The organism is Virgibacillus sp. L01 (assembly GCF_052246775.1).
GTDB lineage: Bacteria > Bacillota > Bacilli > Bacillales > Amphibacillaceae > Lentibacillus.
The window spans coordinates 807,402-865,072 of the sequence record NZ_JBQQCP010000001.1 but is presented as its reverse complement, the minus strand read 5'-3'; the positions used below and the strand labels follow the sequence as shown (position 1 = coordinate 865,072).

The 57,671-nt window shown below is 39.9% G+C and carries 53 protein-coding genes (1 of these 53 only partly in view); 44 read left to right on the top strand and 9 right to left on the bottom strand.

Going from position 1 to position 57,671, the window contains the following annotated elements:
* Positions 1–682 carry the 3' portion of an acyltransferase family protein gene (locus ACTWQM_RS03960; RefSeq protein WP_443256856.1) on the top strand. It extends 335 nt beyond the left edge of the window, so the window shows 682 of its 1,017 coding nt (coding positions 336–1,017); the start codon falls outside the window, past its left edge; its stop codon occupies positions 680–682.
* A gap of 23 nt (positions 683–705) precedes the next feature.
* Positions 706–1,533, top strand: coding sequence for a sugar nucleotide-binding protein (locus tag ACTWQM_RS03955; RefSeq protein ID WP_443256855.1), 828 nt, complete (start codon positions 706–708; stop codon positions 1,531–1,533).
* A gap of 248 nt (positions 1,534–1,781) precedes the next feature.
* Here the strand turns inward: ACTWQM_RS03955 and ACTWQM_RS03950 are convergent, their stop codons facing one another.
* Complete coding sequence (locus tag ACTWQM_RS03950; protein ID WP_443256854.1) at positions 1,782–3,131, bottom strand: YjiH family protein; 1,350 nt, start codon at positions 3,129–3,131, stop codon at positions 1,782–1,784.
* Positions 3,132–3,259: 128 nt separating this feature from the next.
* Positions 3,260–5,389: a choice-of-anchor J domain-containing protein gene (locus tag ACTWQM_RS03945; protein WP_443256853.1), complete on the bottom strand. Its 2,130-nt coding sequence runs from the start codon at positions 5,387–5,389 to the stop codon at positions 3,260–3,262.
* Between the two features lie 752 nt (positions 5,390–6,141).
* On the opposite strand from ACTWQM_RS03945, the gene ACTWQM_RS03940 reads away from it, so the two are divergent.
* The 7 genes from ACTWQM_RS03940 (at position 6,142) to ACTWQM_RS03910 (ending at position 11,224) form a co-directional block, all read left to right on the top strand.
* Positions 6,142–6,441 carry a phasin family protein gene (locus ACTWQM_RS03940; RefSeq protein WP_092491410.1) on the top strand — a complete coding sequence of 100 codons (300 nt, stop codon included), beginning with the start codon at positions 6,142–6,144 and terminating at the stop codon, positions 6,439–6,441.
* Positions 6,442–6,871: 430 nt separating this feature from the next.
* Complete coding sequence (gene coxB / locus ACTWQM_RS03935) at positions 6,872–7,555, top strand: cytochrome c oxidase subunit II (RefSeq protein ID WP_443256852.1); 684 nt, start codon at positions 6,872–6,874, stop codon at positions 7,553–7,555.
* Between the two features lie 39 nt (positions 7,556–7,594).
* A complete protein-coding gene (locus ACTWQM_RS03930) occupies positions 7,595–9,514 on the top strand; it encodes a cytochrome c oxidase subunit I (RefSeq protein WP_443256851.1) in 1,920 nt (639 codons plus the stop codon).
* A complete protein-coding gene (locus tag ACTWQM_RS03925) occupies positions 9,507–10,079 on the top strand; it encodes a cytochrome c oxidase subunit 3 (protein ID WP_443256850.1) in 573 nt (190 codons plus the stop codon). The genes ACTWQM_RS03930 and ACTWQM_RS03925 overlap by 8 nt, the downstream gene beginning before the upstream one ends.
* 174 nt (positions 10,080–10,253) lie before the next feature.
* Positions 10,254–10,382: a hypothetical protein gene (locus ACTWQM_RS03920; RefSeq protein WP_443256849.1), complete on the top strand. Its 129-nt coding sequence runs from the start codon at positions 10,254–10,256 to the stop codon at positions 10,380–10,382.
* Between the two features lie 161 nt (positions 10,383–10,543).
* Positions 10,544–10,828 (top strand): DUF5327 family protein, encoded by a 285-nt coding sequence (locus ACTWQM_RS03915; RefSeq protein WP_443256848.1) that lies wholly within the window; start codon positions 10,544–10,546, stop codon positions 10,826–10,828.
* Between the two features lie 27 nt (positions 10,829–10,855).
* On the top strand, positions 10,856–11,224 hold the full coding sequence (locus tag ACTWQM_RS03910; RefSeq protein ID WP_443256847.1) for a DUF423 domain-containing protein: 369 nt from the start codon (positions 10,856–10,858) through the stop codon (positions 11,222–11,224).
* Here ACTWQM_RS03910 and ACTWQM_RS03905 read toward each other — a convergent pair.
* From ACTWQM_RS03905 to hemQ, 4 genes are all read right to left on the bottom strand, one after another.
* The gene (locus ACTWQM_RS03905; RefSeq protein WP_443256846.1) at positions 11,219–11,470 is read right to left on the bottom strand and encodes a hypothetical protein; all 252 of its coding nucleotides are present in this window, start codon (positions 11,468–11,470) and stop codon (positions 11,219–11,221) included. The two genes, ACTWQM_RS03910 and ACTWQM_RS03905, sit on opposite strands and share 6 nt — an antisense overlap.
* Positions 11,471–11,542: 72 nt before the next feature.
* Positions 11,543–12,028, bottom strand: coding sequence for a spore coat protein GerQ (gerQ, locus tag ACTWQM_RS03900; RefSeq protein ID WP_443256844.1), 486 nt, complete (start codon positions 12,026–12,028; stop codon positions 11,543–11,545).
* A gap of 139 nt (positions 12,029–12,167) precedes the next feature.
* A complete protein-coding gene (locus tag ACTWQM_RS03895) occupies positions 12,168–12,422 on the bottom strand; it encodes a hypothetical protein (RefSeq protein WP_443256843.1) in 255 nt (84 codons plus the stop codon).
* A 221-nt stretch (positions 12,423–12,643) separates the two neighbouring features.
* The gene (gene hemQ, locus ACTWQM_RS03890; protein ID WP_443256842.1) at positions 12,644–13,384 is read right to left on the bottom strand and encodes a hydrogen peroxide-dependent heme synthase; all 741 of its coding nucleotides are present in this window, start codon (positions 13,382–13,384) and stop codon (positions 12,644–12,646) included.
* Positions 13,385–13,585: 201 nt separating this feature from the next.
* Between hemQ and pta the strand changes: the two genes are divergently transcribed.
* Entirely contained in the window at positions 13,586–14,554 is a 969-nt protein-coding gene (gene pta / locus ACTWQM_RS03885; RefSeq protein WP_443256841.1) for a phosphate acetyltransferase, read from the top strand.
* A gap of 90 nt (positions 14,555–14,644) precedes the next feature.
* Here the strand turns inward: pta and ACTWQM_RS03880 are convergent, their stop codons facing one another.
* Positions 14,645–14,863 carry a hypothetical protein gene (locus ACTWQM_RS03880; protein WP_443256840.1) on the bottom strand — a complete coding sequence of 73 codons (219 nt, stop codon included), beginning with the start codon at positions 14,861–14,863 and terminating at the stop codon, positions 14,645–14,647.
* Complete coding sequence (locus tag ACTWQM_RS03875) at positions 14,838–15,689, bottom strand: lipoate--protein ligase family protein (RefSeq protein WP_443256839.1); 852 nt, start codon at positions 15,687–15,689, stop codon at positions 14,838–14,840. Before ACTWQM_RS03875 ends, ACTWQM_RS03880 begins: the two co-directional genes overlap by 26 nt.
* A gap of 97 nt (positions 15,690–15,786) precedes the next feature.
* Here ACTWQM_RS03875 and ACTWQM_RS03870 point away from each other — a divergent pair, with 97 nt between their 5' ends.
* From ACTWQM_RS03870 to ACTWQM_RS03860, 3 genes are all read left to right on the top strand, one after another.
* Positions 15,787–17,097, top strand: a complete 1,311-nt coding sequence (locus ACTWQM_RS03870; RefSeq protein WP_443256838.1) for an HD domain-containing protein — start codon at positions 15,787–15,789, stop codon at positions 17,095–17,097.
* Positions 17,097–17,597: a YwgA family protein gene (locus ACTWQM_RS03865; protein ID WP_443256837.1), complete on the top strand. Its 501-nt coding sequence runs from the start codon at positions 17,097–17,099 to the stop codon at positions 17,595–17,597. Before ACTWQM_RS03870 ends, ACTWQM_RS03865 begins: the two co-directional genes overlap by 1 nt.
* A gap of 581 nt (positions 17,598–18,178) precedes the next feature.
* Positions 18,179–18,700, top strand: coding sequence for a YwhD family protein (locus ACTWQM_RS03860; RefSeq protein ID WP_443256836.1), 522 nt, complete (start codon positions 18,179–18,181; stop codon positions 18,698–18,700).
* A 200-nt stretch (positions 18,701–18,900) separates the two neighbouring features.
* Here the strand turns inward: ACTWQM_RS03860 and ACTWQM_RS03855 are convergent, their stop codons facing one another.
* Positions 18,901–20,940: a transglycosylase domain-containing protein gene (locus ACTWQM_RS03855; protein ID WP_443256835.1), complete on the bottom strand. Its 2,040-nt coding sequence runs from the start codon at positions 20,938–20,940 to the stop codon at positions 18,901–18,903.
* Positions 20,941–21,112: 172 nt separating this feature from the next.
* Here ACTWQM_RS03855 and ACTWQM_RS03850 point away from each other — a divergent pair, with 172 nt between their 5' ends.
* The 31 genes from ACTWQM_RS03850 to glyA all read left to right on the top strand — a co-directional run bounded on the left by ACTWQM_RS03850 (position 21,113) and on the right by glyA (position 57,584).
* Positions 21,113–21,553: a DUF1934 domain-containing protein gene (locus ACTWQM_RS03850; RefSeq protein ID WP_443256834.1), complete on the top strand. Its 441-nt coding sequence runs from the start codon at positions 21,113–21,115 to the stop codon at positions 21,551–21,553.
* The gene (gene argS, locus ACTWQM_RS03845; RefSeq protein ID WP_443256833.1) at positions 21,550–23,220 is read left to right on the top strand and encodes an arginine--tRNA ligase; all 1,671 of its coding nucleotides are present in this window, start codon (positions 21,550–21,552) and stop codon (positions 23,218–23,220) included. Before ACTWQM_RS03850 ends, argS begins: the two co-directional genes overlap by 4 nt.
* A 655-nt stretch (positions 23,221–23,875) precedes the next feature.
* Positions 23,876–25,984: a heterodisulfide reductase-related iron-sulfur binding cluster gene (locus tag ACTWQM_RS03840; RefSeq protein ID WP_443256832.1), complete on the top strand. Its 2,109-nt coding sequence runs from the start codon at positions 23,876–23,878 to the stop codon at positions 25,982–25,984.
* A gap of 156 nt (positions 25,985–26,140) precedes the next feature.
* Positions 26,141–27,328 carry an acetyl-CoA C-acetyltransferase gene (locus ACTWQM_RS03835; protein WP_443256831.1) on the top strand — a complete coding sequence of 396 codons (1,188 nt, stop codon included), beginning with the start codon at positions 26,141–26,143 and terminating at the stop codon, positions 27,326–27,328.
* A gap of 144 nt (positions 27,329–27,472) precedes the next feature.
* Entirely contained in the window at positions 27,473–28,321 is an 849-nt protein-coding gene (locus ACTWQM_RS03830; RefSeq protein WP_443256830.1) for a 3-hydroxybutyryl-CoA dehydrogenase, read from the top strand.
* 36 nt (positions 28,322–28,357) lie between these two features.
* The gene (locus tag ACTWQM_RS03825) at positions 28,358–29,500 is read left to right on the top strand and encodes an acyl-CoA dehydrogenase (protein WP_443256829.1); all 1,143 of its coding nucleotides are present in this window, start codon (positions 28,358–28,360) and stop codon (positions 29,498–29,500) included.
* A 15-nt stretch (positions 29,501–29,515) separates the two neighbouring features.
* Positions 29,516–30,655: an acyl-CoA dehydrogenase gene (locus tag ACTWQM_RS03820; protein ID WP_443256828.1), complete on the top strand. Its 1,140-nt coding sequence runs from the start codon at positions 29,516–29,518 to the stop codon at positions 30,653–30,655.
* 246 nt (positions 30,656–30,901) lie between these two features.
* Positions 30,902–31,825, top strand: coding sequence for a methylmalonyl Co-A mutase-associated GTPase MeaB (gene meaB / locus ACTWQM_RS03815; RefSeq protein ID WP_443256827.1), 924 nt, complete (start codon positions 30,902–30,904; stop codon positions 31,823–31,825).
* Positions 31,826–32,473 (top strand): TetR/AcrR family transcriptional regulator, encoded by a 648-nt coding sequence (locus ACTWQM_RS03810; protein WP_443256826.1) that lies wholly within the window; start codon positions 31,826–31,828, stop codon positions 32,471–32,473.
* A gap of 5 nt (positions 32,474–32,478) precedes the next feature.
* A complete protein-coding gene (gene icmF / locus ACTWQM_RS03805) occupies positions 32,479–35,718 on the top strand; it encodes a fused isobutyryl-CoA mutase/GTPase IcmF (protein ID WP_443257086.1) in 3,240 nt (1,079 codons plus the stop codon).
* A gap of 428 nt (positions 35,719–36,146) precedes the next feature.
* A complete protein-coding gene (rpoE, locus tag ACTWQM_RS03800) occupies positions 36,147–36,713 on the top strand; it encodes a DNA-directed RNA polymerase subunit delta (protein WP_443256825.1) in 567 nt (188 codons plus the stop codon).
* A gap of 444 nt (positions 36,714–37,157) precedes the next feature.
* A complete protein-coding gene (locus ACTWQM_RS03795) occupies positions 37,158–38,756 on the top strand; it encodes a CTP synthase (RefSeq protein WP_443256824.1) in 1,599 nt (532 codons plus the stop codon).
* Between the two features lie 201 nt (positions 38,757–38,957).
* Positions 38,958–39,317, top strand: coding sequence for a response regulator (locus ACTWQM_RS03790; protein ID WP_443256823.1), 360 nt, complete (start codon positions 38,958–38,960; stop codon positions 39,315–39,317).
* Between the two features lie 183 nt (positions 39,318–39,500).
* Positions 39,501–40,367 carry a class II fructose-1,6-bisphosphate aldolase gene (fba, locus tag ACTWQM_RS03785; RefSeq protein WP_443256822.1) on the top strand — a complete coding sequence of 289 codons (867 nt, stop codon included), beginning with the start codon at positions 39,501–39,503 and terminating at the stop codon, positions 40,365–40,367.
* A gap of 63 nt (positions 40,368–40,430) precedes the next feature.
* The gene (gene fsa / locus ACTWQM_RS03780) at positions 40,431–41,072 is read left to right on the top strand and encodes a fructose-6-phosphate aldolase (RefSeq protein ID WP_443256821.1); all 642 of its coding nucleotides are present in this window, start codon (positions 40,431–40,433) and stop codon (positions 41,070–41,072) included.
* Between the two features lie 448 nt (positions 41,073–41,520).
* On the top strand, positions 41,521–42,807 hold the full coding sequence (locus tag ACTWQM_RS03775) for a UDP-N-acetylglucosamine 1-carboxyvinyltransferase (protein WP_443256820.1): 1,287 nt from the start codon (positions 41,521–41,523) through the stop codon (positions 42,805–42,807).
* 95 nt (positions 42,808–42,902) lie between these two features.
* Positions 42,903–43,871: a class II fructose-bisphosphatase gene (gene glpX / locus ACTWQM_RS03770; RefSeq protein ID WP_443256819.1), complete on the top strand. Its 969-nt coding sequence runs from the start codon at positions 42,903–42,905 to the stop codon at positions 43,869–43,871.
* A 311-nt stretch (positions 43,872–44,182) separates the two neighbouring features.
* On the top strand, positions 44,183–45,463 hold the full coding sequence (gene rho / locus ACTWQM_RS03765; RefSeq protein ID WP_443256818.1) for a transcription termination factor Rho: 1,281 nt from the start codon (positions 44,183–44,185) through the stop codon (positions 45,461–45,463).
* Positions 45,464–45,654: 191 nt separating this feature from the next.
* The gene (locus ACTWQM_RS03760; protein ID WP_375053777.1) at positions 45,655–45,900 is read left to right on the top strand and encodes a type B 50S ribosomal protein L31; all 246 of its coding nucleotides are present in this window, start codon (positions 45,655–45,657) and stop codon (positions 45,898–45,900) included.
* A 335-nt stretch (positions 45,901–46,235) separates the two neighbouring features.
* Positions 46,236–46,856, top strand: a complete 621-nt coding sequence (locus ACTWQM_RS03755) for a thymidine kinase (protein WP_443256817.1) — start codon at positions 46,236–46,238, stop codon at positions 46,854–46,856.
* Between the two features lie 715 nt (positions 46,857–47,571).
* Positions 47,572–48,537: a nuclease-related domain-containing protein gene (locus tag ACTWQM_RS03750; protein ID WP_443256816.1), complete on the top strand. Its 966-nt coding sequence runs from the start codon at positions 47,572–47,574 to the stop codon at positions 48,535–48,537.
* A 280-nt stretch (positions 48,538–48,817) separates the two neighbouring features.
* The gene (gene prfA, locus ACTWQM_RS03745) at positions 48,818–49,888 is read left to right on the top strand and encodes a peptide chain release factor 1 (protein ID WP_443256815.1); all 1,071 of its coding nucleotides are present in this window, start codon (positions 48,818–48,820) and stop codon (positions 49,886–49,888) included.
* A gap of 1 nt (position 49,889) precedes the next feature.
* Positions 49,890–50,741, top strand: coding sequence for a peptide chain release factor N(5)-glutamine methyltransferase (gene prmC, locus ACTWQM_RS03740; RefSeq protein WP_443256814.1), 852 nt, complete (start codon positions 49,890–49,892; stop codon positions 50,739–50,741).
* A 71-nt stretch (positions 50,742–50,812) separates the two neighbouring features.
* Positions 50,813–51,424, top strand: a complete 612-nt coding sequence (gene spoIIR, locus ACTWQM_RS03735) for a stage II sporulation protein R (RefSeq protein ID WP_443256813.1) — start codon at positions 50,813–50,815, stop codon at positions 51,422–51,424.
* Between the two features lie 88 nt (positions 51,425–51,512).
* Positions 51,513–51,914: a GNAT family N-acetyltransferase gene (locus ACTWQM_RS03730; RefSeq protein WP_443256812.1), complete on the top strand. Its 402-nt coding sequence runs from the start codon at positions 51,513–51,515 to the stop codon at positions 51,912–51,914.
* A gap of 878 nt (positions 51,915–52,792) precedes the next feature.
* Positions 52,793–53,809, top strand: coding sequence for an L-threonylcarbamoyladenylate synthase (locus ACTWQM_RS03725; protein ID WP_443256811.1), 1,017 nt, complete (start codon positions 52,793–52,795; stop codon positions 53,807–53,809).
* Positions 53,810–53,870: 61 nt separating this feature from the next.
* Positions 53,871–54,425 (top strand): manganese efflux pump MntP, encoded by a 555-nt coding sequence (locus ACTWQM_RS03720; protein WP_443256810.1) that lies wholly within the window; start codon positions 53,871–53,873, stop codon positions 54,423–54,425.
* A gap of 177 nt (positions 54,426–54,602) precedes the next feature.
* A complete protein-coding gene (locus ACTWQM_RS03715; protein ID WP_443256809.1) occupies positions 54,603–55,217 on the top strand; it encodes a low molecular weight protein arginine phosphatase in 615 nt (204 codons plus the stop codon).
* Between the two features lie 65 nt (positions 55,218–55,282).
* Positions 55,283–55,723 carry a ribose 5-phosphate isomerase B gene (gene rpiB / locus ACTWQM_RS03710; protein ID WP_375053768.1) on the top strand — a complete coding sequence of 147 codons (441 nt, stop codon included), beginning with the start codon at positions 55,283–55,285 and terminating at the stop codon, positions 55,721–55,723.
* A gap of 25 nt (positions 55,724–55,748) precedes the next feature.
* Positions 55,749–56,327, top strand: a complete 579-nt coding sequence (locus ACTWQM_RS03705; protein WP_443256808.1) for a TIGR01440 family protein — start codon at positions 55,749–55,751, stop codon at positions 56,325–56,327.
* A 21-nt stretch (positions 56,328–56,348) separates the two neighbouring features.
* Entirely contained in the window at positions 56,349–57,584 is a 1,236-nt protein-coding gene (gene glyA / locus ACTWQM_RS03700) for a serine hydroxymethyltransferase (RefSeq protein WP_443256807.1), read from the top strand.
* The last annotated feature ends 87 nt before the right edge of the window (positions 57,585–57,671 follow it).

Below are 57,671 nucleotides of genomic sequence, written 5' to 3'. Positions count from 1 at the left end.
TTTGTTCAGCTGGCACATACTGCTTTATTGGTTCAAAAAAATCCCAGCAGTATTCAGTGTAATAACTGCCATAACCATTGGTTTAGCTGTTGGCTATTTTGGAGAAATTGGTCACACATTTAGTTTATCCAGGACATTTGTGTTTTTCCCATTCTTCTTAATGGGTTACTGGCTGACACAAAATCACGTTATGTGGATAAAGCATAAGAGTGCGAAAATAGCATCTGTTGCAATTATGGTGACGGTAGCGGTAGCTATATATATGGCACCTGAATTCAATTCAGGCTGGCTGCTGGCTTCGAAGTCATATAGTGATTTAGGGCAGCCCGAGTTTGGCTTGTTTGCACGATCACTCGTGTATCTTACGTCAGCTATTATGGCATTCAGTGTATTAGCATGGATTCCAAAAACTCAAAATAAATTCACGAAGTTTGGCACAAGAACATTATATGTCTATCTTTTACACGGATTTTTCATTCAATTTTTCCGGCAGGCCGGTTTATTTGAAGTAAATAATGTACTGGAATTTGTTGGTTTAGCTGTGATTTCAGCAGCAATTGTGCTTGTTTTATCAAGTAAACCAATTCAAGTAATAAGCCAGCCATTTATAGAAGCAAATATTTCTAAATTGAAAAGAATGATTAATCAACGACAAAATAAAAATCACCACCATCATGCTTGATTGGGAAAGGGAAGGTGAAAAGAATGAAAATATGTATATTTGGAGCAAGTGGTTACACAGGTGCTTCCATATATAAACTGTTAAAAGAAACTACGGATGTCGATGTGATTGGCACATACCTAACAGAACCAACCATGTTTGATGATTTATATAAACTTGATATTAATCAGCCAGAATCATTTTCCGATTTCTTTAAGAAGGAACAACCGGATGTAGTGGTATGGTCAGTGATGAGCGGTCCTAATGAACATGAACTGGTTGACCAGGGACTTATGCATTTAATCACGCATCTTACACCGCAAACAAAACTAGTTTATATTTCATCTGATTTTGTATTTACCGAGGGTAAAGGACCATATGATGAGGAAGATCCAATGTCAAAACTGCCTGAGGACCATTTACTTGCTAACTATGCGAATGCAAAAGTGAAGGCAGAGCGCTTTATCACGAATGAACTGTCCAATTATGCTATTTTACGCGCTGGGCCAATTTATGGAGAGAATAAAATAGGAAAACTTGACGACCGAACCGATAAGTTATCATATCATCTTCGGTCCGATAAACGAATAGCATTTAGGGATGATTTAATTCGTACGTTTGTTCATGTTGACGATTTGGCAGCTGTAGTAGCCGAATTAGTCCAAAATGATGTTACGGGCGTATATCATGTTGGGCCAGATGAGAACCAAAGTTTTTATGAGTTCATACGGCAAAAGGCTGAGGAATTTGGCTACGATATGAATCTTGTTGAAAAGAAATCGGAGCAAGAGGCAGTGGATCAGGAAGTACCGAAAAATACTTCACTCGATACCAAAAAAATTACGAATATAACGAAACAAAAATTTCGTTAAAACGTATACTATAATACCCCCTTTTATTAATTTATAAATAAAGCACCCCACCATTATGAAATGGTGGGGTGTTTGTTTTTTACCAAAAAATTGTTGCAATTGATATAACTACGACACCGCTCCGGAAATACACTTCACTTTCCGAGGGCAACGCCTTCAGCTTCTAATCAATCAGAAAATCTTTGCCGGTTAAAAAAATTTTAATTGTACAGCTTATCTTTTCAAAAACAACAAACTACACTACTTCTTTAAAATAACATATGCGCTATTAACGTGATAATCGGCAATGTTATCAGTGTTCTCAATAAGAAGATGATAAATAAATCCTTAAATGAGACAGGTACTTTTGAGCCTAGTAGAAGTCCACCAACCTCTGACATGTAAATTAACTGTGTTACCGATAGAGCTGCAATAATAAATCGGGTTATTTCAGCTTCAATGGAGGACCCGATGATGGCAGGCAGGAACATATCAGCAAATCCAATTAGAATGGTCTCGGATGCTGCCTCGGCATATGGAACCTGCATAAGCTCCAATAATGGAATAAACGGAAGTCCAAGCCATGTAAATACCGGCGTGAATTCTGCGATAATCAATGCAATTAACCCAAAAGCCATTACGATTGGCGCAACACCCATCCACATATCGAGGATGTTTTGACCACCTTCTTTAAAAAATTTAGTGACACTTGTTTCTTTCCGACTGCGATCCAATGCTTTTTTATAGCCAAATGTGAATGTATTATAACCCTCTGGAATCTCCTCTTCAATACCACCCTCAGCTTCAGTAATATACGTATTAGCCTTTGTGGACAGCGGTGGTATTCGTGGCATAATTAGTGCCGCAACAAACCCTGCTGCAATTACTGTTAAATAAAACGGAATAAACATATGCATTAGGCCTACTTCACTAATAACCACCAAGGTGAAAGTTATCGAAACAACCGAAAACGTTGTACCAATAACGGATGCTTCACGCTTGGTATAATAGCCTTCCTCATACTGTTTGCTCGTCAGCAGGACACCAATTGTGCCATCTCCGATCCATGACGCAAGGGAATCAATTGATCCGCGTCCTGGAAGTTTAAATAGTGGGCGCATTATTTTGGTCATCAATGTACCAAACAGGTCAAGCAAACCGTAATTCATTAACAGTGGCAGGAATAGGCCTGCAAATAAAAATACGGCAAAAAGCACATGCAGTAGATCGCCTAATAACAACTGTCCTGTAGCTGGGCCATGGATAGCTTCCGGTCCTAAGCGAAAATAAACCATGATTGCAAAAATAGCCGCGAGTACACGTGTTATTGTCCAAAATATATTTACATGGAATAATTGTTGAAAAAAAGGAGTCTTACTAAATGCTTCCATACCAAGAAACCTGGCAACAATGGTCATAACTGCTGTTATTATAATGATGACCATCATAATTGCTGACAGCTGGTTGGCAAGCAGTTCCTGCACCCAACCGGCTAAAACAGCAATCGGTATTGTCATGCCGTCATCAGTTCCAACTGGAGTCATAAATAGGAAGACCCCGAGTAGCGATGGGATGATAAATTTTAAATGATTGTTCATATCATATGAATTATTATTCATAAGTTCCCCCTTGTGAAATGAATAAGGTTTCTTTCCATTATAATTGAATCTTATGATTATGACTAGAAAAAACAGGCTGATCATCGAATAGATGATCAGCCTGTTCTGAATTTGATAAATATTACCTATTATCTATTACCTTTGTCTTTCCCATTTCCATTATTCGATTTCAGCTCAATCTCATATTCAAATGGAACTGGATCTACTTGGTCAGATGGTGCCGAATACCATGTTGTCATATAGTTGGTTCCTTTTTTGAACAGTTGTCTTAATTGTAATGCATCCTCATCCGTAACATTAAATGGGTCAATGTGCATTACTTTGTATTTTCCATGCTTATCTTTATTGATAAATGAAACGGAATAATTGACATAGTCTTCTGCTAGCTCTGCTTTCGACAGGAAATCATCCGTATTAGAGCCATCATAACCTAAACCAATTTCTGGAATAGCGATATTGTCAACAAACCATCCGGTGTCATTATACCCCCAATCTGTTAAATAGCGGAAGGAGATGTGAACCTGCTCACCAGCATATTCGGAAAGATCAAAGCTTTCCTGCTCCCAGTCTTCAGAATGTCCAGTGAATCCAGGCAGGTTTTCCTTAATTTTTGGATAGCCCTCAGGAACTACGTCTGAGCGGGTATTTTCATTAGCGAGACTAGTCCATGTCTGGCCATTGTCAGTTGAAACCTGGACAGCACCAAAGTCCCACTGTTCTTCAATATCCATGTAGTGATCAAAATTAAGTGTTGCCTCAGATACATTGGACAAATCAGCCTCAAAAATTAAATTATGATCAGCTTCATGTCCTTCATTACCCCAGAACACATCGTTTGCTGAACCAAGAGGATCTGCAACAGTCTCCCACTTCATTGGTAAGAAGTCAATGCCATTAAAAGTGATATCCTTAATTTTGCTGTCAAAATCTAATACCTTATAGTCAGCGCCCCATGCCGGAACACCATCTTTTTCATATAGCTTGGCTTTTTCAAAATTCACCGTTGTACCACGTTCAGTTCCTTCGTCATCGACAGGAAGCTCACGTAAGTCAATTAGGTCGAAGCCGTAAATACCTTTTTCACCTTTAACATTATCAGGTTCGTCCATCAAAACAGCCGAAGCGAATTTTTCGTAAACACTCTGGAATGTTTCGTCAATTCCGTTTTCCTGATATGCCTGGTTGTAGCTTTCAATTGAAGTCAATGGACTTTTGGCAACATCTAAAATGAAATCCTGTCCAAATTGTTCATAGTTGTAAAGGGTGAACAGGTAAACCAATCCATAGTCAGCAATCGTTTCCGGACCTGTTTCAGCATTTACATGGTCATCCCAATTTGTTAATGAATTCTCTGGGTGGTCTAGCAGGAAGTTGATTGATCCCGCATCATGGCCATAACCGCCTAGGTATTCGGAAAATGTGGAGAACCCTTCGTTTAGCCAAGATGTTTCAGTTGGATCATTGTCTGCGTGGATCAAGTGTTGCATTTCATGAATAGTGGTGGAGTAGAATGTACCTTCTAATCGTTCTTCCCAATTATTCGCATCAATTGTAATTATGTTACGGTCCATATACTGTTCCAAGGTTTGCCAGAAGAAACCTGCGACAAAGAATGGATAGGTAGGATCCGAGTAGTTGTCATCTTTAATATTATCCACCAGCATGATTACTTTATCGTTGCCATCCTCAGATTGGTAATATCCCTCTGGCAGGCCAACCATCCCAGGTAATGGTGAATTACTTCCATCAAGCGAATCTGGTGTACCAAAGAAATCCGTTACGGTCGGATAGATATTAGATTCAAATTCGTCACGTAACTTGTCTACTTGTTCCTGTGTGACAACTTGTGTATCGCGAGGGTCATCTTCAGGAAAACTAAGGTCATTAGCAACCCAAATTTCTACATTACTACCAACACTGCGTAAGGTAAAATTCTTAAACGCAAGATCACGATCTAAGAATAGTTTGGTCCCGCCATCATATGTGAAATTTTCATCACTTTTAGAAGAACCATCATCTGAGTCACTGTCATTTAGTTCCTCGGCTGACTCCTTAATAGTCTTCCTTGCTTGTTTTTGGAACTCCTCATCCTCGGATAATTTGTTCAGTTGAGACGTAATGTCAACTGTATCCCCATAACGTTCTGCATCCCAATTGGATACATCGTCCCGCAGTTCTTGCGCGTCGTTAGCTGCTACAGGAACTGCTAACGATAAGACTAATGCACTAGCTGAAAAAAATGCTATTAACTTCTTCATAAAAAACCTCCCTGGATTCATAGAATTATATAGCAAGGATTCGCTACATAGTCCTATTATAAACAAGGGGGAAGAAATATTCAAAATATTGGTAATAGTTAATTGTAACTATCTTTGCGACTATTTTCTCACTTTCGTAGATATAAAGAACTATTTTTTGCGCAGAAAAATTAATTTATCGACAGAACTGTACAATGTTTTGGGGAGGGTCAATAATTACAGAACAAAAACTATCCATCCGTGGATGAAATTATTATAATCTAGCTTATTTCAGTATTTACTTCATTTGAAAAAAACTTACTAGAATGCTCTGTGTAATGATAAGTAATATTCGAAAATAGCATAGAAGATTAGTTACGGATGATTATGATACAATAATGGAAACAATGAATTATTTTTACCGAATCTTTCATTTTATCAAGCTATGTTAGACTGGCTGGAAAATGGGGAAAGACATTAACAACGTAAGAAGGATCAGCATATAAAGCTGATATACCATTTCTATTTATTGCTAGAGGGAATTATTTTTGCGATGATTGTGGTAGGTGCTTATATAATTCATAATTTGCGGCACCTATCAAGGATTATTTTTAGTAACGCTTTTAGTTGTTTTTAGAAAACCTTGCTTTTCGCCAAGTCTTAATGGCGAAAGCCTTAGTTGAACTTATGCAGTAAGAAAGGATTTATACTTTTCTTATCTGCTAAAAAAACACTATTAATTTATAATCAGAAGCCAGTAGGGGGTGTAGAGAATGAGTGATATTTTAAGAAAAGGATTTTTATTAGGCCTCGGTGCAGCAGTAAGTGGGAAGGAAAAGCTTGATAGAAAACTGCAGGAGCTCGTTGATAAAAATGAGTTGTCACAGGAGCAGGCAAGGACTGTCATGCGTAACTTCGTTGAAAAAGGCGAAATGAAAACAGACGAGTGGAGTACCAAGCAATTTGAACAAACGCAAGACATGGCAAAGGAACTTGGTTTAGCAACAAAAGAAGAGATCAACGAATTACGCGCACGTATCTCAGTTTTAGAAGAAAAATTGGATGAAGAATAGTGTGAAAGCAGATTTCTGAAGGATAAGTGGTTCAGTTTCGGAGTACGAGTTAAAATTCGTACCCTTAATTGAACCGCTTTTTTTTATCTGGTACGAAATAGACTAGGAAGGGCATTTTCCAATTAGGAATTTCTCTTTTTTGATAGATAAGAATAATGTTAACCGAAAATGAGGTTTGCGGACACCAAAGACTTATTTGGTACAAATGGACTTTATTAACCATGATATTGGTGAAATAAGGGTTCTGTATCCTGATAACTTTGAAAAGGTCCCTTTACATAGAAATAGCGTCTGCTTTGTCCGCTAAAAAGCTTAACGAACAACCAGGTTTTCTATGTTTGTGGTGGATAAAAGTAGTAAATGTTTAATTCCGCAAAAGAAAGGATAATAGTCAATTAAATTACCATATGTAAGAAGGCTGATGATCCCGATGAAAAAAATACTGTTAGTTCCTATATTCCTATTATTAACAGGCTGTGAGATTACTGTACTAAATCCAAATAGTGAGACAGGAAATGACCAGGCATTTTTAATCGTGTTCAGTTTTGCGCTAATGATGGTTGTCATGACTGTCGTCGTTTTATTGTTTGTTAGGTTTGTCTGGAAGTATCGTGAAACAGATGAAAATAGAGGTGCTATTCCAGCTGAAGTAAAAGGAAATAAAAAGCTGGAAATCACATGGACCGTACTGCCAGTTTTGTTAATTGTGGTACTTGCTGTTCCTGCAGTGGCTATTACATATGAACAATCGCCTGACAAAACAGCGGCAACACAAGAGGAAGCTACACATGTTGACGTTACCGCACAGCAATTTGCTTGGACTTTCACGTATGAAAACGGAAAGGAAACGATTAATAAATTGGTTATTCCAGAAGGAGAGACGATTGTTTTCCATTTAAGGTCAAAGGATGTTATCCATTCTTTCTGGATTCCAGAGTTGGCAGGTAAGACCGATGTTCTGCCGAATAAAGAGCTCATTTATGAAATCAAAGGTGCAGAAATCGGAACATATGCAGGTAAGTGTGCAGAATTTTGTGGAACACAACATGCTAACATGCGTTTTACCACAAATGTGGTTTCTGAAGAATCTTATAATCAATGGCTGAAAAAATAAACGAAATACAGCATGGAATTCAGAATAGAGGTGTACCAAATGTCCATACCATTTTTGGATCAACTATTTTCTATGCCATCAGACGTCATATCGGCATGGATTATGACGATTATTATGGGAGTACTTTTAACAATCTATATTTTAAAGAAAAAGAAGCTGCCAATCATTTGGAGTTATATGCGCACAACAAATCATCGGAAAATAGGGACACTCTATATACTGTTTGGTATTTTATTTTTTCTTCGGGCTGGAATAGATTCCTTGTTAATTCGTACTCAGCTAGCAGTTCCAAATAATGATTTCTGGGTATTTCAAGGCGATAAATATAATGAACTCTTTACAACCCACGGCACGATGATGATTTTCTTTGTGGCAATGCCATTATTAATTGGGCTTATGAATGTCGCTGTACCATTACAAATAGGTGCCAGAGACTTGGCATTTCCATTTTTGAACGCGGTTAGCTTCTGGCTGTTTTTAGCTGGTGCTATCTTATTTAATATGTCATTTTTCTTTAATACAGCCCCGAATGCTGGGTGGACTGGCTATGCACCTCTATCGACAGAAGTTTTCACGCCAGATGTTGGAAATGATTACTATGTATTTGGTCTTCAGATATCGGGCCTTGGAACGATATTTTTTGCAATTAATATGATCGTTACCATTATCCGAAACCGTGCTCCTGGTATGAAGCTGACTCGTATGCCCCTTTTTCCATGGTCAAGTTTAATCACGTCATTTTTAATGCTAATTGCCTTTGGTGTATTGTCGATTGCTTTATACTTATTAATGTTTGATCGGATGTTTGGTACAGCATTCTTCTCTGGTAATGAAGGTTCACCTGTCTATTGGCAGCATCTGTTTTGGATTTTTGGCCATCCGGAGGTCTATATCCTTGTCCTGCCTGCCTTTGGTATTTTCTCAGACGTCATTTCAACGTTTTCGAAAAAAAGGATATTTGGTTATCCGGCGATGGTCGTGTCGATTGCTTTAATAGGATTTCTTGGTTTTATGGTTTGGGCACATCACATGTTTACCGTAGGGTTAGGACCAATGGCAAACACATTTTTTGCCATCACGACAATGCTTATTGCTGTTCCGACTGGAATTAAAATATTTAATTGGCTGTTTACGATTCGAGGTGGCGTTGTCAGAGTAACTACACCAATGCTTTTTGCGCTTGGCTTTATTCCTACTTTCGTTATGGGTGGCGTGACAGGGGTTATGCTCTCAGTTGCGGCAGCGAACTTTCAGTACCATGACAGCCATTTTGTTGTGGCACACTTTCACTATACGATAATTGGAGGTACTATTTTAGGTATTTTTGCTGGTCTATACTATTGGTATCCAAAAATTACTGGCAAAGTACTCGATGACAAGCTGGGCAAATTTCATTTCTGGCTATTTGTGGTTGGCTTTCATTTAACCTTTTTGCCGATGCATATTACTGGTCTGGAAGGGATGCCGCGTCGCGTTTTCACATACCAATGGAGTGACGGAATATTCCTTTTAAATCTGACAAGTACAATCGGCGCATTTTTAATGGGGAGCAGTATGTTATTTTTCGGATGGAATATTTATAAAACCCATAAATATGGTGAACATGCTGGTAATGACCCATGGAACGGACGTACGCTGGAATGGACTGTCAAATCACCTTCACCGGAACATCCATTTGATCCTATGCCGGTAGTGAAAGAAATTGATCCATACTGGTATGCAAAGGTTAACAACAAAAGCATGCGAACAACTACAGATACGCGCCCTGCCCCAATTTCGGTGAATACTATATTGCCAATACTGTTTGCGTTTTCGTTATTTGTTATTAGTATCGGCATGATCTATACCTGGTATTGGATGTCGGCTATTGGAGGCACTCTCACTTTCCTTTTATTTATTGTTCGCACGTTAACGGATGAACGGAAAGCGTTATACAGGGAGGAGCATTCACATGAATAAGCAGCAATCAACCATTTTTAAGGATAAACAATTTGGATTTTACATTTATATATTTGTCGAGAGTATTATGTTTGCGACATTGTTTGCCACATATCTGATTTTCACACCGTCATCTGCGGGTCCTAGTCCGAATGAGGTATTTGAAGCCAAAAGCGTCATTTTGTCATCGATTTGTCTGTTGTCCAGCAGTGGAACTTTGATAATTGCCGAGAAGGGATTGGAAAAACGGCAAACTGTTAAGGTTGTATTTGGCATTAGCGTAACATTATTACTCGGGCTACTATTCTTAAGTCTGGAAGTTCATGAGTTTTATAAATATGCTCAGGAAGGTTACAGCATTGGTGTAAATAATTTTCTTTCATCATTTTATGTACTGGTTGGTCTTCATGCGGCACATGTTATGTTCGGTCTGTTCTGGATGATGGTGCTGCTTATTCAATATATTATGAAAATATCATATGGACTATATAGAGAAAAACAGTTGATATTTGCGTACTATTGGCATTTCGTTGATATTATATGGGTATTTATTGTCATTCTGGTTTATCTCCCTTATTTAGTTTAAAATTAGCAATTTAGGAAATTATTACCATGTAAAAGTCGATATCCACAAAAGATAGGGATATTTTATCAGTAATTTTAACAATTTAGCAAATTTTCTGTTGATAACCTTTATAAATAGCGATACAATTAAAAAAGGGGAAATATCGGCGTATCATAATAGGGGGGATATAGCGTTATGAAAAGCTTTTTGCATCTATTGGAGGACACGGAAAAAAAGCTTGGAAGGCAGCTGTACGAGAACGAAGTAGAGTTTTTGCAATGGGTTTATGAACGCTATACGAGGGAGCAGCAGGTAAACGTCTAAATCATTTTTAATCTTGTTTCTGCTTTCACTTACATAATGAACAAGAAATAGTATAATAGAGTAATCTAAAAAGTCTTGGTGATAACCTCCAAGGCTTTTTGTAATTCAGCTTATAGTGTTATACTTAATTGAGTTTAGGATTGAAACAAGGAGTGGTTATCATGGCAGTGGAAACAGATACAATCATACAAAAAATGATGAAAGAGCTAACACAAGCACAGCAGAAAAGCGATGATAATAACGCAGTACAAAAACATATTGAGAATGTACAGCTTCTTTGTGAACTACTATTGGAAGAAAAGCCAAAAGCTGATAGCAGTGAGATTTCAACAGAAGAAATGAAAGCAATGATCGGAGAAAGCAATAATAGTCGAAAGCAAACCATAACACGTCGTAATCATGAAGAAGATGACGATGCAAATGGCAGTTCCTTATTTGACTTTTAACAGCATGAAGAAGAGAGGTGCATTATCATGAAGTTATTTTTAATTCTTGGAGCAATAAACGGATTTCTGGCAGTTGCCCTTGGTGCATTCGGAGCACATGGACTCGAGGGGAAGTTGTCCGAAAAAGCCTTGAAAACGTGGGATAAGGCAGTTAACTATCAAATGTTCCATACAATGGCATTACTTGTAACCGGTCTATTACTAGCAAAATTACAAAGTGGCGGCATGGTCTGGGCAGGCTGGATGTTCCTGGTTGGGATTCTATTATTCTCCGGAACACTATATATCTATTCAACTACCGGCATCAAAACATTTGCGATGATTACGCCAATTGGCGGCGTTGCATTTCTAATTGGCTGGGTGCTTCTTGGGTATGCCGTTATGAAGTATCTATAGCTGAAAAAGAAGTATAGTAGTGACAAGCATAAGCATAGCAGCCTTAACAAACTGTTTAGCGCCATCTGCTGTATTATGCGTGTTGATTGCGATAAGCGCTTCACAGAAAATACTGATAGATAATAAATATAAACTAAACAACATAATGATGAGAATACCTTGAAAGACTGAAATAAGCCCAATGATCACAACTAAAACAAGGGTTATTAATTCAAGGCGAATGAATTTTTCATAAGGATGTCTCATTTGAGTTCCCCCTGTTGTTGATATTAGAAAAACTTGGTTTTGTACCAAGTTTTTCTAACGTTCAATAGTTGTTTATCGCGGTGGATTTTGGGTCATTTGTCCTTCGTTGCCATATGGATATGAATAATTGATTTCCCCTTCAAACGTTACATAGTCGAGGTAGATCATTAGCAGTAAATACCTTTTTCCTGATTGAGGATCGCTTAAAATAATATGATCTCTCCCAGCTGCTTCAATAATTCCTCTGAAAATTTTAGCATTCCACTGGCTGTTACTTTCAAAAGTCATATACACTGTTGCGGCTTTCCCCTCGTTAAGTCGAAGTATATTTTCAATGTACGATTGCTCCATTGGAAGCTGCTCATTACCAGCCTGCAGTTGCCCCATAACATCAGCCTGTTGCTGCTGTTGTGTCGGCTGGTTCTGCGGACTCTGAGGTATTTGTCTAGGGTCATAAGCTGGATAATACGCTGGAGAAAATTGTGGGTAGTAATAGTAAGGATATTGCTGGTAAGAATTTGTAAAGCCCTGATTTACGTTTTTCTCATTTTCACTCATAAAAAAACCTCCTATTTGTATGCTTTTGGACATTCAGATGCTGGGGGACAAAGAAACAATGTGTCTTGTACCTGCCAAGGTCCATTGACCATTGGGCTGAACATGCGCCTTCAGACCTGGTTTGATGCTGGACAGCACCTTACCTTACGTGCAAAAATTTATATCCTTCTGACGAGCTCCTGATAAATTGTTTTGCTCCAAACCCACCAGGACTTTGGAAAATCATCTCTTTTAAATTAGTTATTTTTGTGAATTCGAAGTGGTCAATATGGAGTCGGTTCACACCAGTATTTCCAACCATAAGCATTCCAAGTTTGCCGTCACCTTCAACTTCTGCCCGCATTAACCTTGCCAATAATTGTACTCCAATTTGGTTGTATCTAATTACAGCCACATCAAATACACCTCACTTCTGTAGCTCATGCTGGTTGGGTCTACTAAATATGTGTATGTAAGCATGGGCGGAATAATGACTGTCCTGAAAAGGAATTTTTATTGATTGTAGTGGCTGAAGTTGTTCTTATGAGGTTGAAGAACCTGAATCCGATTGAAACTCCTCCTCCAATTTAAATAAAAAAATTGCCTCGAATATCTCGAGACAATTTTCCGTCAGGCTTAAACATGTAAGTAAGCGTCAATCTCATCTTTTGCCAGGTGGTTTCCAACGAAAAACTCGCCGAACTCACCAAAACGTGCACTTACTTCATCAAAGCGCATTTCGTAAACAATTTTTTTCAGCTGTAATGGATCATGAGCAAAAAGGGTTACGCCCCATTCCCAGTCATCAAAACCGAATGAACCGGTGATGATTTGTTTAATATTACCTGCGTATTTACGGCCTGTCTTACTATGTTCATAAAGTAATTTTGCCCGCTCTTTGAAGTCAACTGAATACCAGTTGTCTTCACCATCGCGACTTTTATTCATCGGATAGAAACTGATATGCTCCCATTTAGGCAGAATCGGTTTCAGGCGTTCCTGTGTTCTGGGATCATCCTCCGCATGTTGAGGGCCATATTTTGAAAGCTCAACAACTGATACATACGAATGGGCAGGAAGTAGAAACTCGGCAAATTTTGATTTATTAAATTCCGTTTCAATATCAGTCAGCTCATTCATAGTTGGACGTAAAAACATAAACATTAAGTCAGCTTTTTGGCCAACAACTTTATATAGAACATGACTTCCATTTTCTTCATTTTCAACTGCTTCCCATTTGCTAAGTAGGTTTTTAAATTCATGAATTGCTGATTCGCGTTCTTCACTGGATGCATATTTCCAGGATGTCCAGTCAATTGTACGTAAATCATGCAAACAATACCAGCCATCCAAGGTTTCAACTGCTTGAACTGCCATTCTATCTCTCTCCTTCATCAATTTGGGATTAATCATCATATGATTTTACTATATCATAATTAGGGAAAGATAATCATGGAATAAGGTTTTGTCACCACTCCGTCAAAATTACTGTAAAAATCAAGGGTGATTTCTTTTAATAGGCTTGATAATCAATTATCATTTTAACTAGAATATAACGCTAATAGGAGGTGCTCAATCATGAGTAATCTTTTTGATCAATTAAGTGATAAAATAAAAACAACTGATAAGTCGATCGTTTTTCCAGAGGGGATGGATGAGCGAATTCTGACCGCAGCAAGCCAGCTTGGTGCTGCTGGTGTTCTAACCCCTGTTTTATTAGGCGACCGGAGTAAGATGAAACAGAAAGCAGAAGAAATTGGTGTCGATATTGCCACATCCAAATTAATGGATCCAAAAGACTTTGCTGAGTTTGAATTAATGGTGGAAACATTTGTTGAACGCCGTAAAGGAAAAGTTACCGCTGAACAAGCACGCGAAATCTTGCTTGATGAAAACTATTTTGGAACGATGCTTGTATACATGAACCAGGCAGACGGGCTTGTTAGTGGCGCGACACATTCAACGGCAGATACCGTTAGACCAGCATTGCAGATTATTAAAACAAAAGATGGGATTAAAAAGACCTCCGGCGTATTTATCATGGTTCGTAACGATGAAAAATATCTGTTTGCCGATTGTGCAATCAACATTAACCCACACAGTCAGGACCTGGCGGAGATTGCAGTAGAGAGCGCGGTTACTGCCGAATTGTTTGATGTAGATCCACGTATTGCGATGCTCAGTTTTTCAACAAAAGGATCGGCTCAATCTGAAGAAACAAATAAAGTTGTTAACGCATTAGACCTTGCAAAAGAAAAAAATCCTTCACTCGTAATCGACGGTGAGTTTCAGTTTGACGCAGCATTTGTTCCAAGTGTTGCCGAGAAAAAAGCTCCGGATTCCGTTCTGAATGGCGATGCAAATGTATTTATTTTCCCAAGTCTTGAAGCGGGAAACATCGGATATAAAATAGCCCAGCGGTTAGGTGAGTTTGAAGCGGTCGGTCCAGTTCTGCAGGGGCTAAACAAACCAGTGAATGACTTATCACGAGGGTGCAGTGCTGACGATGTTTATAAACTGGCAATCATTACAGCGGCACAAGCATAATTGGAAGAGAAAGGCTTACAGCAGGTTAAATTTCTGCTGTAAGCCTTTTTTAAGTTGATATCGTATGCTGATTGGTTGATAAATGAGCTTTTAGGTTGATATATGGATATACAGGTTGATAAAAAGAATATCGGGTTGATATCCAGTTATTGCAGTCGATAAATCAAATCCCCGGTCGATAAACCGCATATCAGGTTGATAAACGAGATTACAGGTTGATAAATGAATTTCCGGGTTGATAAACGATGTACCGGGTTGATATACCGTTATTGCAGTCGATAAATCACTGCATCCCAGCAATCCTCTCATTCCGCTTAACCATTTGCTCATATCTAGTTTTAAAAGCCTCCAGTTCATCAGCGGAAAAGTCATCCGTTACAATCGTGTCACTAAAGTGCTCAAGTGATTCTAGAACACGGTCCTTCATCCCATCAACAGTTATTTTTTTCCCTAAAAGTTCAGTTAGTGAAGCCATTGTTGATGGATCAACATCTGGATAGGAAAATTTGGTTTCAGTGTCATTAATTCCCACACTATAAAAATCACGAATTAATGCTGCTCGCTCAACACCTTTTCCTTCCACATCCAAGTATATTTGAATGGCTGCTCCATCTTTCACACGGCGCTGTGAAATTCCGGCAAATTTTCGCCCATCGATACTTAAATCATAGTCTCCAGGGCAATAGGAACCGACAATTTCATATGCTTCTATATCATTCGTCAAATCACGTAGCATGTACTGGATAAAGCTCACCATCGCCTCATAACAATCATGAATGGAAATATGCTTTACATCAGGCAGGACCAGCGAAATATTCAAAACTCCAGCGTCCAGTGCGACTGCTAACCCACCGGAATTCCTGACAATAACATGATATCCCTGTTCGTTTAGCAGCTCTACGCCTTCTTCAATAAAAGGCAATCGTGCGTCAGGGATGCCTAACACAACAGTGTCAGGGTGTACCCACAACCTTATTGCCGGAGCAGTGTTTTTTCCGCCGACAGATAGCGCCAGTACATCATCGATTGCAAACGACGTTAAAGCTGTATAGGCTTTTTTATCAAAAAAATTTTCTTTTGAATGATCAAGATAGCGAAACTGCTTGTGCCTGATGATATCCTTCCAGTTTTTCATAGTTTTCTCCTTCTGCTTAAAAAGATTGGCTCTTTTATCCTTAGGTTATTCATTATATAATAAAATAAATAATGTCGAAAAGAAACGGGTTGTAAAAATGGCGTATAAAGATGAACAATTAAATGAAGAAAAAGTATTTAAAGATCCCGTCCATAGATATGTTCACGTAAAGGATCGTGTTATCTGGGATTTGATTGCAGCACCGGAATTCCAGCGATTACGCCGGATTAAACAGCTTGGAACAACTAATTTAACGTTTCATGGAGCAGAACATAGCCGCTTCAACCATTCATTAGGCGTTTATGAAATTGTCCGCCGGATTCTTTATAATTTTGAAAACCGCCCGCATTGGAATGATGATGAGCGCCTGCTGTGCTTATGTGCTGCTTTACTGCATGACCTGGGTCATGGACCGTTTTCTCATTCGTTTGAAAAAGTATTTAAGCTTGATCATGAGTATTTTACCCAGCAAATTATTATGGGTGACACACATATACATACAATTTTAGAGCGCGTTTCACCTGGTTTTTCTAAAAAGGTTGCCGACGTGATTGATAAAACATACGAGGACAAGTTAGTTGTCAGTCTCATTTCAAGCCAGATTGATGCTGATCGGATGGATTATCTGCAGCGTGATGCTTATTTTACTGGTGTCAGCTACGGTCATTTTGATATGGAACGAATTTTACGTGTGATGCGTCCGATTGATGATCAGGTTGTCATTAAATCAAGTGGGATGCACGCGGTGGAAGACTATATCATGAGTCGCTATCAAATGTACTGGCAGGTTTATTTTCATCCTGTAACCAGAAGTGCAGAAGTCATTCTGTCAAAAATCCTCCATCGTGCCAAATATTTATTTGAAACAGATTACACCTTTAAACTGAAGCCAATACATTTTATTTCATTTTTTAAGGAAAAGGTTGATCTGGCTGATTATTTGAAGCTGGATGAATCGATTGTCTCGTACTATTTTCAGCTATGGCAGGAGGAAGATGACGAGATTTTGCGTGATTTGTGTGAACGGTTTGTGAATCGTCGCCTGTTTAAATATATTGAATTTAACCCGAACCAGCAAATGAATGAGTGGATGGAGCTTTACCAGTTGTTTCAGGAAGCCGGAATTGATCCGGAATATTACCTTGTTGTCGATTCATCATCTGACCTGCCATATGATTTTTATCGGCCTGGTGAAGAGGAAGAACGACTTCCGATTCATTTGATGATGCCCAACAATGAGTTGAAAGAGCTTTCCCGTCATTCGGAAATTGTTGAAGCTATCTCAGGGAAAAAACGTACGGACCATAAGCTGTATTTTCCTAAAGATTCGTTGGATGACCTTCGTGATGATTGTCCAGCTAAACGAAGAATTTTTGAGTTATTATATGGTGAAGGAGCGGAAAAATAATGTTAACTAATCATGCGAAATTAATGCAATTTTTTTCAGTAGCAAATGAGGTTACTGGTCGGAAAAAGCTGCAGAAGATGATTTATATTTTACAAAAATGTGATATGCCGTTTGAGGAAAAGTATCAATTCCATTTTTACGGACCGTACTCTGAAGAACTTTCACTCCGTACAGAGGAACTATGTAATCTGGGCTTTATTGCTGAGGAAAAAAAGGATAAGAGTAACTATTTTCAATATAATTACAGTATTACCATGGATGGACAGGAATTTCTGAATCAATTTAAATTGGACATGCCTGATATGACAAAGCAGGTTTGGCTATTGAAAGGGAAGAGTTCGCGCTTTCTTGAACTTGTATCGACCATGCTTTATTTTGATGATTTAACGGAGATGGACATGATTGAAAAGATACATACCGTCAAGCCGAAGCAAAAGTATACGAATGATGATATAACTGAAGCAAGTCAGTTTATTAAATCAATTAACCCACCTCATTAATGGTGGGTTTTTATTTTGGCTTTGCTCGCAAATAGGCTGAAGCGCTCCCCCATGGAATGTTTCTACCCAAATAGCGTGAAGCACTCACTTCAAGGCGTATGAGAACCCAAACTCTCTTCAGATAGCGAGAAACGTGTCTTCATCGAAGTTATGAGAACGCGAATGCTGCTTAATTTGTATAGAAAATGTCTTCATCAGGATTATGAGGACGCGAAAGCTGCTTAATTTGTATGGAAAGTGTCTTCATCAGGGTTATGAGGACACGAATGCTGCTTAATTTGTATAAAAAATGTCTTCATCAGGGTTATGAGGACGCGAATGTTGCTTAATTTGTATGGAAAGTGTCTTCATCGAAGTTATGAGGACGCGAAAGCTGTTTAAATTGTATAAAAAGTGTCTTCATCAGTGTCTCATGAGAACCCGAAAGCTGTTCAAGTACTATCACTCATCGGAGTTATGAGACAAGTCGAGTATTTCTCCGCATTGTGTTGCAGTCTTTCGATTATAAATTGTAATGGATGAAATGGAGCTTGCAGTTATGCTAGAATAATAATTAAAACCTATGTAGGAGGGTTCCGAAAGTGAGTTCAGAAGGTCAAAATAAAAAGACGACTAATCAATTTACAATACTTAAAGATGATTCAACGGACGGTCACGGAGGGTATGGTGCCGGTACAGTCAGTTTGGAAAATATGTCGCCGGTTATTATAGATCCAAATGAAGACCGTGCGTTTGTAGATATGGGAGCAATGCATGCCCGAAGTGAAATAGAGCGACGTGTGAAATTTTTACCTAGCAAAGAAGAAGTGCCAAATGGAAAATTATACTGGATTGTTTGGGTGAATGTTGAAAAAAATGAAAATGGTGCCTATTTCTCTGGTGTTTGCGGAAGTGAAGTTCGTGTTGACCGTTCCATAAAACGAGCTTATAAATCAATGCCTCAGCATGTCACGCACATGGAAAAATCATTAAAAGGTAAGATTATGCTTGAACACATGGATGACCATTCGAAAAAGCTATTAAAGGATTTCCTTGCTGATTTTGAAGGCGGGAGTATGTGGGGAAATTCTACTGATGAACTAAAAGAAGTTCTTCCGAAATAATGAACAATTTGTGACCGTATTATGAACAATTGAATTACAACTTGTACTTTAATCAAGAAATTTGTAAAATGTATATACATGGGCTAACTCATGTATTGCTAGGACAAAAAAGAAGCTGACTCCAGACGTAAGATGGACCTTACAGGAGTCAGCTTTTTTTATTTGGAATTTAAAGAAAAACTTAGAAAAGCACTCGTTGCTCATCTAAACAGTCTATCAAACCATTTCTCGAGCATTCCTTTTTGTTTTTTACTTTTTTCTGATTTGCTATCGGGCAGGTGGACTGAGCAATATTCTGCTGGTTCTGTTCCTTTTTCAAAGTACATGACACGGCTTGTGTCACAGTATGTTGTTGCCCGCTCGCCTGAAGCGGGATCAATTGGTACTCCTACAACACCTGATGGAGCAGTGAACCTTTGTAATGGTTTTTCCTCGTGAGCTGCTTCCATAAAGCTTGCCCAAACATTTTTGGCATAACGGACTTCTTCGGTTTTTACCAATGGTTCATTATTGTCATAGCCTGTCCAGATTCCTGTAACAAGTGAGGGGCTGTACCCGATCATCCAGCTGTCCGTGTTCGTTGTTCCGGATTTTCCAGCATACGTACGGCTCAATTGATTGGCGATTGATGACCCCGTCACTGCCATATAGCCATCCAATGATCGATCAAACATCCCGGTCATTAAATGGGTTAATATAAATGCGGATTTAGGGTCGAGCACTTGTTCAGATTCTTTTTGATTTCTTTTAAATACTGTATTCCCATGGCGATCAATAATTTTTGTGATGGTATGTCCACTTATCTGATTGCCGCCATTAGCTATCGTGCCATATCCGGTCACCATATCCTCAACAGAAACCGCAGCCGTTCCAAGCGCCAAGGACGGAACAGCAGGTAAGTCGCCATCAATTCCAACTTTCTTTGCCGTATCAACGAGTGTTTCGGCACCAAGGAATAAATTCGTTCTTACGGCATAAACGTTATCGGATAAAGCTATTGCCTGAGCTAAGGGTATTTCCTGATTGGCATAATAGCCATTATAGTTACTCGGCTGATATACCTTTCCATCCTCAAGTTCAAATGCAGTTGGTTTACTCATTAACATAGTGTTTGGTTTATAGCCATTGTTTAAAGCGGCGTAATATAAGAATGGCTTAAAGGCTGATCCTGGCATCCGTTTTGCGCTAATGGCACGGTTAAATTGGCTTTTCTGATAATTCCTTCCACCTACAAGAGCGCGAATCCCGCCTGTAGCTGGGTTCATAGCCATTGCACCGATATTTATTTCGCTTTCAGGCTGAATAACATTTTTAGTGCTGCGTTCTAGCTTTTGCTGCAGGTCAACATCCAATGTCGTATGAATTTCATAGCCGCCTGATCGCACCAAGTCAGATTCTACGTTAAGAATATCAGCGGCCTCTATTAAAACAGTGTCCTGAAAATAAGGAGCTGCTGCAACCTTTTCCAGTTCTTCCTGTTCTGTGAAAGTAAGGTTTTCCCTGCTGGCTAAAAAATACTCCTGTGCTGTTATGTCACCGTCATTTTGCATCAGCCCTAAAATTCGTTCTTGCCGTTCTTCAGCATTACCCCGGTCGTTAAGCGGAGAATAGTAGGTAGGACCTTTTGGTATTGCTGCCAGCATCGAAGCTTCAGCTAATGATAAATCCTTAGAAGTTTTGTCAAAAAAATACCTGCTGGCAGCTTCAATGCCATGAGCCCCATGACCATAGTAAATCGTATTTAAATAGCCCTCCAGAATTTCATTTTTGGAGTAGTACATTTCGATCCTAACTGTATGAAAGGCTTCCTTCAGTTTACGCGACCACGTTTTTTCGTGGGTCAAATATAAATTCCTGGCGTATTGTTGTGTGAGTGTACTCGCGCCTTCTTTTAATGAAAAGCTCTTTAAGTCAGATAATACCGCGCCGGCAATCCGTTTTAAATCAAACCCATTATGGTCATAGAAATGCTGATCCTCGATTGCTAGGGTCGCATTAATTAATTGAGGAGACATTTCTTCCAAGTCAACCCAGTATCGATTTTCGGTACCGCGTTCCTCGCCAATCACTTCCTCATTTATGCTATAATAAATTGTATTTTGATCGATGGTAAGCTTTGGGGGCCCAAGTAAAAAGCTTACCAGATAAACCCCTGCAAGGCACACGACCCCAAGAATGAACATACTAATAGGAATTAATAGAATAAGCTGGCTTTTTTTCAATCGGAAAAGTTTTCTCATAGGCTTTTATCTCCAGTAAGATTTCATTACTTCCATTATGGGAAAAGATAACCAGAAATAAACGTAGAATCATGAGGGATATATAGTGATAATGGGTAAATAACTACTTTATGTTGATAAATACATACGATTATCGCTATAATAGGAAATTATATAAAGCAGGAGCGATTTGATGAATTCAGAACCAAAAGAGGTTTCGATTGAACTTCAGACAGTAATTACCGATGATGGACAAACGGAGTACAATACCGTTAAGGAGAATGGGAATTTTTATAAAAAAGATAATATAGATGTACTTACCTTTAAGGAGAAAGCGGACGATGGGTCGTTAATAAACAATCTGATAACCATCCATGCTGACAAGGTTAGTATAAAAAGAGTAGGAACCATTAAAATGCATCAGCAATTTCGTTTAAAGCAAACATCAGAAAATGTATTCCAGCATGCTTATGGTCACTTACATATGGAAACTTTTACAAAATCAATGCAATATCAGGAGCTTTCCAATCAGCAAAATGGACTGTTGAAACTTAACTATACCGTGAAGCTGAATGGCCAGGAAGAGCGAAAACAAAAAATCATACTATCGATCAAAGAGGAGGACTCCCAATGAACGTCTTGGCACAAACAGAGGATGTATTGAAGCAGGAAATTGCCACTTCCGTCCTGAAAGCGAACCTTGCAACGGAAGATGAGATGCCATCTGTTATTTTAGAAAAACCAAAGGACAAGGCCCATGGTGACTTCGCAACTAACATTGCGATGCAGCTGGCCCGGATTGCCAAAAAAGCACCACGTCAGATAGCTGATGATATTGTGGCAAATATCAATCAATCAAAAGCAACAATTGAAAAAGTGGAAATTGCCGGACCTGGGTTTATTAACTTTTTCATGAAGAACGATTACCTTGGTCAACTTGTCCCGACAATATTGAAAGCCGATAAAACATACGGCCAAACGGAAGCAGGGCTGGGAAAGAAAGTTCAGGTTGAGTTTGTTTCCGTTAACCCAACTGGTGATTTGCACCTTGGACATGCTCGTGGCGCAGCATTTGGTGATGTGTTCTGCAATGTCCTTGATGCAGCAGGCTATAATGTTGAACGGGAATATTACATTAACGATGCCGGAAATCAGATTGATAACATGGCACTATCCATTCAGGCGCGGTATTTGCAGGCACTGGGATATGATGCAGAAATGCCTGAGGGCGGGTATCATGGTGAAGATCTAGTTGGTATCGGCAAACAATTAGCCACTGAATATGGCGATAAATGGGCCGATGCAGATGAAATGGAACGTGTGACGTTTTTTAAAGAGTATGGATTAACATATGAGCTTGATAAACTGAAAAAAGACTTGAACGACTTTGGTGTCTATTTTGACAACTGGTTTTCCGAGCAATCTCTATATGATAACAACAAAGTAACCGAAGCAGTCCAAACCTTAAAGGATGGTAACTATGTTTATGAGCAGGATGGCGCAACATGGTTCCGTTCAACGGACTTCGGTGACGATAAGGATCGTGTGTTAATAAAACAGGATGGCAGCTATACGTATCTGACACCTGACATTGCCTACCATAAAAATAAAATTGAACGTGGCTTTGACCAAATTATCAATGTTTGGGGATCTGATCACCATGGCTATATCGCCCGAATGCGTTCAGCAATCGAAGCACTTGGCTATCCGGTTGAAAAATTCGATGTAAAAGTCATTCAAATGGTAAGCCTGTTTGAAGGCGGCGAAAAGATTCGCATGAGTAAGCGGACAGGCAAAGCTATTGCGCTACGTGAATTAATGGAAGAAGTGGGCGTTGATGCCGTCCGTTATTATTTCGTGATGCGTTCAAATGATTCACAGCTTGACTTTGATATGGACCTTGCACGTTCCGAATCGAATGATAACCCTGTCTACTATGTTCAGTATGCCCACGCAAGAATCTGTACAATGCTGAAGCAGGCAGAAGAAAAAGGGCTCGCAGCTGATGAGAACTTTAATGCAGAACTGTTAACTGCTGAAAAAGAAATTGACTTACTCAAAAAACTTGGTGAATTTCCAAAAATGATTGCAGAAGCTGCCGAAAAGCACACACCACACAAAGTAACGCAATATGTGTTTGACCTGGCAACACTGCTGCACAGTTTTTACAATGCAGAAAAAGTCTTGAACCAGGATGAACCAGAATTGACAAAAGCACGTATTGCATTAATGAAAGCAGTCCGGATTACCATCGCAAACGGATTAAAAATCCTAGGTGTATCCGCACCGGAAAAAATGTAAGCAACTTGCAGGGGCATGGCCTCTGCAAGTTTTTTAAATTAGGCTACTAGTGCTTGATGAAGATTTTTAATTGGAGATGAACTTCAACCGGACACGAGCAAATTCAACCTCATACGAGCAACTTCGACCGGATTTCGAGAACTTCAACCCTTGGCGAGTTTCCAAATTGATTGCTGAAGCTGCCGAAGTAATGAAGCAAGATTATAAAACAACTATTTTAGCGGACACAGGATACCTTATTTACTGAAAATCATCCAAAAATTGCAATAGATTACCTCAATAAGGGCTCTGGTGTCCGTCTAAACCTTAAATCACCTCATTTTGTCACAGATAGAGGCCGTGGTGTCTGCTAACATCCTAAGAAAGAAGTTCCTTGGCAATGAATTTTGCGTGACATAAGGAGGGAGTGCATATTTTTAATTACAATCGTTTCTAAACCTAAAAAAGTGGCATTGCTGCCAGACTTTTTTTAGCAGCAAATTAATTATGACAATTATCACATCTTCCTAAAAATCAGTTGACTGAATGATCATTCACATATAAAGTATTAGTATATTAAACTTAAAAATTAGTGGCGGTACGCATCTATAATTTTTTATAATTAATGCAATCGCTATCATTTTTCGTTATACTAAGACAAAAGGGGGAGCGGATGATGGACACATTTTTATTGATAAATTTGCTGGCGTTTATAGCAATCGTCATCTATGGTTTATATTTATTCGCTAGAGTAGTAGCTACACGAATATCATATATTAAACTCGGTAAGAAATCTGAGTTTGATCGTGATTTTAAGGAACGCTTCCGTCGTATAGGAAAAATCGTTTTTGGTCAATCGAAACTATTGAAGGATAAAAAATCCGGGACCATTCACGTAATGATGTTCTATGGTTTCCTACTCGTGCAATTTGGTGCGATTGATATGTTTATCAGAGGATTGGCGCCAGGAAGTCATTTACCATTTGGACCATTATATGAAGGGTTCACATTTTTCCAGGAACTTGTAACGTTGATGATACTTGTTGCTGTGGTATGGGCGTTCCACCGTCGTTACGTCGAAAAACTTGTTCGCTTGAAGCGTGGTTTTAAAGCAGGACTTGTTCTTATATTTATCGGAACGTTAATGGTATCTGTTTTAGCAGGGAACGGTATGGCCTTAATCTGGCATGGTGAAGGACTGACATGGACCGAGCCTATTGCTAGTTTAGTAGCAGCAGCATTTGGCTGGATGCCGCAAACAGCTGCTATGGTTTTGTTCTACGTATTTTGGTGGATTCATACGATCACGATACTATCATTCCTTGTTTATGTACCACAGTCTAAACACGCACACTTAATTGCAGCACCAATTAACGTATTTTTAAGCCAGCGTGTTCCGGGGAAGTTGAAAAAAATAGACTTCGACCTGGATGAAGAAGAAAATGAAGATGAGATTTCATTCGGTGTTGGGAAAGTAGAAGATTTTGAACAGCATCAGATGATAGACTTTTATGCATGTGTTGAGTGCGGACGTTGTACGGATGTATGTCCGGCATCTGGAACAGGTAAAATGCTGTCACCGATGGATATTATGATCAAAGTTCGCGATCATTTAACAGAAAGAGGTGCAGCAGTCACAGGTAATTCACCTTGGGTACCCTCTTATGCATTTTCAAATACTAATGGAAACCAAGCTGCGAATGCTGGAGCAAATGAAGCAGCAGCAGGCATGGAAAGTGCAAGCCTGATCGGTGATGTTATTACACAGGAAGAACTTGCTGGCTGTACAACATGCCGTAACTGTGAAGATGCTTGCCCGGTAAATAATGAACATGTTGGAACAATCATTGATATGCGCCGTTACCTTGTCATGACAGAAGGGACAATGGATCCGGATGCTCAACGTGCTGTTATGAACATAGAACGTCAAGGTAATCCATGGGGACTATCGAAGAAGGATCGTATCAAATGGCGTGAACTTGATGAAGAAGCATACATTCCTACCGTAAAAGAATTGAAAAAAGAAGAAAAAGAATTTGAATACCTTTTCTGGGTTAGTTCCATGGGTTCATTTGATAACCGAAGCCAAAAAATCGCATTGGCGTTTGCTAAGTTAATGAACAAAGCAGGAATCAATTTTGCGATTTTAGGTAATAAAGAAACAAACTCAGGTGATACGGCACGCCGTATCGGAAATGAATTCCTATTTCAGGAAATTGCAGAGAAAAATATTAAAGAATTTGAGAAAAATGGTGTGACCAAGATCGTAACAATCGACCCACACGCATATAATATTTTCAAAAATGAATACCCTGACTTCGGTTTTGAAGCAGAAGTTTATCACCACACACAAATGCTCTATGACATGGTGATGAATGGCAAGCTTGAACCAAAACGTGAAATCAACCAAAAGCTAACTTACCATGACTCATGTTACCTGGGAAGATACAACGGTGTTTATGACCCGCCACGTGAAATTTTAAAGTCTATTCCAGGTCTTGAGTTGGTAGAAATGGAGCGCAATAAAGAAAATGGTATGTGCTGTGGTGCCGGCGGTGGTCTGATGTGGACGGAAGAAACAACTGGTAACCGCATCAACGTTGCACGTACAGAACAGGCAATGGAAACACAATCAACCATGATCTCCAGTGCTTGTCCATTCTGTCTGACGATGTTAAGTGATGGTACAAAAGCAAAAGAAGTTGATGAAGATATCAGCACATTGGATGTAGCGGAAATTCTCGCATTGTCCGTATTTGTTGAAGACGAAGCAAAAACTGCTTAAATAATAGAGGGGTAACGTCGCCCCTCTTCTTTTTCGGTAATATATTGAGCGAGCGTTCAATCGAATTATGAAACAGATAATTGCAAGAGCATTCTGTTTTTTAATAATTATTTTAGAAAGCGTTATCAAATAAATCTTTGAAAGGATGTTGAGTATATGCGAAAAACAGTTATCGTATCTGGAGCTAGAACACCATTTGGTAAATTTGGAGGCGGGTTAAAGCCCTTCACAGCATCACAGCTTGGTGGTAAAGCAATTCGTGAGTCATTAAATCGTGCAGGTCTTGATGAAAAAGAAATCGATGAAGTAATTATAGGAAACGTGTTGCAAGGTGGCCAAGGGCAAATCCCTTCACGTCAGGCAGCTCGTGAGGCAGGAATTCCCTGGAATGTCAAAACAGAAACAATCAATAAAGTTTGTGCATCTGGATTACGCAGTGTAACACTTGCTGATCAGCTTATTCGTCTGGGTGATGAGGATGTAATTGTTGCTGGAGGCATGGAGAGCATGAGCAACGCACCATATTTTCTCCCGGATGCTCGTTGGGGCAACCGTATGGGAGACAAAAAGGTAAAAGATATGATGGTCCATGACGGGCTAACATGCTCTTTTGAAGGCGTGCACATGGGTAATTACGGAAACAGCACAGCTGACGAATACAATTTGACGAGAGAAGCACAGGATGAGTGGTCATACCGTAGTCATCAGCGTGCAGTAAAAGCAATTGAGGATGGAAAATTTGCAGAAGAAATCCTATCGGTGGAAGTCCCGCAGCGCAAAGGAGATCCAATTGTTGTTGATACGGATGAAGCGCCCCGTAAAGATACAAGTGTGGAGCGTCTAGCTAGTTTACGCCCTGCTTTTGATAAAAACGGAACAATTACTGCTGGCAACGCACCTGGCGTAAATGACGGCGCTTGCGCATTTGTTGTAATGTCAGATGAAAAGGCTGAACAACTTGGGAAAACACCGATGGCAACAGTACTTGGTCACGCAGAAGTTGCTGTTGAGGCAAAAGATTTTCCGCAAACGCCAGGACTTGTTATTAACAAATTGCTAGAAAAAACAGGCTATTCCAAAGATGACATTGACTTATTTGAAATTAACGAAGCATTTGCAGCTGTTTCACTAGCAAGTGGCAAAATCGCAGGCATCAATCCGGAAAAAGTGAATGTAAATGGCGGAGCAGTAGCACTTGGACATCCAATCGGAGCAAGTGGTGCACGCGTTATTTTGACATTAATCCATGAACTGAAACGTCAAGGAGGCGGAATCGGAATTGCAGCAATTTGCAGTGGCGGTGGTCAAGGTGACGCAATGCTGATTGAAGTACCGAAGCAATAACAGGCTGTTTGGCTCAAACGGACACACATTTGGCTCAAGTTTACAGGAAATCGGCTCAAACTGTCACAAATTCGGCTCAAGTTCACAACTTCCCGGCCCAAGTTCACAATTTTAATCAATCAAGATCAAGGAGGAACCTACATCATGGCAATTAATAAAGTTATGGTAATCGGAGCAGGACAGATGGGCGCAGGAATTGCCCAGGTCTTTGCACAATCAGGATTTGACGTCCTGTTAAATGATATGAACAAAGAAGCGCTCGAAAAAGGCATGAACAATATTGAAAAGCTCTTAACACGGGCTGTAGACAAAGAACGGATCAGTGAATCAGATAAAACGGAAACACTAAACAGACTGACACCATCCTCTGAATTGAAGGATGCACAATCACGTGATTTTGTTATTGAAGCAATAGTTGAAAATATGGATGTCAAAACGAAAGTATTCGGTGAGCTTGATGCAATTGCTCCTAAACATGCAATCCTGGCTACAAACACATCATCACTGCCAATTACCGAGATTGCAGCAGCAACAAACCGTCCGGACCAAGTGATCGGGATGCATTTTATGAACCCTGTTCCAGTGATGAAGCTTGTTGAAATCATCCGTGGATTGCAGACCAGTGACGAAACCTATCAGGCAATTGAGGATATGACTCACAAACTATCAAAAAGCCCAGTAGAAGTAAACGACTCACCAGGATTTGCCGCAAACCGTATTCTTATGCCGATGATCAATGAGGCGATCTTTTCATTACATGAAGGAGTAGCATCGGTAGAGGATATAGATACAGTAATGAAACTTGGTATGAATCATCCGATGGGCCCATTAACACTGGCGGACTTTATTGGACTTGATACATGTCTGTATATTATGGAAGTGCTGCATGAAGGGTATGGCGATAGCAAATACCGTCCATGTCCATTACTTAGAAAATATGTAAAAGCCGGCTGGTTAGGTAAAAAATCAGGAAGAGGATTTTATCAATATTAAAAACTACCAAGAAAAACAGGAAGGGGGGCATTTAGAATGAATCTTAATTTTTCCGACGAACAGGAAATGATGCGCAAAATGGTTCAGGATTTTGCCCAAAAAGAAGTGCAGCCAGAAATCGAGAGAATGGAACAAGAGGATCGTTTTCCAAAAGAAATTATCGGGAAAATGGGTGAGCTTGGATTGATGGGGATTCCAATTCCGGAAGAGTACGGTGGAACCGGGATGGATTATACATCCTATATTATCGCTATTAATGAGCTTTCAAAGGTCAGCGCAACAATCGGTGTTATTTTATCTGTACACACATCTGTCGGCACAAATCCAATTTTATATTTTGGAAGTGACGAACAAAAGAAATACTATCTGCCAAAATTGGCATCAGGCGAGTTTCTTGGCGCTTTTGCCGTTACCGAACCTGGTGCAGGGTCTGATGTTGCAAACCTGAAAACACGAGCAAAAAAAGATGGCGATAACTATATCTTAAATGGTTCAAAGATGTTTATTACAAATGGGGGAGCGGCTGATACATTTATTACGTTTGCCCGTACAAGTGATGTGGCAGGCGGGAAAGGTGTTAGTGCGTTTATAATTGAAAAGGATACACCGGGTTTTGAAATCGGTAAAGCAGAGAAAAAAATGGGGCTGCATGGATCAAGTACGGTACCACTAAGTTTTGACAATTGTGTTATTCCAAAAGAACAACTTCTCGGCAATGAAGGTGATGGATTTAAAATTGCTATGGCGAACCTGAATGTCGGGCGCATTGGAATTGCTGCCCAGGCGCTGGGAATTGGTGAAGCAGCAGTCGAGCATGCAACCGCATATGCAAAAGAACGCGAACAATTCGGTAAGCCAATCTCGAAAAATCAAGGTATATCATTTAAAATAGCGGATATGGCAACAGAAGTCGAGGCAGCAAAACTATTAGTCTATAATGTTGCATCACTAGTGGAACGCAACGTACCGTGTAACAAGGAAGCATCGATGGCGAAAATGTATGCGTCCAAAACTGCAAGAAAAGCTGCAATCGAAGCTGTCCAGGTGTATGGTGGTTATGGTTATACTGAGGATTACCCGGTAGAGCGCTTATTCCGTGATGCCAAAGTAACCGAAATCTATGAAGGAACAAACGAAATACAGCATATTGTAATAGCCAAAAACCTTTTAAAAGACTAAGGAGGACAACAGATTATGAATTTTCAACTAACAGACGAACAAGAAATGCTGCGTAAAATGGTCCGAGACTTTGCAAAAAAAGATGTGGAGCCAACTGCGGCTGAGCGTGATGAAGAAGAGCGCTTTGACCGCGATATTTTCGATAAAATGGCTGAGCTTGGCCTGACAGGAATTCCTTGGCCGGAAGAGTACGGTGGAATCGGCGCAGACTATGTAAGCTATGTAATTGCAGTTGAGGAGTTATCACGTGTTTGTGCATCAACAGGTGTTACATTATCGGCGCATCTATCGCTTGCAAGCTGGCCAATTTATAAATACGGAAATGAAGAGCAAAAGAAAACATTCCTCTATCGATTAGCTACAGGAGAAGCATTAGGTGCTTATGCATTGTCTGAGCCTGGTGCCGGCAGTGACGTTGTATCCATGAAAACCGTGGCAAAAGAAGACGGTGACCATTATGTCCTTAATGGCAGCAAGGTCTGGATTACCAACGGTGGTGTTGCAGATATCTATATTGTTTTTGCAAAAACTGATAGTGATGCAAAACATAAAGGAATCAGTGCTTTCATCGTTGAAAAAGGAACAGAAGGATTCACTTTCGGTAAAAAAGAGAAGAAGCTCGGGATCCGTTCATCACCAACTACCGAACTTATTTTTGAAAACTGCCGTATCCCGAAAGAAAATATGCTAGGTGCTGAGGGAGACGGATTTAAAATTGCCATGACCACACTCGATGGTGGCCGTAACGGAATCGCAGCACAGGCACTGGGAATCGCCCAGGGTGCATTGGATGCATCTGTTGATTATGCAAAAGAACGCGAACAGTTCGGCAAGCCAATTGCTGCGAACCAAGGTATATCATTCAAGCTAGCCGACATGGCAACAGAAATCGAAGCATCCCGTCTCTTAACCTATCAGGCTGCATGGTTGGAATCAGAGGGGCAACCCTATGGAAAAGCCTCTGCAATGTCAAAACTTTTTGCCGGAGATGCAGCAATGCGCATAACAGTCGAAGCTGTTCAGGTATTCGGCGGCTACGGTTACACAAAAGACTATCCAGTGGAACGCTATATGCGTGACGCGAAAATTACGCAAATTTACGAAGGAACAAATGAAGTTCAACGTATGGTAATCGGGCGTATGCTGACGAAATAACGCTCCAATAACCAGTTTGGCTCAAGTTGTCACAAAATCGGCTCGAGTTCACATGATTTTGGCTCAAGTTGTCACAAATTCCGCTCAAGTTCACAAAATATCGGCTCAAGTTCACAAATTCAAGCGACGAGCACAACGAATTTGAGCGGGCGGTCGCTAAGTCAAGCGAGCGCACAACAATATCGAGAGGTCCAACCGAAAAATTGAAGCACCACAATATCAAGCAAGCTGAAAGGATGCCACGACATGCACAACCTTGTAGAACGGATGAAAGAAAAGGATATACGCGCATTGGCACGGGCTATCACTATGGTTGAAAATGACCATCCTGATAAGCTCGCCATGCTAAGTGATGTATTTTCGATGAAAAAGAATGCGCGCTATGTTGGTATTACAGGGTCACCTGGTGCAGGGAAAAGTTCGCTGGTGAACCGTCTGATTACCCACATCCGTAGCGAAGGAAAAACTGTAGCTATTATCGCGGTTGATCCAACAAGTCCGTTTAGTGGTGGTGCATTACTTGGTGATCGGGTTCGGATGAATGAACATTTCACTGATAATGGTGTTTACATCCGCAGTATGGCAACGCGTGGCAGTCTTGGAGGCTTAGCCCGGGCAACAAAAGATGCTGTGCGGATTTGTGATGCTTATGGATTCGATGTTGTGATGGTGGAAACGGTTGGTGTTGGTCAATCAGAGCTTGATATTATGAAACTCGTTGATACAACGGCACTTGTTTTAACACCGAACAGTGGTGATGTCCTGCAGATTTTTAAAGCGGGGATCATGGAGATTGCTGATTTATTTGTCATTAACAAAGCAGACCTTCAGGGAGTGGGAAAACTGAAAGCGCTCCTGAAAGAGCTTGTGATGATGACAACTAAAGGTGACCATGAGCCATCTATCGTTAAAACAATTACAACGGAAAATAAAGGTATCGATAAACTATGGGAAAAAATTAACCAGCACCATGAATACTTATACAGCACTGACGAAGGAAAAAAACGACGAAAGCAGCAACAGGAGTTAGAGGTATATGAACTGGTCCGCGAAGAAATTTGGCGTGATGTAAAAACGTATATCGAAGAAACAGACATAACCATTGAGGCGAACAGTGATCCATATCAATTGGCGAAGGACTTATTTGATAAATGGAAGGGGGGACACTAAATGAATCAGAACCAGAACCAAATCCTTTCCTCTGTAAAAAATATTGAGCTTGTTGAAAAGCGTCGCAATCAGATGATTAAAGGTGCAATCACTTTGTTTAAAGAAAAAGGATTCCACCGAACGACAACACGAGAAATAGCAAAAGAGTCTGGCTTCAGCATTGGTACACTTTACGAGTACATTCGGACCAAAGAAGATTTGCTGTTTCTTGTATGTGATGCCATTTATGAGCAAGTTCATGAGCGTCTTGAAGCTGCCATTGATTTGAAAAACCCATCTGTTACCAATCTGGAAAAAGTTGTTGAATCTTATTTTTACTTAATGGATGAAATGCAGGAAGAAGTCGTTATCATGTATCAGGAAGTGAAGTCGTTAAAAAAAGATACCAAAGAATATGTACTGCAAAAAGAGCGGGACATGGTTGGTATGCTTGAGAAAGTTATCGTTACTTGCCTGCCACATGAAATTTCCAAGCAGGATGCCGAATTAGTGGCGAATAATATTTTCATACAGGGACATATGTGGGGATTCAGACGGTGGGTCCTGCAAAAACAATTCACATTGCAAGAGTATATTGATCGTCAAATTCATTATTTAATGGCGTCACTAGCAATTGACAGAACAACAGTAAAAGATAAGGAGGCTTGATGATGATGGAACAACCAGAACTTTATAAACCGGCAAATCCGGTACGTTTTGTAACAGCATCAAGTTTATATGACGGACATGATGCATCAATTAATATCATGCGTAGGATTCTTCAGGCAAGTGGAGCAGAGGTTATTCATCTTGGACATAATCGTTCAGTAGAAGAAGTTGTTTATGCCGCCATTCAGGAGGATGCACAAGGAATTGCCATGTCGTCCTATCAGGGTGGTCATGTTGAATATTTTAAATATATGATTGATTTACTAAATGAACTTGGTGCCACGCATATCAAAGTTTACGGTGGTGGTGGCGGAACAATCATACCACGTGAAATTAAAGAATTGCATGAGTACGGAGTGTCATGGATATTTTCCCCGGAAGATGGCCGTAAATATGGGCTTCAGGGTATGATTAACCTAATGCTGGAAGAATGTGATTTCCTGCCACCAATCGATCTGAAAAAAGATAAAGATAAATTGCTGACAGGTGAGCGTCAGGCGATTGCCCGATTCATCACCTATATGGAAAGTAATCAAAAGGACAATGAAGAAAAACAGCAAGTTCTTAAGTCCTTGCAATCCGAATCCAACAATGCCCCGGTTCTTGGTATTACCGGCACAGGTGGCGCAGGGAAAAGTTCACTAACTGATGAACTGATCCGTCGCTTTATTAATGAAGTTCCGGATAAAAAAGTTGCGATAATTTCAATTGATCCGACGAAAAAGAAAACAGGTGGCGCATTACTCGGTGATCGAATCCGGATGAACGCAATTTTTACCGATCGTGTTTATATGCGATCCTTGGCGACACGTGACTCAAGAAGCGAACTATCTAAAGCAATTCAGGATGTAATCGATGTTGTCCGTGCTTCAGGATATGATTTCATTATTATTGAAACAAGCGGTATCGGGCAGGGTGACGCTGCGATTACGGATGTAACGGACTTATCCATGTATGTCATGACAGCAGAATTTGGCGCGCCATCACAGCTTGAAAAGATTGACATGATTGACTTTGCAGACTTTATTGTAATTAATAAGTTTGAGCAAAAGGGTTCTGAAGACGCATTGAATCAGGTACGGAAACAATATCAACGAAGTCATTTGCTTTTTCATGATGATAAAGAAAAGTTCCCTGTCTTTGGTACAATTGCCAGCCAATTTAATGATGCAGGGACGAATGCATTGTTCGCATCTCTTATCGATACATTAAATGAAAAACATGACTGGAATGATGAAATCAGTTTTGAACGTAATATTATCGCGGAAAAACAAAACATGATCATCACGAATGAACGCCGCCATTATTTACGTGAGATTTCAACGCACGTACGTAACTATCATCAACATGCGGAAAAACAAAGCGATATTGCCCGGAAACTTTTCCAGCTTGAAGGTGCTAAGGAAGCAGTAGAGGATGAAAACACGAAAAAGGTTATTAATCAAACGTTTGATCAATACGAGGAAAAGCTCGATCCGACTGCGAAAAAGTCACTTGAGGCATGGGATGAAACAAAAGAAAGATACAGCCAGGATAAACTGACATTTTCCATTCGAGATAAACAAATTGAAATGGATATTACTACAGAGACACTAGCAGGTATAAAAATCCCTAAAGTTGCATTTCCGAAGTTTTCGGACTGGGGAGAACGTTTGAAGTGGCTCATGAAGGAAAATGTACCAGGATCATTTCCGTTTACTGCAGGCGTTTTTCCATTTAAACGAAAAGGGGAAGACCCTACACGTCAGTTTGCTGGAGAAGGTACACCTGAGCGAACAAATCGCCGCTTCCACTATTTATCAAAAGGCGAGGAAGCAAAACGCCTGTCAACTGCATTTGATTCAGTGACACTGTATGGGGAGGATCCTGCACCACGTCCTGATATATATGGTAAAGTCGGCGAAAGTGGCGTTAGTATATGTACGCTCGAGGACATGAAAAAGCTGTATGATGGTTTCGATTTAATAGATCCAAAAACATCGGTGTCCATGACAATCAATGGCCCTGCTCCGATTATTTTGGCAATGTTTTTCAATACGGCAATTGACCAGCAAGTTACAAAATTTAAAGAGGGAAATGGCCGAAAACCAAACAAGGAAGAATACGATAGGCTCAAAGATGATACAGTGTCTGTTGTACGCGGAACAGTCCAAGCGGATATTTTAAAAGAAGATCAAGGGCAAAACACATGTATCTTCTCAACAGAGTTCGCACTGCGCATGATGGGTGACATTCAGCAATACTTTATTGATAAAGAAGTTCGCAACTATTATTCTGTTTCGATTTCCGGTTATCATATTGCAGAAGCTGGAGCTAACCCGATAACACAGCTTGCCTTCACATTGGCAAATGGCTTCACGTACGTGGAATACTATTTGAGCCGTGGAATGGACGTTAACAAATTTGCACAGAATCTGTCATTCTTCTTTTCAAATGGATTGGATCCGGAGTACACCGTAATTGGCCGTGTCGCGCGCCGTATCTGGGCAGTAACAATGCGTGATAAATATGGAGCAAATGAGCGGGCTCAGAAACTGAAATATCATATTCAAACATCAGGCCGTTCCCTGCATGCACAGGAAATTGATTTTAACGATATCCGTACAACATTGCAAGCATTACTGGCAATTCAGGATAATACGAATTCCTTGCATACCAATGCATTTGATGAAGCTATCACAACACCTACAGAAGATTCTGTTCGTCGGGCAATGGCAATTCAAATGATCATTAATAAAGAGTTTGGCTTAACGAAAAATGAGAATTCGCTACAGGGTTCTTATATCGTTGAAGAGCTGACAGACTTAGTTGAAGAAGCTGTTTTGCAGGAATTTGAAAAAATGAATGACCGTGGCGGCGTGCTAGGCGCAATGGAACGTCAATATCAACGCGGTAAAATTCAGGAAGAATCCTTGTACTATGAAGGTAAAAAACATTCCGGTGATCTGCCGCTTGTTGGGGTCAACACGTACTTGAATCCGAACCCGCCTTCAGAGGATAAAATAGATTCAATGGAACTTGCACGAGCATCTAAAGAGGAAAAAGAACATCAAATCAATGAACTGCACAATTTCCAGGGTGTTAACGAAGACCAAACGGAAGCGGCATTATCAGCCTTAAAAGAAGTTGCAGCCTCAGGCGGAAATATTTTCGTTGAACTAATGGAAACAGTAAAAGTGGCAAGCCTCGGGCAAATAACAAACGCCTTATACGAAGTAGGAGGACAATACAGACGGAATATGTAAGTGTGAAAAGCCGGATTGAAGTACGAAGCAATAACAGGGTGTTTGGCTCAAATGAACACACATTTAGCTGAAGTTCACTGGAAATCGGCTCAAACTGTCACACATTCGGCCCAAGTTCACAACTTTCCGGCTCAAGTTCACAATATAGCCAATTAAGGAGGAACCTACATCAAAGTTGAGGAAATTATCTCTTTTTCTCAACTTTTTTGTAGTTTATACTAGCATATTAAGGTGAGAATTGTTTATAATGTATGGTATGGTTTATGGAAAGCATATTAAATAAAGTTTTTTAGGAAACTTGGCTTATCGTTAAGGGATTCTTATGAAAGCGTAATTTGCTTTGTTAGAACGTCTTATACTTTGGCATGCAAGCTTTAAGATACTTATAATATTTATTCACTAATACATGAAAAAGGGAGTGCGGTATCGTGAGCCTGAAAAAATATAGCCGCGAAGAACTTGAAAGCAAACCAATGATCGAAGTAGCACATTTAATTTTAACCGACAAGAAAAAGGCCCAGGATTTCTATGAGGTCTACGATAAGGTTGCAGATCTAAAAGGATACACAGAAAAGCAAAAAACGGACAACATAGCACAATTCCATACTAATTTGACAGTTGATGGCCGGTTTATGGCTCTTCACACGAGTAGCTGGGGTCTGAAGCGTTGGTATTTAGTAGAGGAAACAGATGAGGAAGTAGCTGCAGCTCCTAAGAAGAAGAAGAAAGCAAAAGCTAAACCGAAACCTAAGAAGAAAAAAGCAGCTAAGAAAGAAGAACCGAAAGAGGAAGAAGAAGAAAAAGAAATCCCTGCTGATGATATAGAAGTGCTTACAGGAGACTTTAAAGAAACTGGGGACGATGGCGAAGATAAAGATGATCTCTTCGATGAAAGTTTGGACGATGAATCAGACGACGAATTTGATGATGACGAGTTTGATGAAGATGATGACGAATTAGACGAAGAGGAAGAAGACAAAGACGATAAAAAATAATAAGGCTCGTTTCGTAAGTTTTGTTGTTTTTTACTTTTAGACTCCTAGGGGAAAAGGACTTTAGCGTAGTGTATTTCCGGAGCGGGCAATTATTTTTCAATACTAGGTAGCAGTTTATAACAACTACGCCTAAGGTTCATTGTTTGGAAAAAGCACAATCTCTTAGAAAACGATAAAAAATAATAAAAGGCTCGCTTGACTTTTTCAGCCCGTATGAGTACAATTTTTATTGGGCTCTTTAAATTCGAAGTCATAAAGCGTTTCCCTTGAACAATAGGGGAGGCGCTTTTTTTATTTTATGGCAGATAAAGGCATTTCGCCTAAGACAAGCAATTCTAATGTTTAACCCCTGTTATTTATGCAGAACATAGCGTTAGAAAGGTTTCTAATCAGACAGGCAAAATATAAATTTAATAATTAGAAGAGAAAGACGAGGGATGAATAGTGACGAAGTATATATTTGTAACAGGTGGTGTTGTTTCTTCACTTGGAAAAGGAATAACAGCAGCATCATTAGGTCGGTTGTTAAAGAACCGAGGCTTAAAAGTAACCATCCAAAAGTTTGACCCGTACATTAATGTTGACCCGGGAACGATGAGTCCATATCAGCATGGTGAGGTTTTCGTGACAGAAGATGGCGCAGAAACTGATCTTGACTTAGGGCATTATGAACGGTTTATTGATATCAATTTAAATAAGTACAGTAACATAACAACCGGAAAAGTATATTCCAGCGTTATAAAAAAAGAACGTCGCGGTGACTATCTGGGTGGAACGGTACAGGTTATTCCGCATATAACAAATGAAATTAAGGAACAGGTTTTTCGTGCAGGACAAGCTACAAAAGCAGATGTTGTTATTACGGAAATTGGTGGAACAGTTGGGGATATTGAATCCTTGCCATTTTTGGAGGCAATTCGTCAAATTAAGAGTGACATCGGGAAAGAACATGTCATGTATATTCATTGTACGTTAGTACCGTACATTAAAGCTGCAGGTGAAATGAAAACAAAGCCGACCCAGCACAGTGTGAAGGAATTACGCTCTTTAGGCATACAGCCAGATACGATTGTTTTGCGAACAGAACTGCCAATCAGCAAGGATATGAAAGAGAAAATAGCATTATTCTGTGATATAAACGAAAATGCAGTGATTGAAATGCCTGATGCAGATACATTATACCAGGTTCCTATTTCATTACAGGAGCAGCAACTGGATCAGCTGACATGTGATCATTTCGGACTGGAATGTCAGCCAGCAGATATGGATGAGTGGAAGCAATTAGTCAATAAGGTAAGAAATCTTTCCGGAACGGTTACTATTGGACTTGTTGGGAAGTACGTTGAGCTACCTGATGCATACCTCTCAGTTGTCGAGTCGTTAAAGCATGCAGGATTTTACTATGATACGGACATTGAAATTAACTGGATTAACGCTGAAAAGCTTGATGAAGAAACAATTAAAAATGAGCTGAAGCATGTCGATGGTATTTTAGTACCTGGTGGTTTTGGTGACCGTGGAATAGAAGGAAAAATTGAAGCAATTCGCTATGCTCGTGAAAATAAAATACCATTTTTCGGAATCTGTCTTGGGATGCAGCTTGCAACGGTCGAATTTGCCCGTAATGTACTTGGGTTGAAAGGTGCGCATTCAGCAGAAATTAATCCAAAAACACCATATCCGATTATTGATTTATTACCTGAACAGAAAAATATATCAGATTTTGGTGGCACATTAAGACTAGGCATTTATCCTTGTAAATTAACAGATAACACAAAAACCAAGGCAGCATATGATGGGGAGGATATCGTTTATGAACGTCATCGCCACCGTTATGAATTTAATAATGAATACCGGGAGCAAATGAGGGAAAATGGATTCATTTTTTCTGGAACAAGCCCTGATGACAGATTGGTCGAAACAATTGAGATTACCGACCATCCATGGTTTGTCGCGTGTCAATTTCACCCGGAATTCAAATCACGTCCAACGAGGTCACAAGCATTATTTCATGGCTTCATTGGTGCAGTAGTCAATAAATAAGCTAACGATAAATATAATATAAAAAGACCTATATAGAGAACGTACATTCGTTTTTTATGTGGGACTTTTTTATTATATGTGAGTTTCCATCACTATTTGATGAAAATATGTTCTTTAAAAAGAAGGAATTTCCGCTATCTATGTAGAAATATGTGAATTAGAGAGAAGAAATAATGTTCGAGGTGGGAGAAGGTTATTTTTATGAAAAAAGAAATATTAGTGGTGGATGACCAACCAGGTATTCGCTTACTCTTACAGGAAATATTCACAAATGAGGGGTATCATGTAACGTTGGCAAAGACGGGAAAGGAAGCGTTGAATATCTTAGATAATAGTTCCTTCGACTTGCTGATGCTGGATTATAAGTTACCTGTTGTAGACGGTGTGCAGGTAATACAGCAGTTGGAGCATGATAAGGTTGAAATCCCTATTATTTTAATGAGTGGCTTATCGGAAGAAATAGTGGAGGAATCTCAAAAATTCAAGTTGGTAAAAAAAGTCCTTGAAAAGCCATTTAATGTTCAGGATGTCAGTGACTTTACAAAAAGTTTAATTGGATGACGTAACGAAAAATAGATAGCAATAGTGCAGCTGACTTTCTACCATTAGCTGCTATTTGTTATGTGGGATACAGCTGAATAGGCACTTTCGCTTTTGTTCTTGCGACTTGATGATGTTGTTGGTATTCTTATATTGTAGTTTATTTTAATAGAGACAGACATAGTCATCTAAGGAGGATATGGTATGCCATTAGTATCAATGAAAGATATGCTCGAAAAGGGCAAGGAAAATGGCTATGCAGTTGGACAATTCAATCTAAATAATATGGAATATGCCCAAGCAATTCTGCAGGCTGCTGAAGAAGAAAAGTCACCAGTTATTCTTGGTGTTTCTGAAGGCGCCGGAAAATATATGGACGGATTTAAAGTCGTGGTTTCAATGGTGAAAGCACTCATGGAAGAGTACGGTACAACTGTTCCTGTCGCTATCCATCTTGATCATGGTTCAAGCTTTGAAGCATGCGCAAAGGCAATTCAGGCAGGCTTCACTTCTGTAATGATTGATGCGTCTTCACAACCATTAGATGATAATATTGCATTAACAAGGAAAGTGGTTGAACTGGCACATATTCATGGCGTTTCTGTTGAGGCAGAACTTGGCCGTGTAGGCGGACAGGAAGATGACATAATTGTTGAAGATGCAGAGGCTGCATATGCAATCCCTGCTGAGTGTGAACGACTTGTCAACGAAACAAATGTCGATTGCTTTGCACCGGCTTTAGGTTCCGTACATGGTCCTTATAAAGGTGAACCAAACCTAGGATTCGACCGTATGGAGGAAGTTATGAACCTGACGAATATTCCACTTGTATTACATGGTGGTACGGGGATTCCAACAAAAGATATTAAACGAGCGATTTCATTAGGTTCAGCAAAAATTAATGTCAATACAGAGAGCCAGATTGCTCAAGCGAAAAAGGTTCGTGAAGTATTAAACGAAAAACCTGATCTTTACGATCCACGTAAATATTTGGGGCCAAGCCGTGACGCAATTAAGGAAACGGTCATTGGAAAAATGCGTGAATTTGGTTCTTCCAAACAAGCAAAATAGTACGAGCAATATAAGCATAATGTAAGTAGAAAGACAATTGTATGAAAGCGAGGGACATAAACGATGAAATTTTTTATCGACACAGCAAATATTGAAGAGGTCCGTTCCGCAAATGAACTTGGTATTTTAGCAGGCGTGACCACGAACCCAAGTCTAGTAGCAAAAGAAGGTATTTCATTTCATGATCGGTTAAAAGAAATTACCGATGAAGTGTCAGGTTCAGTAAGTGCAGAGGTTATTGCTGAAGACGCTGTAGGCATGATTAAAGAAGGTAAAGAACTTGCGGCAATCGCACCAAATATAACCGTTAAAGTTCCGATGACACTGGAAGGACTTAAAGCTGTAAAAGCATTCAGTGATTTGAATATTAAAACGAACGTTACATTAATTTTTAATGCTAACCAAGCATTACTTGCTGCACGAGCAGGTGCATCGTATGTATCGCCATTTTTAGGTCGTTTAGATGACATTGGCCATGACGGAATGACGTTAGTTTCTACGATTTCCGAAATATTTGATCTGCATGATATTAGCACAGAAATCATTGCAGCATCAATTAGGAATCCATTACATGTTATTGATGCTTCACTAAATGGAGCACACATAGCAACAATTCCATATAAAGTTTTAGGTCAGCTTGTTAAGCATCCATTAACAGATCAAGGTATTGAAAAATTCCTGTCTGACTGGAATAACCAAAAATAAGCGCATAGAATTGGAAAAATTGTGCAACATAAAAGGAAATAAAAGTGTGTGTTCAAAAAGGAGGATGAAAATGACCGAGTCGGCTAAGTTCGCAACGTCCTGTTGCAACACCGACACTAGCACGTCGTGTGCGTCGAAAGTTTGAGGCAGTGTAGCTTTGAGTAGCGGAATGTATGCTTTTAATACATGAGCACAAGGAAAGCTACCCCGAATCTACATCGCACGCAGGAAAAGGGCTTTTCTTTTCCAAGGAAAGGAAAAGTAAGCTAACGACGAAATTCGATGCGTCATTTTTACCGGACTTTTTGAACAACCTCTAAAAGTAAACCAACAGGAAGTATGTTTTTCAAAATTAACTTTTTGATTAACCTCAACCGGCAATAGGGGCTATAATTGTGGCCACTCCGGAATTAGTACGTTCTGTACGTCAAAAAGTGAGGTGCCCCAAATGCAGAAAATGCTAGTGGAAGGCGGAAATTTGTTAAACGGAAAGGTTCGAATCAACGGAGCTAAAAATAGTGCTGTCGCATTATTACCTGCTGCACTTTTAGCTGATTCCCATGTAATGATTGAAGGATTACCAGAAATATCAGATGTATACACCCTTGGTGACTTGCTTGAAGAAATTGGTGGTGAAGTTAGCTGGGATGGGCAGACAGTGCATATTGATCCGGAAAATATGGTATCAATGCCACTGCCGAATGGGAAAGTGAAGAAACTCCGAGCGTCCTACTATTTCATGGGAGCGATGTTAGGGAAGTTTAACCAGGCAGTTATCGGTCTGCCAGGAGGCTGTCACTTAGGTCCTCGTCCAATTGATCAGCACATCAAAGGCTTCGAGGCACTTGGAGCCGAGGTTACCAATGAACAAGGTGCAATCTACATTAGAGCCAATCAACTTAGAGGTGCACGAATATATCTGGACGTCGTAAGTGTCGGTGCAACCATTAATATTATGCTTGCTGCTGTTAAGGCAAAAGGTAAAACAGTCATTGAAAATGCAGCCAAAGAACCAGAGATTATTGATGTAGCGACGTTGCTGACAAATATGGGTGCGAAAATCAAAGGTGTCGGAACCGATGTTATCAGAATTGAAGGTGTTGAGCATTTACACGGATGCCGCCATACGATTATTCCAGACCGAATTGAGGCTGGAACATATGCAATCGCAGCTGCGGCCCAAGGTAAAGAAGTAATTATCGACAATGTGATTTCACAGCATCTAGAGTCCGTATTAGCCAAGCTACGTGAAATGGGCGTGGTGGTGGAAGAAAAAGACGAGCAACTATACATTGCACCGAAAAAGCCACTCAAGAGCGTAGATGTTAAAACACTCGTTTACCCTGGCTTTCCTACCGATTTACAGCAGCCTTTTACAACGTTATTAACCAAAGCAGTTAATACAGGTGTTGTCACAGACACAATTTATTCAGCAAGATTAAAACATATTGATGAATTACGGCGAATGAATGCTATAATAAAAGTTGAGGGTGGTTCTGTAATTGTCTCAGGACCTGTGCAGTTAGAGGGTGCACGCGTAAAAGCATCTGATTTACGTGCGGGTGCATCACTGATTATCGCTGGTCTAATGGCAAATGGAATTACCGAAATTACCGGCCTGGAACATATTGATCGAGGATACGAGAAAATTACAGAGAAACTAATCGACCTCGGTGCAAATGTATGGCGGGAAGAAATGACACAACAGGAAATAGAGCAATTTCAAAATTCGTAGAGAGAAAAAAATAAATGCTCGACTTCCGCGTTGTTACCTCCATATTTAATATCTTCTTGGGATGAGGATATTACATTTAAAGGGAGAGAGATATTATGGAAAGAAGTTTAACAATGGAAATCGTACGCGTAACGGAGGCTGCTGCCCTATCATCAGCTCGTTGGATGGGAAGAGGCAAGAAGGAAGAGGCAGATGATGCTGCAACGTCAGCTATGCGTGACGTTTTTGATACAATCCCGATGCAGGGAACAGTTGTAATCGGCGAAGGAGAAATGGATGAAGCGCCAATGCTTTATATTGGTGAAAAACTTGGTACTGGGGCTGGTCCTAGTGTGGATATTGCTGTTGACCCGCTGGAAGGAACAAACATTGTTGCCCAGGGTACATGGAATGCACTAGCAGTTATTGCGATTGCTGATCATAAAAAACTTTTGCATGCGCCAGACATGTACATGCAAAAATTAGCTGTCGGCCCGGAATCAGTAGGCAAAGTAGATATTAATGCATCAACACTTGACAACTTAAAAGCTGTTGCCAAGGCAAAAAATAAAAACCTTGAAGACCTTGTGGCAGTCGTTTTGGATCGCCCGCGTCATGTGGAGCTGATTGAAGAAATACGCGCTGCAGGCGCACGAATCAAGCTACTTCCAGATGGCGATGTAGCGGGTGCAATGAACACAGCTTTTGATGATACAGGTGTAGATATTTTATTTGGAACAGGCGGAGCTCCTGAAGGTGTACTTGCTGCCGTTGCCCTGAAGTGCCTAGGCGGTGAAATCCAAGGGAAGCTTGTCCCTTCAAACGATGAAGAAAGAAATCGTTGTAAAGAAATGGGTATAGCCGATACAGATAAAGTATTTTACATGGACGATTTCTGTGGTGGTGATGATGCAATCTTTGCTGCAACAGGAGTTACTGACGGTGAATTGCTGCAAGGTGTCCAGTTTAAAGGTGCCAAAGCAACAACACAAACAGTAGTTATGCGCGCCAAAAGTGGAACAGTTCGTTTTATCGACGGAGATCATAGCCTGAAGAAAAAACCAAACCTCGTCATGGAACCATAATAAATTATTATAGAGGGGAAGCCATTTTAGTTGCGGCTTCCTTCTCTATTAATCATCCAACTGGCAATAATATAAAAAATAGAGTTGAATGTTATAATACGAACAGGTATTATGGTAGATGTTTAATACTAGTAAAGAATGGTTAATATAATTTATAAAAACAAACTTCTATTCTAGCTTCCGACAACTCTTCATTTCTGTTAGAACAGACCATATAACTAATAAACCCGAGTAACTTAATCTAAAAATACAAGAACTTCATACTTTTGTTTAAATTTTAAAATGTAAAAATGAATAGGCGTGGTGATTAAATGGCTGAATTATCAATCTCTCACCTAGAGACGTTAACATTGAAAGATGTATATGCTCTAGCACGTGAGCACAAAGTTTCTTATTATTCGAAACTAACAAAAAAAGAACTTATTTTTGCTATTCTTAAGGCGCAAGCTGAGAAAGATGGCTACTTATTTATGGATGGTGTACTGGAGATTATTACGTCGGAGGGGTTTGGCTTCTTACGGCCAATCAATTATTCTGCAAGTGCAGAAGACATATATATATCTGCATCACAGATTCGCCGTTTTGATTTAAGAAACGGGGATAAAGTATCTGGAAAGGTACGTCCTCCAAAAGAAAATGAACGCTATTATGGACTTTTGCATGTTGATGCGGTGAATGGCGAAGATCCTGAAACGTCAAAGGAACGTGTGCATTTTCCTGCTTTAACAGCGCTGTACCCTGATCGGTTTATGCAATTGGAAAAGAACACGAAAAGTCTTTCTACCCGGATTATAGATCTGATGACTCCAGTTGGCTTTGGACAGCGTGGTTTAATTGTTGCGCCGCCAAAGGCTGGCAAAACTGTACTATTAAAAGAAATAGCGAATAGTATCTCAGCTAATCACCCAGATGCAAAACTAATTATTCTGCTTGTGGACGAGCGCCCAGAGGAAGTTACCGATATCGAACGATCGGTACATGGTGATGTCGATGTTGTTAGTTCAACATTTGATGAAGGTCCTGAAAGCCATATTAAGGTATCTGAACTAGTATTGGAACGAGCGATGCGATTAGTTGAACATAAACGTGATGTAATTGTATTAATGGACAGTATTACGCGATTAGCACGTGCATACAATCTTGTTATTCCACCAAGTGGCAGAACACTTTCAGGTGGTATTGACCCGGCTGCATTCCATCGTCCTAAACGATTCTTTGGAGCTGCACGTAATATTGAAGAGGGTGGAAGCTTCACGATTCTGGCAACTGCTCTGGTTGATACAGGTTCACGGATGGACGATGTTATTTATGAAGAATTCAAAGGAACAGGTAACATGGAACTGCATCTTGACCGCAGCCTGGCAGAGCGTCGGATATTCCCGGCAATCGATATACTAAAATCAGGCACACGAAAAGAAGAACTGCTTGTCTCTAAAGAACACCTCGATAAAATCTGGGCTATCCGAAAGACGATGCAGGATTCACATAACTTCCTCGATCGCTTCCTGAAACGACTAAGAGCATCGAAGGATAATATGGAATTTTTCCAGCAAATGGACGAAGAAATGAGCCGTAAAGGGATTAAGAAGTAACCTGGCAGTTAAGTAAGCATAGCCTGGAATTGGCCAAGTTGTCTTATCTGAAGGAAGTTTTTTGCTATTGCAATCAATCCTATAGACTGTTATAATCTTTTTATGTGAGTTTAGATAAGGTATTATACCTATGACGGCTCTTGTAATAAACTCTGTTCCAAAGGATTCAGGGCAAAAAGGAGTGGAAAGAGATGAAAAAAGATATTCATCCAGAATACAGAAAAGTTGTGTTTCTTGATACAAGCTCAGATTTTAAATTTATGAGTGGCTCAACACAAGACTCAGAAGAAACAATTGAGTGGGAAGATGGTAATACGTATCCATTGATCCGTGTTGAAATCAGTTCAGATTCACACCCGTTCTACACAGGTAAACAAAAAGCTGACAAAGTTGGCGGACGTGTAGACCGATTCAAGAAAAAATATAATATGAACTAAAAGGCTTAATGAACTGGGGAACCATATATTTTGCACAAAGCGTGCTTTTGTACCCCAGTCTTAAAGCTGGATTGATAAAGGACTGACTAAGTTCAGTCAAAAGTAGAAACAGGCAAAATGTCTAACCTTTGCCTGTTTTTTTACTTCCATTTTTAAACAATGATTTAGTATGTGGGATAGGATAACCTAATATTAGAAAACTTGGCATATCGCTTATACAATTTTTTTAATTGCCAAGGTAAAAGTCCTATCATTATTTGTCGAAATAAATGATTTGTCGAAATAAATGTTAAACTATAATATAAATACATATACGTTGAAGGGAGATCCCGCATATGTACATTATGAAACAAAGTGGCTGGGTAGAAGTAATCTGTGGAAGTATGTTTTCCGGTAAATCAGAAGAACTAATACGCCGCGTTCGCCGTGCAACATACGGCAACTTATCTGTACGCGTATTTAAGCCAGCAATTGATGATCGTTTTGCCGATGATTCAGTTGTAACCCATAACGGCACATCGGCTATTGCTCGCCCTGTCAAAAACTCGGATGAGATCCTGGAAGATATCGATAATGAGGTAGATGTAATCGGTATTGATGAAGTCCAATTTTTTGATGAAAATATTACAGCTGTTGCTGATGAATTAGCAAATAAAGGAATTCGTGTAGTCATAGCAGGTCTGGACACAGATTTTCGCGGGGAACCGTTTGGACCAATGCCAAAATTAATGGCGCTAAGCGAATCGGTGTCCAAGCTTAATGCAATCTGCCCAGTTTGCGGATCGCCTGCAAGCCGAACCCAACGCTTAATTGATGGGAGACCGGCATCATATGATGACCCGGTAATAATGGTAGGTGCATCTGAATCCTATGAACCAAGATGCCGCCATCATCATGAAGTCCCAAACAAACCCAAAAATGAAGTGGTAAAAACCCTATCAAAGTTATCTAAGTAAAAGAGTGCATTAGCGCTCTTTTTTGTATTTGGTTGGAGATGTGTCAGCCTGATTTGGCCTGAAAACTGAATAATCGCTAGTGAGTACTGAATAAGGTGCAACGAAAACTGAATCGGCACGGTTGAAAACTGAATAAACGGCAATCTGACTCGAATTAGACTGAATAATCCAGGTGAAAACTGAATCACCCGAGCAGGGATGCCCCAAGATAGGAAGATTTTCTGCTGAGGCAGAAAATTACCATCTTCTGGATTCGCCCGTTTTTGGCCTGAAAACTGAATAATCGCTAGTGAGTACTGAATCAGGTGCAACGAAAACTGAATCGGCACGGTTGAAATCTGAATAAACGGCAATCTGAGCCAAATCAGACTGAATAATCCAGGTGAAAACTGAATCACCTAAGCAGGGAGCCTCAAGATAACAAAATATTATGCATTCGGCTTATTATGGCTTGAAAACTGAATTACTCGCAAAAAAAACTGAATTCAACAATAAAATTCCCAATATTGTACCCTAGATGGACAAAATTAGTAACGGAAAATCATAAAACTAACTGAATTTTGATATCAAAATATAAAAGTTACCCCTGCTTTTTAAGTGTATTTTTAATTTCTAACGTAAGCATTTACGGTAAAATACTATTTTCATAAAAAGGACCACAAGTTGTATATAACAGTGTATATTAAGTTTATATTACTTGAAAGGTTGTGGAAAAATGATTATTAAACCACATGAAATGAACATCTATAGTTTGAAGTTAGAGGCACTGGGCAGAAGGACGGAAGATTACCACCGAGAAAATAGGAAGATTCAGGATGAAATTGTAAAAACCAAGAGTGGTATAAAGGGAGAACGTGAAATCAGCTATCCTCTTTCGTTTCTTACACCTGAAGATTACTTAATTCTGCATAACCTCCGTGTTCCCAGCTTACAAAGTCACTTTGAAATAGACACTCTTATTCCAAGCAGAAACTATTTTTTAATTGTTGAGGTTAAAAATTGGTATGGCACGTTATATTTTGATGGAGAGAACCAAGTGATTCGCGTAGGAGACGACGGTAAAGAGGAAGGTCTGCCTAATCCAATTCCTCAAGTCCAACTACAGCGCCACAGATTACGGTTATGGCTAGATCAGCAGAACTTCCCACAAATTCCGCTATTATACTTCGTTGTTTTTAGTTCCCCAAGTACGATAATTAAACCATTGTCTCCTAATAATCCTGTTCCGAAAGAGGTTATTCATAGCAATTTACTTTTTCATAAAATAAAAGAATTAAACCGCCAATTCAGGGGTCCGATTTTTGATATGGACATGCTTCAACAACTATCTTCTAAACTACTAGCTGATCATACACCTTATGATAACAATGTTCTTAACAACTTTAGCGTCAAAAGAAGTGAACTGATTAAAGGAGTATTCTGCCCAAAGTGCTCATCGGTACCAATGGAAAGACTGAATCGTAAGTGGCATTGCAGGCATTGTAATCACTTTTCAACAAATGCACATATACCAGCATTGAATGATTATTATTTATTGTTTGGTGAAAACATAACGAACAGGGAGGCGAGGGATTTTCTAATGGTAGACTCTCCTGAGGTGATGAAAAATTTGTTGCTGAACAGCGGCAACAGTTATACTGGTAACACAAAATCAAGGATTTATCGATTAGTGTTAAAATGAGATATTCGAAAACTGAATTAGCGCTATCGAGTGCTGAATCAGGTGCAACGAATACTGAATAAGCTGCAGCGAAAACTGAATAAACGCCACATTTCCCCAAATAAGACTGAATAATTCGTACGAAGACTGAATCGTGCAACAGCGCACTCGTGCAACCGAGCACCAAATTAAGAAGACGCTCTGCAAAGCGCAGATAATCAATCACCAGTCCAAAGTAAACTTTGACCTCCTCACGGGAGTATACTATAATTATACTGTTAATCAGAAAGAGGTGACCGTGGTGTTAGATCGTATACAATCATTGGAAAATCGTTATAATAAGCTTAATGAACTACTTAGTGATCCGGATATTATAAGTGATACGAACAAATTACGGGAGTATTCGAAGGAACAAGCAGGTCTTGAGGAAATCATTCAGGTTTACCGTGAATATAAAGATAAGATGTCACAGTTGGATGATGCGAAAGCTATGCTTGAAGATGACCTTGATGACGAGATGGATGATATGGTTAAAATGGAAATTGAGGAATTAAAAAAAGATACAGAATCGCTGGAAGAGAAGCTGAAAATTCTCCTTCTGCCAAAAGATCCGAACGATGATAAAAACGTTATTATGGAAGTTCGTGGTGCTGCCGGCGGTGATGAAGCGGCTCTATTTGCTGGTGATCTTTACCGTATGTATTCCAAGTATGCCGAGATGCAAGGATGGAAGATCGATGTCATTGAGGCTAGCTCTACAGGAGTTGGCGGGTACAAAGAAATTATTTTTATGATCAATGGTACTGGTGCTTATTCCAAGTTGAAATATGAAAATGGCGCACACCGCGTTCAGCGGGTTCCGGAAACAGAATCTGGTGGCCGAATTCATACATCAACGGCGACAGTAGCTGTGCTGCCTGAAACAGAAGATGTCGAAGTTGATATTCATGAAAAAGATATTCGTGTAGATACATTCGCATCAAGTGGCCCTGGTGGTCAAAGTGTTAACACAACAATGTCTGCTGTTCGACTCACTCATGATCCAACAGGTGTTGTAGTATCATGTCAGGATGAGAAATCACAGATTAAGAACAAGGAAAAAGCAATGAAAGTATTGCGTGCCCGTATTTATGATAAATTCCAGCGTGAGGCACAGGCTGAATATGATGAGCACAGAAAATCAGCAGTTGGTACAGGAGACCGTTCGGAACGTATTCGTACGTATAATTTCCCGCAAACTCGTGTTACCGATCACCGCATTGGTTTAACAATTCAGAAGCTTGACCAGGTATTAGAGGGTAAGTTAGATGACTTTGTTGATGCAATGTTAGTAGAAGAACAAACTAAAAAACTAGAACAAATTGGTGAATAAAATGGAAAAAGAATCCAAACAACATGAAGTCCTTCAACGGGCTTCTCTTTTTTTAAAAAAACATAACCGTGAACCAAGAGTTGCCGAGCTGTTGCTGCAGTATTTTCTTCATGTATCAAGATCCGAATTCTTCATGATGATGCGTGATCCTGTTCCGGTAAAAGTCGCAGCGCAATTTCAGGATGCTATTGAAAAACATGCAGAAACCGGCGTTCCCATCCAGCATATGATTGGTCATGAGGAATTTTACGGCAGGAAATTTAGTGTGAACGAGCATACGCTTATCCCAAGACCTGAAACGGAAGAGCTTGTCCAGCAGGTTATTCAAACTGCAGCAAACGAGCCAATTACAATTGTCGATATTGGAACAGGCAGTGGGATAATTGCTGTAACGCTGGCACTCGAACTCCCAAAGGCGACTGTTTTTGCGACCGATATTTCAGAGGGAGCGCTAACTGTTGCACATCAAAATGCTAAACAATTGGGTGCAGACGTCACATTCCTGCAAGGTGACTTCCTGAAACCGTTCATTGGGAAAAAGGCAGACATTATTGTTTCGAACCCGCCGTATATTGCACATCAGGATAAAGCTGATCTCACTGACACTGTGGGGAAATTTGACCCGGATCTTGCGCTTTTCGCTGATGAGAATGGGTTAGCCGCATATCGTCAAATCATCGCAGATATTCCTTGTGTCATGAATGATTCTGCAGCTGTTTTTTTCGAAATTGGAGAAAGCCAGGGTGAAGCTGTTCGGGATCTTTTAACCGAGGAATTCCCAGCAAGTAACGTGCAAGTCATGAAAGACATCAACAAAAAAGACCGGATAATTCAAGCCCATATCAAAAAATAATAGATTGCTAGTTTAAAATAATAATCCCTTGCCCATACTGTTTGTAAATCAGATGGAGGGGGATCATAACGATGAAGAAACTAGTAATTTCGGCAATTATATTTTTTATTATAATATTATCGATGCCAGTCAAGGGAGTAAGTGATGAGTCACATTCCGATTCTAATATTAAAGTTATACCGGATGAGGCAATTCGGCTACGCATTTTAGCAAATAGTGACAATGAGGAAGATCAGCAATTGAAACGAATGGTCCGCGATGAGGTCAATGCTGTTATTTCCGAATGGGTGAAAGAGATAACGGACATCAATAAGGCGAGAAAATTAATTGAAACACGCATTCCAAAAATTAAAACAATAGTAGCAGAAGTTCTGAAACGGGAAAACAAAGAGCAATCGTATAAGGTAGAATACGGAACAAACGTCACATTTCCAGCAAAATTATATGGAAATTTTCTATATCCGCCTGGTGAGTATGAAGCCGTTTTGATAACGCTTGGTCAAGGTGAAGGTGCTAATTGGTGGTGCGTTCTGTTTCCTCCATTATGTTTTTTGGACTTTTCTAATGGGACAAGTGTAGCCAGTGCAAGTACTGACAAAGAGCTAGATGCCACAGAGGAAACTAAAGAAAATGAAAAAGCTGAAGTAAAATTTTTTCTCTTTGAATGGTTTGGTTGGTCATAGACTTCATAGTTTTTGCATAGAATATTAGAAAGCGTGGCTTATAAGTAAGCTTAAGTTAAAACTATCAAAAATCATAGAGGTGAAAAAAATGAAGCTAATCGCAGCGAACCAAACATCTCAGGAGAAACTGGAAAACTTTCTGAAAAGCAATGACAATGTGGAACAGGATTTATTGAAGAAAAAAGGCTATGTCGTGGAAATTGAGGATAATATTCAAGGGTGCTTTATATTGGATTCCATCGAGGAAGGTATATATTGGCTAAAACAGCTTTATATTACGAAGGACTATGCAAAATCATTACCTGTTTTACTGGAAGCAATTCTAGCAATGGCAAAAGAAAAACAAGCGAAGAAAGTATTTGTACACAGCCACCAGCCAATGGTCGATGTTTTACTGGAAGCATTGCAGTTTTATCCACAAAAAGAAAATGATTTAGTGGATAAAAGCCCAATCGACAAAGGTAGTTGGTGGACTTATAACGTATCTTAATCACATATCCACACTTATGCACAGATTCCTGTGTATAAGGTGTTTAAAAACTGTGGATTTTAAATATAACTTATTAACAATCCCCCGTTAATAAGGCATAATTTGTGGATAGTCTGTGGAAAAACCTCCAACAGGCTATTTTTTTGCTCGTTTTCTAATAGATTCTTGTTAATAAGAATCTATACATTGTTAAGTAATGTGGAAAAATATTTGAGTGAAATACACCGCTCCTGAAATACACTACGCACACCTTAGGGCAACGCTTCAGCTTCCTCGGAAGCAAAAATCGCTTCCTGCGGGATATTCAGCTTTGCTGTTCCCGCTGGAGTCTCTGTCTATTTCCTCCGCTGGATTTTGCTCACTTTAGCCTAAAATGTGAAGTTCTTTTTTAATTTCAGCTGTGGAAAAATACTCATTCAACAATATTTACATAAGGCAGTCAATTTCATAAATACTTATATTCATCATTTATCCGAAAGATTTTGCGAACTATGTTTTACAGCTCGTGAATTCAAAGTGCTAATATTGTTGATTGGAACGGAAGGCAGCGACTCCTGCGGGAATAGCAAACGTTTTTTTGCGATTGAAGTGAAGCGGAATGAGCATGAGCCTTGAGACCCCGCAGTGCGACTAAATGAAGGCCTGACTAAAACCGTCCTTTGCGGACAACGTCGGCAAACCCCTTGCCGGGGCAAGGAGGCCCAAGCCATGCCCGCGGAAAGCGTCCGCCTGTAGTGGAAATCAACAGGCCTTGCACATTTACAAATAATTTGGATTTACAGCATTATTTTTGAATTATGAAATTGATTTAAAAAAGCTATTCTTTTGCCAAAAAAACTGCCATCGACTAAAATTAACGTTAGAAAAGAGGTTCAACGATGGTACAAACAAAACGATGGAATGTACAAACAAATAAAATGACAATCTCAGAAGCGGCAGCCCTACTAAAAGACGGTCAAACAGTAGCATTTCCAACTGAAACGGTCTATGGTTTAGGGGCAGATGCAACCAATGAAACTGCAGTATCAGGAATTTTTGAGGCAAAGGGAAGGCCTGAAGATAATCCGTTAATCGCCCATGTTGCTACAAAAAAGCAATTAACCAGTCTGGTAAGCTCATTATCACCAATTGCAGAAAAGCTGATTGATGCATTCACACCTGGTCCGATAACATTTGTTCTGCCAAGTAATGGAACATGCGCAGAAAATGTAACTGCAGGGTTATCCACAATCGGTGTTCGATTACCAGATCATCCAGTTGCGAACAAATTACTAAAAGAATGCGGCATACCAATTGCAGCTCCGAGTGCAAATGTTTCCGGAAAGCCAAGTCCAACAACAGCAGATCATGTTTGGACAGACTTAAACGGAAAAATTGCTGGACTAGTTGATGGTGGGCCAACTGGAGTTGGCGTTGAATCGACGGTTATCGACTGTACACAGGAAATACCAATCATCCTAAGGCCAGGTGGTATAACGAAAGAACAGCTTGAACAGGTAGTGGGTAAGGTTATGCTTGATCCAGCGCTGGCAAATGTATCCGAAAAGCCAAAAGCACCTGGAATGAAATATCGGCATTATGCGCCAGAAGTGCCGATGTGGCTAGTTGAAGGTTCATCTGAAAAAATGCAGGAAGTAATAAATGATCAGCGAGTTCAACAGAATCGTGTAGGCGTGATGGCAAGTACTCTCACCTCGCACAAACTGGAAGCTGATCGAATTATTTCGCTTGGCGTCGACATAGCGGAAATTGCCGCCAATCTTTATGATGCGTTACGTGAATTTAAGGATGGGGAGATAGATTTAATTCTTTGCGAAACATTTCCAGAAACAAGTATCGGTGAGGCAGTTATGAATCGCCTGAAAAAAGCATCCACAGACTATCTGAAAGAATAACATCACATATTTCCACTTGGACATGCATATAGTTTAATAGCATATCCGAGGAGGATGAAGGATGTCGGCTTATCAGATTGGGGAAATAGTATCACTTTTATTTATGGCACTTGCGTTAGGAATGGATGCATTTTCAGTTAGTTTAGGGATGGGAATGCAACAGGTTCGGCTAAAGCGTATCGCACTCATTGGGCTCATAATTGGATTATTTCATATCATCATGCCATTTATCGGTATCATGCTGGGACAAGCAATCTCCACACAAATTGGGCAGTTCACAACACTTGCTGGAGGTCTGTTACTAGTAGGAATCGGGGCACAAATGGTATTCTCGGCATTTAATCACGGTACGAAAAAAATTGTACAACCAGTCGGAATTGGTTTATTATTTTTTGCCATTAGTGTCAGTCTTGATAGTTTTTCGGTTGGGTTAAGCCTAGGCATGTCTGAAGTAAAAACAATGATAGCACTTATGCTGTTTGGTGTTGTCAGTACGGTACTGACCTGGGCAGGAATGATTTTAGGAAAAAAAGTACATGGATTGCTAGGTGTATACAGTGAGATTTTAGGCGGCAGTATCCTTTTCAGTTTCGGTCTTAATATTCTATTCGGATAAGGTTGATGCGCCGGGTTTTCTGCTTCTGCAGGAGACCTTTTTTAAATGGGGGCAAAACTCGGCGGCTTCGAAGTTTGTAATTTGGTTTTCTAGAAAACAAGCTATAAAATTGTCTGACAATCTCCTTAATTCTATGATATAGTTTTAATGTGGATTTAGATAATCGGAGGTATCCATATGAAAATATTGTTCGTGTGTACAGGTAATACGTGCCGGAGCCCAATGGCAGAAGCATTAATTAAACATAAAATGCCTGACATTCAGGTGCAGTCGGCGGGGATTTTTGCAGGGGAAAATCAACGTCCGAATAACTATGCAATCCAAGCCCTGCTTGAACGTGGAATAACTTTGGACACTAAATCACAACCTGTAACAGATAAGCTCTTGCATTCGTCAGACTTAGTGATCACAATGACGACGCAACATAAGCAGTCCCTAATTTTGCAGCATCCTAATTTTCAGGACAAATATTTCACGCTGAAAGAGTACGTATCAGAAGCGGATAAAAAAGTATGGAATGAGCTTAAAAAGGCCTATGCTGACTATGAAGAGAAACGATCCCAGTTTATCCACAAAAATCAGCATGAGCTTAAGAATCATCGCTTGGAAGAAGAGCTTACAAAACATTTACAGGATGACATTGAGCACATTCGGAAATTAGAGGCTAACTTGATAAATTATGATATTTCCGATCCATTCGGAGGCGATTTTAAAACATATCAAGCGACCCTAGAGGAACTGGAAAAGCATATTGATTTACTGCATAAGAAAATTAACAATCCTAACACTTAAAAAATGAAACGATTTGATGCATAATAAAAGTAGGACAATTCCAACAGGAGAAGGAGAGATGGGCGATGAAAGTTATTTTAACAGCAGACCATGCGGGTATGACAATTCGCAATGAAGTGAAAAACCTGTTGGACGAAATGAACATTGAATACGAAGACACAGGTTGTTCATGCGAAACATCAGTTGATTATCCAGACTATTCATTACCTGCCGCTGAACGTGTTGCCAGTGGTGAATTTGACCGCGGTATCTTTATTTGCGGAACAGGGATTGGCATGTCAATTTCAGCAAATAAAGTAAAAGGTATAAGATGTGCACTGACACATGATGTTTATAGTGCCAAATTAACCCGCCAGCACAATGATTCCAATGTTCTTGCAATGGGTGAGCGGGTAATTGGCCCAGGTCTTGGCCGCGAAATCGCCAAAACATGGCTGGAAACTGAATTTGACGGCGGGCGTCACGCAAATCGTATTGGAAAAATCACATCATACGAAGATAAATAAATCTCCTTAAACAGGAAGGTGAATTATGATGGCAGATTTAATACAGACAGTAGAGCGTGGTGTTGAAGCTGTTGTTACCGAATGGATTGACAGTGGCCATCTTAAACAGGGCGATCTATTTGTAGTTGGTTGTTCAACAAGTGAAGTAGCTGGTTCACAAATAGGCACGTCAGGAAATGAAGAAATTGCTGCAGTTATTTTTAAAACGTTAACAAGGCTTAAGGAGCAAACCGGCGTTCAGCTCATTTTTCAATGCTGTGAACATCTGAACCGATCTTTGGTTATGGAGAAAGAAACAATGCAACAGCAACGACTTGATGAGGTTGCCGTTATCCCGGTGCGAACAGCAGGTGGATCGATGGCAACGTTTGCTTATAAGAATTTAAATGAACCAGTTGTTGTTGAGACCGTCCAGGCAAACAGTGGGATGGATATAGGTGAAACAATGATTGGCATGCACTTAAGGCAAGTAGCAGTACCAATCCGGTTTGAACAACGGATGGTTGGAGATGCACGGGTGACCACTGCGCGAACACGGCCAAAATTAATTGGCGGGAAGCGAGCAGTATATGAAGATATCGATTTAAATAATCGTTGCACTTAATTGACACAAGGGGGAAGTAAAATGGAACATGTTAAACAAGCAGACAATGAAATATACGAGGCAATTCAAGCAGAAAAAACGCGCCAGCATGAAAAAATTGAACTAATCGCATCTGAGAATTTCGTATCTGAAGCAGTTATGGAGGCAATGGGGTCGGTACTGACAAACAAATATGCAGAAGGATACCCGGGCAAACGCTATTACGGTGGCTGTGAGCATGTTGATGTCGTGGAAAATCTGGCACGTGATCGCGCGAAGAAATTGTTTGATGCAGAACATGCCAACGTTCAGCCGCATTCAGGTGCGCAAGCGAATATGGCAGTTTATTTTACCGCGCTGGAACCAGGTGATACGGTTCTGGGGATGAACTTGAACCATGGTGGTCACCTAACACATGGTAGCCCAGTCAATTTCAGTGGTAAGCTTTATAATTTTGTTGACTATGGTGTCGATAAAGAAACAGAGCAGCTTGATTATGAAGCAGTTTTAGAACAGGCAAAAGAAGTACAGCCTAAGCTGATTGTTGCAGGTGCCAGTGCCTATTCACGTGAAATTGACTTTGGCAAATTCCGCGAAATTGCCGATGCTGTAGGTGCATATCTCATGGTTGATATGGCACACATCGCTGGTCTTGTAGCTTCAGGCCTTCACTCTAATCCGGTGCCACATGCGGATTTCGTCACAACTACAACACATAAAACATTACGTGGCCCACGTGGCGGGATGATTCTTTGTAAAGAAGAATACGCTAAAAAAATCGATAAATCCGTTTTCCCTGGTATGCAGGGTGGTCCGTTAATGCATGTGATTGCTGCAAAAGCAACCTCATTTAAAGAAGCATTATCAGATGATTTTAAAAAATACTCTAAGCAAATCATTGAAAATGCAAAAACATTGGGTGAAGCATTGACGAAAGAAGGAGTTCGCGTTGTTTCAGGTGGGACAGACAATCATTTGTTATTACTCGATGTTACACCGCTGGAGCTTACAGGTAAGGTAGCTGAGAAAGTACTGGATGAAATTGGTATTACAACGAATAAAAACACAATTCCATTTGATACGGAAAGTCCATTCGTAACCAGTGGTGTCCGAATTGGTACTGCTGCTGTCACAACACGTGGTTTTGCTGAAGCAGAAATGAAAGAAATTGCATCAATTATTTCATTTACGCTAAGAAATCACGAAGATGAAGTTAAATTAAGTGAAGCTGCAGATCGCGTTATGGCGTTGACTGGCAAGTTTCCGCTATACGCATAATAATTCAGGATGTTCCTTTATGAGGAGCATCCTTTTTGGCAGATAAGAAAGTAGTACTACTTTCTTACTGCATAAGTGCAACTAAGG

What these genes read in the sequence shown, in the direction of transcription:
- ACTWQM_RS03910 (WP_443256847.1), top strand. Translation starts at nt 10,856, where the DNA reads ATGAAGTTATTTTTAATTCTTGGAGCAATAAACGGATTTCTGGCAGTT.
- coxB (WP_443256852.1), top strand. Translation starts at nt 6,872, where the DNA reads ATGAAAAAAATACTGTTAGTTCCTATATTCCTATTATTAACAGGCTGT.
- ACTWQM_RS03725 (WP_443256811.1), top strand. Translation starts at nt 52,793, where the DNA reads ATGGTACAAACAAAACGATGGAATGTACAAACAAATAAAATGACAATC.
- ACTWQM_RS03905 (WP_443256846.1), bottom strand. Translation starts at nt 11,470, where the DNA reads ATGAGACATCCTTATGAAAAATTCATTCGCCTTGAATTAATAACCCTT.
- pta (WP_443256841.1), top strand. Translation starts at nt 13,586, where the DNA reads ATGAGTAATCTTTTTGATCAATTAAGTGATAAAATAAAAACAACTGAT.
- ACTWQM_RS03955 (WP_443256855.1), top strand. Translation starts at nt 706, where the DNA reads ATGAAAATATGTATATTTGGAGCAAGTGGTTACACAGGTGCTTCCATA.
- prmC (WP_443256814.1), top strand. Translation starts at nt 49,890, where the DNA reads ATGGAAAAAGAATCCAAACAACATGAAGTCCTTCAACGGGCTTCTCTT.
- ACTWQM_RS03775 (WP_443256820.1), top strand. Translation starts at nt 41,521, where the DNA reads ATGCAGAAAATGCTAGTGGAAGGCGGAAATTTGTTAAACGGAAAGGTT.
- ACTWQM_RS03945 (WP_443256853.1), bottom strand. Translation starts at nt 5,389, where the DNA reads ATGAAGAAGTTAATAGCATTTTTTTCAGCTAGTGCATTAGTCTTATCG.
- rpiB (WP_375053768.1), top strand. Translation starts at nt 55,283, where the DNA reads ATGAAAGTTATTTTAACAGCAGACCATGCGGGTATGACAATTCGCAAT.
- spoIIR (WP_443256813.1), top strand. Translation starts at nt 50,813, where the DNA reads ATGAAGAAACTAGTAATTTCGGCAATTATATTTTTTATTATAATATTA.
- ACTWQM_RS03840 (WP_443256832.1), top strand. Translation starts at nt 23,876, where the DNA reads ATGGACACATTTTTATTGATAAATTTGCTGGCGTTTATAGCAATCGTC.
- ACTWQM_RS03715 (WP_443256809.1), top strand. Translation starts at nt 54,603, where the DNA reads ATGAAAATATTGTTCGTGTGTACAGGTAATACGTGCCGGAGCCCAATG.
- gerQ (WP_443256844.1), bottom strand. Translation starts at nt 12,028, where the DNA reads ATGAGTGAAAATGAGAAAAACGTAAATCAGGGCTTTACAAATTCTTAC.
- ACTWQM_RS03920 (WP_443256849.1), top strand. Translation starts at nt 10,254, where the DNA reads ATGAAAAGCTTTTTGCATCTATTGGAGGACACGGAAAAAAAGCTTGGA.
- ACTWQM_RS03820 (WP_443256828.1), top strand. Translation starts at nt 29,516, where the DNA reads ATGAATTTTCAACTAACAGACGAACAAGAAATGCTGCGTAAAATGGTC.
- fba (WP_443256822.1), top strand. Translation starts at nt 39,501, where the DNA reads ATGCCATTAGTATCAATGAAAGATATGCTCGAAAAGGGCAAGGAAAAT.
- glyA (WP_443256807.1), top strand. Translation starts at nt 56,349, where the DNA reads ATGGAACATGTTAAACAAGCAGACAATGAAATATACGAGGCAATTCAA.
- glpX (WP_443256819.1), top strand. Translation starts at nt 42,903, where the DNA reads ATGGAAAGAAGTTTAACAATGGAAATCGTACGCGTAACGGAGGCTGCT.
- ACTWQM_RS03915 (WP_443256848.1), top strand. Translation starts at nt 10,544, where the DNA reads ATGGCAGTGGAAACAGATACAATCATACAAAAAATGATGAAAGAGCTA.
- ACTWQM_RS03875 (WP_443256839.1), bottom strand. Translation starts at nt 15,689, where the DNA reads ATGAAAAACTGGAAGGATATCATCAGGCACAAGCAGTTTCGCTATCTT.
- ACTWQM_RS03810 (WP_443256826.1), top strand. Translation starts at nt 31,826, where the DNA reads ATGAATCAGAACCAGAACCAAATCCTTTCCTCTGTAAAAAATATTGAG.
- rho (WP_443256818.1), top strand. Translation starts at nt 44,183, where the DNA reads ATGGCTGAATTATCAATCTCTCACCTAGAGACGTTAACATTGAAAGAT.
- ACTWQM_RS03720 (WP_443256810.1), top strand. Translation starts at nt 53,871, where the DNA reads ATGTCGGCTTATCAGATTGGGGAAATAGTATCACTTTTATTTATGGCA.
- ACTWQM_RS03760 (WP_375053777.1), top strand. Translation starts at nt 45,655, where the DNA reads ATGAAAAAAGATATTCATCCAGAATACAGAAAAGTTGTGTTTCTTGAT.
- ACTWQM_RS03835 (WP_443256831.1), top strand. Translation starts at nt 26,141, where the DNA reads ATGCGAAAAACAGTTATCGTATCTGGAGCTAGAACACCATTTGGTAAA.
- ACTWQM_RS03790 (WP_443256823.1), top strand. Translation starts at nt 38,958, where the DNA reads ATGAAAAAAGAAATATTAGTGGTGGATGACCAACCAGGTATTCGCTTA.
- ACTWQM_RS03925 (WP_443256850.1), top strand. Translation starts at nt 9,507, where the DNA reads ATGAATAAGCAGCAATCAACCATTTTTAAGGATAAACAATTTGGATTT.
- ACTWQM_RS03825 (WP_443256829.1), top strand. Translation starts at nt 28,358, where the DNA reads ATGAATCTTAATTTTTCCGACGAACAGGAAATGATGCGCAAAATGGTT.
- fsa (WP_443256821.1), top strand. Translation starts at nt 40,431, where the DNA reads ATGAAATTTTTTATCGACACAGCAAATATTGAAGAGGTCCGTTCCGCA.
- ACTWQM_RS03750 (WP_443256816.1), top strand. Translation starts at nt 47,572, where the DNA reads ATGATTATTAAACCACATGAAATGAACATCTATAGTTTGAAGTTAGAG.
- argS (WP_443256833.1), top strand. Translation starts at nt 21,550, where the DNA reads ATGAACGTCTTGGCACAAACAGAGGATGTATTGAAGCAGGAAATTGCC.
- icmF (WP_443257086.1), top strand. Translation starts at nt 32,479, where the DNA reads ATGGAACAACCAGAACTTTATAAACCGGCAAATCCGGTACGTTTTGTA.
- ACTWQM_RS03830 (WP_443256830.1), top strand. Translation starts at nt 27,473, where the DNA reads ATGGCAATTAATAAAGTTATGGTAATCGGAGCAGGACAGATGGGCGCA.
- ACTWQM_RS03705 (WP_443256808.1), top strand. Translation starts at nt 55,749, where the DNA reads ATGATGGCAGATTTAATACAGACAGTAGAGCGTGGTGTTGAAGCTGTT.
- ACTWQM_RS03730 (WP_443256812.1), top strand. Translation starts at nt 51,513, where the DNA reads ATGAAGCTAATCGCAGCGAACCAAACATCTCAGGAGAAACTGGAAAAC.
- hemQ (WP_443256842.1), bottom strand. Translation starts at nt 13,384, where the DNA reads ATGGCAGTTCAAGCAGTTGAAACCTTGGATGGCTGGTATTGTTTGCAT.
- ACTWQM_RS03755 (WP_443256817.1), top strand. Translation starts at nt 46,236, where the DNA reads ATGTACATTATGAAACAAAGTGGCTGGGTAGAAGTAATCTGTGGAAGT.
- ACTWQM_RS03950 (WP_443256854.1), bottom strand. Translation starts at nt 3,131, where the DNA reads ATGAATAATAATTCATATGATATGAACAATCATTTAAAATTTATCATC.
- ACTWQM_RS03865 (WP_443256837.1), top strand. Translation starts at nt 17,097, where the DNA reads ATGTTAACTAATCATGCGAAATTAATGCAATTTTTTTCAGTAGCAAAT.
- ACTWQM_RS03850 (WP_443256834.1), top strand. Translation starts at nt 21,113, where the DNA reads ATGAATTCAGAACCAAAAGAGGTTTCGATTGAACTTCAGACAGTAATT.
- ACTWQM_RS03940 (WP_092491410.1), top strand. Translation starts at nt 6,142, where the DNA reads ATGAGTGATATTTTAAGAAAAGGATTTTTATTAGGCCTCGGTGCAGCA.
- ACTWQM_RS03870 (WP_443256838.1), top strand. Translation starts at nt 15,787, where the DNA reads ATGGCGTATAAAGATGAACAATTAAATGAAGAAAAAGTATTTAAAGAT.
- ACTWQM_RS03880 (WP_443256840.1), bottom strand. Translation starts at nt 14,863, where the DNA reads ATGAGAGGATTGCTGGGATGCAGTGATTTATCGACTGCAATAACGGTA.
- ACTWQM_RS03855 (WP_443256835.1), bottom strand. Translation starts at nt 20,940, where the DNA reads ATGAGAAAACTTTTCCGATTGAAAAAAAGCCAGCTTATTCTATTAATT.
- ACTWQM_RS03930 (WP_443256851.1), top strand. Translation starts at nt 7,595, where the DNA reads ATGTCCATACCATTTTTGGATCAACTATTTTCTATGCCATCAGACGTC.
- meaB (WP_443256827.1), top strand. Translation starts at nt 30,902, where the DNA reads ATGCACAACCTTGTAGAACGGATGAAAGAAAAGGATATACGCGCATTG.